At 73.3% G+C, this 57,671-nt stretch carries 40 protein-coding genes (1 of these 40 running past the window's edge); 22 read left to right on the plus strand and 18 right to left on the minus strand.

The window, feature by feature from the left end:
* Positions 1 to 56: 56 nt before the first annotated feature.
* Positions 57 to 1,166 (minus strand): hypothetical protein, encoded by a 1,110-nt coding sequence (locus tag VB059_RS02370; RefSeq protein WP_323420424.1) that lies wholly within the window; start codon positions 1,164 to 1,166, stop codon positions 57 to 59.
* A gap of 92 nt (positions 1,167 to 1,258) precedes the next feature.
* Between VB059_RS02370 and cobN the strand changes: the two genes are divergently transcribed.
* Positions 1,259 to 5,083, plus strand: a complete 3,825-nt coding sequence (gene cobN, locus VB059_RS02375) for a cobaltochelatase subunit CobN (protein WP_323420425.1) — start codon at positions 1,259 to 1,261, stop codon at positions 5,081 to 5,083.
* Between the two features lie 34 nt (positions 5,084 to 5,117).
* Here the strand turns inward: cobN and VB059_RS02380 are convergent, their stop codons facing one another.
* The 5 genes from VB059_RS02380 to hemG form a co-directional block, all read right to left on the minus strand.
* A complete protein-coding gene (locus tag VB059_RS02380) occupies positions 5,118 to 6,482 on the minus strand; it encodes a threonine/serine exporter family protein (protein WP_323420426.1) in 1,365 nt (454 codons plus the stop codon).
* A 157-nt stretch (positions 6,483 to 6,639) separates the two neighbouring features.
* A complete protein-coding gene (gene cobF / locus VB059_RS02385; RefSeq protein WP_323420427.1) occupies positions 6,640 to 7,410 on the minus strand; it encodes a precorrin-6A synthase (deacetylating) in 771 nt (256 codons plus the stop codon).
* A 52-nt stretch (positions 7,411 to 7,462) separates the two neighbouring features.
* A complete protein-coding gene (locus VB059_RS02390) occupies positions 7,463 to 8,098 on the minus strand; it encodes a serine esterase (protein ID WP_323420428.1) in 636 nt (211 codons plus the stop codon).
* A 188-nt stretch (positions 8,099 to 8,286) separates the two neighbouring features.
* Positions 8,287 to 9,822: a cobyric acid synthase gene (locus VB059_RS02395; RefSeq protein WP_323420429.1), complete on the minus strand. Its 1,536-nt coding sequence runs from the start codon at positions 9,820 to 9,822 to the stop codon at positions 8,287 to 8,289.
* The gene (gene hemG, locus VB059_RS02400; RefSeq protein WP_323420430.1) at positions 9,822 to 11,315 is read right to left on the minus strand and encodes a protoporphyrinogen oxidase; all 1,494 of its coding nucleotides are present in this window, start codon (positions 11,313 to 11,315) and stop codon (positions 9,822 to 9,824) included. Before hemG ends, VB059_RS02395 begins: the two co-directional genes overlap by 1 nt.
* Before the next feature lie 294 nt (positions 11,316 to 11,609).
* On the opposite strand from hemG, the gene VB059_RS02405 reads away from it, so the two are divergent.
* The 3 genes from VB059_RS02405 to VB059_RS02415 are packed head-to-tail and all read left to right on the plus strand — an operon-like array spanning position 11,610 to position 15,574.
* Entirely contained in the window at positions 11,610 to 12,887 is a 1,278-nt protein-coding gene (locus VB059_RS02405) for a thiamine pyrophosphate-dependent dehydrogenase E1 component subunit alpha (protein WP_323420431.1), read from the plus strand.
* On the plus strand, positions 12,884 to 13,924 hold the full coding sequence (locus VB059_RS02410) for an alpha-ketoacid dehydrogenase subunit beta (RefSeq protein ID WP_323420432.1): 1,041 nt from the start codon (positions 12,884 to 12,886) through the stop codon (positions 13,922 to 13,924). The genes VB059_RS02405 and VB059_RS02410 overlap by 4 nt, the downstream gene beginning before the upstream one ends.
* 33 nt (positions 13,925 to 13,957) lie before the next feature.
* Positions 13,958 to 15,574 (plus strand): dihydrolipoamide acetyltransferase family protein, encoded by a 1,617-nt coding sequence (locus tag VB059_RS02415; protein WP_323420433.1) that lies wholly within the window; start codon positions 13,958 to 13,960, stop codon positions 15,572 to 15,574.
* 383 nt (positions 15,575 to 15,957) lie between these two features.
* Here VB059_RS02415 and VB059_RS02420 read toward each other — a convergent pair whose 3' ends face one another.
* The 4 genes from VB059_RS02420 to VB059_RS02435 form a co-directional block, all read right to left on the minus strand.
* Positions 15,958 to 17,058, minus strand: coding sequence for a DUF4282 domain-containing protein (locus tag VB059_RS02420; protein ID WP_323420434.1), 1,101 nt, complete (start codon positions 17,056 to 17,058; stop codon positions 15,958 to 15,960).
* A gap of 389 nt (positions 17,059 to 17,447) precedes the next feature.
* Positions 17,448 to 18,491, minus strand: coding sequence for a hypothetical protein (locus VB059_RS02425; protein ID WP_323420435.1), 1,044 nt, complete (start codon positions 18,489 to 18,491; stop codon positions 17,448 to 17,450).
* A gap of 30 nt (positions 18,492 to 18,521) precedes the next feature.
* Complete coding sequence (locus VB059_RS02430; RefSeq protein ID WP_323420436.1) at positions 18,522 to 19,244, minus strand: hypothetical protein; 723 nt, start codon at positions 19,242 to 19,244, stop codon at positions 18,522 to 18,524.
* A 10-nt stretch (positions 19,245 to 19,254) separates the two neighbouring features.
* The gene (locus tag VB059_RS02435) at positions 19,255 to 20,121 is read right to left on the minus strand and encodes a glycosyltransferase family 2 protein (protein WP_323420437.1); all 867 of its coding nucleotides are present in this window, start codon (positions 20,119 to 20,121) and stop codon (positions 19,255 to 19,257) included.
* Between the two features lie 584 nt (positions 20,122 to 20,705).
* On the opposite strand from VB059_RS02435, the gene VB059_RS02440 reads away from it, so the two are divergent.
* From VB059_RS02440 to VB059_RS02450, 3 genes are all read left to right on the plus strand, one after another.
* Positions 20,706 to 22,178, plus strand: coding sequence for a hypothetical protein (locus tag VB059_RS02440; protein ID WP_323420438.1), 1,473 nt, complete (start codon positions 20,706 to 20,708; stop codon positions 22,176 to 22,178).
* Between the two features lie 330 nt (positions 22,179 to 22,508).
* Positions 22,509 to 23,510 (plus strand): glycosyltransferase family 2 protein, encoded by a 1,002-nt coding sequence (locus tag VB059_RS02445; RefSeq protein ID WP_323420439.1) that lies wholly within the window; start codon positions 22,509 to 22,511, stop codon positions 23,508 to 23,510.
* A 2-nt stretch (positions 23,511 to 23,512) separates the two neighbouring features.
* Positions 23,513 to 23,989: a GtrA family protein gene (locus tag VB059_RS02450; protein WP_323420440.1), complete on the plus strand. Its 477-nt coding sequence runs from the start codon at positions 23,513 to 23,515 to the stop codon at positions 23,987 to 23,989.
* Here the strand turns inward: VB059_RS02450 and VB059_RS02455 are convergent.
* Positions 23,928 to 26,399, minus strand: coding sequence for a YfhO family protein (locus tag VB059_RS02455; protein ID WP_323420441.1), 2,472 nt, complete (start codon positions 26,397 to 26,399; stop codon positions 23,928 to 23,930). The two genes, VB059_RS02450 and VB059_RS02455, sit on opposite strands and share 62 nt — an antisense overlap.
* Before the next feature lie 123 nt (positions 26,400 to 26,522).
* On the opposite strand from VB059_RS02455, the gene VB059_RS02460 reads away from it, so the two are divergent.
* The 6 genes from VB059_RS02460 (at position 26,523) to VB059_RS02485 (ending at position 35,271) form a co-directional block, all read left to right on the plus strand.
* On the plus strand, positions 26,523 to 27,602 hold the full coding sequence (locus tag VB059_RS02460; protein ID WP_323420442.1) for a PIG-L family deacetylase: 1,080 nt from the start codon (positions 26,523 to 26,525) through the stop codon (positions 27,600 to 27,602).
* A 241-nt stretch (positions 27,603 to 27,843) separates the two neighbouring features.
* Positions 27,844 to 29,319, plus strand: a complete 1,476-nt coding sequence (locus tag VB059_RS02465; RefSeq protein WP_323420443.1) for a hypothetical protein — start codon at positions 27,844 to 27,846, stop codon at positions 29,317 to 29,319.
* Positions 29,316 to 30,323, plus strand: coding sequence for a glycosyltransferase family 2 protein (locus tag VB059_RS02470; RefSeq protein WP_323420444.1), 1,008 nt, complete (start codon positions 29,316 to 29,318; stop codon positions 30,321 to 30,323). Before VB059_RS02465 ends, VB059_RS02470 begins: the two co-directional genes overlap by 4 nt.
* A 167-nt stretch (positions 30,324 to 30,490) precedes the next feature.
* Positions 30,491 to 31,108 (plus strand): GtrA family protein, encoded by a 618-nt coding sequence (locus VB059_RS02475; RefSeq protein WP_323420445.1) that lies wholly within the window; start codon positions 30,491 to 30,493, stop codon positions 31,106 to 31,108.
* The gene (locus tag VB059_RS02480; RefSeq protein WP_323420446.1) at positions 31,095 to 32,747 is read left to right on the plus strand and encodes a hypothetical protein; all 1,653 of its coding nucleotides are present in this window, start codon (positions 31,095 to 31,097) and stop codon (positions 32,745 to 32,747) included. The genes VB059_RS02475 and VB059_RS02480 overlap by 14 nt, the downstream gene beginning before the upstream one ends.
* A complete protein-coding gene (locus tag VB059_RS02485; RefSeq protein ID WP_323420447.1) occupies positions 32,737 to 35,271 on the plus strand; it encodes a YfhO family protein in 2,535 nt (844 codons plus the stop codon). The genes VB059_RS02480 and VB059_RS02485 overlap by 11 nt, the downstream gene beginning before the upstream one ends.
* On the opposite strand, the gene VB059_RS02490 is transcribed toward VB059_RS02485, so the two are convergent.
* From VB059_RS02490 to VB059_RS02510, 5 genes are all read right to left on the minus strand, one after another.
* Positions 35,243 to 36,001, minus strand: a complete 759-nt coding sequence (locus VB059_RS02490) for an SDR family NAD(P)-dependent oxidoreductase (RefSeq protein ID WP_323420448.1) — start codon at positions 35,999 to 36,001, stop codon at positions 35,243 to 35,245. The two genes, VB059_RS02485 and VB059_RS02490, sit on opposite strands and share 29 nt — an antisense overlap.
* Positions 35,994 to 37,385 carry an AMP-binding protein gene (locus VB059_RS02495; RefSeq protein ID WP_323420449.1) on the minus strand — a complete coding sequence of 464 codons (1,392 nt, stop codon included), beginning with the start codon at positions 37,383 to 37,385 and terminating at the stop codon, positions 35,994 to 35,996. Before VB059_RS02495 ends, VB059_RS02490 begins: the two co-directional genes overlap by 8 nt.
* Positions 37,385 to 37,636, minus strand: a complete 252-nt coding sequence (locus tag VB059_RS02500; protein WP_323420450.1) for an acyl carrier protein — start codon at positions 37,634 to 37,636, stop codon at positions 37,385 to 37,387. The genes VB059_RS02495 and VB059_RS02500 overlap by 1 nt, the downstream gene beginning before the upstream one ends.
* Positions 37,637 to 37,717: 81 nt before the next feature.
* Positions 37,718 to 39,667, minus strand: a complete 1,950-nt coding sequence (locus VB059_RS02505) for a hypothetical protein (protein ID WP_323420451.1) — start codon at positions 39,665 to 39,667, stop codon at positions 37,718 to 37,720.
* Entirely contained in the window at positions 39,646 to 40,479 is an 834-nt protein-coding gene (locus VB059_RS02510; protein WP_323420452.1) for a hypothetical protein, read from the minus strand. The genes VB059_RS02505 and VB059_RS02510 overlap by 22 nt, the downstream gene beginning before the upstream one ends.
* Before the next feature lie 220 nt (positions 40,480 to 40,699).
* Between VB059_RS02510 and VB059_RS02515 the strand changes: the two genes are divergently transcribed.
* The 4 genes from VB059_RS02515 (at position 40,700) to VB059_RS02530 (ending at position 46,398) form a co-directional block, all read left to right on the plus strand.
* Positions 40,700 to 42,625 carry a glycosyltransferase gene (locus VB059_RS02515; protein WP_323420453.1) on the plus strand — a complete coding sequence of 642 codons (1,926 nt, stop codon included), beginning with the start codon at positions 40,700 to 40,702 and terminating at the stop codon, positions 42,623 to 42,625.
* 83 nt (positions 42,626 to 42,708) lie between these two features.
* Positions 42,709 to 43,359 (plus strand): GNAT family N-acetyltransferase, encoded by a 651-nt coding sequence (locus VB059_RS02520; protein WP_323420454.1) that lies wholly within the window; start codon positions 42,709 to 42,711, stop codon positions 43,357 to 43,359.
* Positions 43,360 to 43,361: 2 nt separating this feature from the next.
* Positions 43,362 to 44,414: a pseudaminic acid synthase gene (gene pseI / locus VB059_RS02525; protein WP_323420455.1), complete on the plus strand. Its 1,053-nt coding sequence runs from the start codon at positions 43,362 to 43,364 to the stop codon at positions 44,412 to 44,414.
* A 4-nt stretch (positions 44,415 to 44,418) separates the two neighbouring features.
* Positions 44,419 to 46,398 carry a glycosyltransferase gene (locus VB059_RS02530; RefSeq protein WP_323420456.1) on the plus strand — a complete coding sequence of 660 codons (1,980 nt, stop codon included), beginning with the start codon at positions 44,419 to 44,421 and terminating at the stop codon, positions 46,396 to 46,398.
* A gap of 19 nt (positions 46,399 to 46,417) precedes the next feature.
* Here VB059_RS02530 and pseC read toward each other — a convergent pair whose 3' ends face one another.
* Together pseC and pseB are read right to left on the minus strand one after the other, a co-directional pair.
* A complete protein-coding gene (gene pseC, locus VB059_RS02535) occupies positions 46,418 to 47,545 on the minus strand; it encodes a UDP-4-amino-4,6-dideoxy-N-acetyl-beta-L-altrosamine transaminase (RefSeq protein ID WP_323420457.1) in 1,128 nt (375 codons plus the stop codon).
* Between the two features lie 3 nt (positions 47,546 to 47,548).
* The gene (gene pseB / locus VB059_RS02540) at positions 47,549 to 48,532 is read right to left on the minus strand and encodes a UDP-N-acetylglucosamine 4,6-dehydratase (inverting) (protein WP_323420458.1); all 984 of its coding nucleotides are present in this window, start codon (positions 48,530 to 48,532) and stop codon (positions 47,549 to 47,551) included.
* A 431-nt stretch (positions 48,533 to 48,963) separates the two neighbouring features.
* Between pseB and VB059_RS02545 the strand changes: the two genes are divergently transcribed.
* The 5 genes from VB059_RS02545 to VB059_RS02565 all read left to right on the plus strand — a co-directional run.
* Positions 48,964 to 50,181, plus strand: coding sequence for a hypothetical protein (locus VB059_RS02545; protein ID WP_323420459.1), 1,218 nt, complete (start codon positions 48,964 to 48,966; stop codon positions 50,179 to 50,181).
* A 76-nt stretch (positions 50,182 to 50,257) separates the two neighbouring features.
* Positions 50,258 to 51,880: an aldo/keto reductase gene (locus tag VB059_RS02550; RefSeq protein ID WP_323420460.1), complete on the plus strand. Its 1,623-nt coding sequence runs from the start codon at positions 50,258 to 50,260 to the stop codon at positions 51,878 to 51,880.
* Between the two features lie 4 nt (positions 51,881 to 51,884).
* Positions 51,885 to 53,258 (plus strand): glycoside hydrolase family 76 protein, encoded by a 1,374-nt coding sequence (locus VB059_RS02555; protein WP_323420461.1) that lies wholly within the window; start codon positions 51,885 to 51,887, stop codon positions 53,256 to 53,258.
* Between the two features lie 221 nt (positions 53,259 to 53,479).
* The gene (locus VB059_RS02560; protein WP_323420462.1) at positions 53,480 to 55,558 is read left to right on the plus strand and encodes a cytochrome c oxidase assembly protein; all 2,079 of its coding nucleotides are present in this window, start codon (positions 53,480 to 53,482) and stop codon (positions 55,556 to 55,558) included.
* 86 nt (positions 55,559 to 55,644) lie between these two features.
* Positions 55,645 to 57,671, plus strand: partial view of a heavy metal translocating P-type ATPase gene (locus VB059_RS02565; RefSeq protein ID WP_323420500.1) — the 5' portion only. The gene runs 355 nt beyond the window's last position; 2,027 of the gene's 2,382 nt are visible here — the first part of the coding sequence; the start codon lies at positions 55,645 to 55,647; its stop codon lies off the right edge, out of view.

A 57,671-nucleotide genomic window follows, 5' to 3' on the forward strand; every position in this document is an offset into this window, starting at 1 on the left:
GTCGGTGTCGTAGTCGTAGCGCCGGGGCGGGCGGGCGGGCAGGGTCATGGGCGCGCTCACGCCCGCAGCTCGGCCAGGGCGGTGGCCAGGTCGGCGGGGGCCAGCAGGTCGACGTGCTCGCCGTGCGGTTCCCCGCAGCGGCGGTCGCAGCCCGAGACGTGCACCGGCCGGCGGATGATCGACGGGTCCTGGCGGGCCGCCTCGACCAGCGCGTTCGCCATCGACACGGTGTCGATCGCGGACTTCACGCAGTTCGGCAGGCCGGTGCAGGCGCTGATCGAGGCCCACGGGTCGGCCGGGTCGACGACGTAGCCGGCGGCGGCGTACGCCTCGGCGTCCTGCGCGCCGCCGGGGATGAGCACCTGGCGCCACGGGGTGAGGGTGACGTCGGCGAGCACCGGCAGGGCGCGGATCATCTCGCCGGTGAACAGGCCGAGCGGCACGCCGGCCAGCAGGTCCTCACCGTACGTCCCGACCGGGAGCGGGCCGGTGACGCGGATCGGCCGGTCGGTCTGGTCGGGGATGTCGTCACCGAGCCGGTAGGCCAGTTCGCGGGAGTGCCAGACCGGACGCTCGGTCTCGGTCCGGGCCATCTGGACCTCCTGGGCGAGGGCCAGCATCGCCGAGGGGGCATCGGCCCGGGAGATCTCCCAGGCCCGGCCGTTGTCGAGGGCGACGATGCCGTGATCCTCGTCGAGGGCCTGGTAACAGACGTCCCACGGCTCGCCGGCGACGTCGCCGGTGCCGTTGTCGAAGGCCCACATGAAGCGGCCGGCGAGCTGCTCCAGCAGCGGGATCTCCTGCAGCTCCTCGTCGAGCTCTGCGACCATCGGCTGCAGGTCGATCGCGCCCATCGGGGAGCACAGCACGTTGCGGACCAGCTCGTGCGTCGGCGGCACCAGACCGGTCGCCCGGACCGCGTCGGCGATCTCCTCGGGGACCGACCCGTCCGCTTCGAGCGGCAGGCCGCGGACCTGCAGGTTGGTGCGGGTGGTGACCTGCACCCGGCCGTCGCCCCAGCGCTCGGCGATGCCGAGCAGGTGGCGCAGCACCGCGGTGGGGATCCGGCCACCGGGCTTGCGCACCCGTACGATCGCGCCGTCGCTGGCGCGGAACGGACGGGTGAGACCCGGGCAACGGTCGATCAGGGGGCGAGGGTCACTCATGGCACATATCCTACGTGCGCCGTAGACGGATCCGTGCCACGGGCGTTCCGCTCCGGGGACCCCACGGCGACCCGGCTGGCTAGGCTCGGCGGGTGCCGACGATCGCCCTGCTGTCCACCTCCGACACCGACCTGCTCTCCGCCCGCGCCAGCGGCGCCGACTGGGTCTGGGCCAACCCGACCCGGGTCGACGAGGACGAGGTGGCCCGACTGGTCGCCGCGGCCGACCTGGTGGTGTTCCGCTTCCTCGGCGGCCCCCAGGAACTGCCCGCCACGTACGCCACCGCCCGGGCCGCCGGCCGGCCGCTGGTCGTCCTCGGCGGCGAGCAGCGCCCCGACGCGGCACTGATGGCACTGTCCACGGTGCCGATCGGGGTGGCGGCGCAGGCCCACGTCTACCTCGCCCAAGGGGGCGCGGAGAACCTCCGGCAGGTGCACGGCTTCCTCTCCGACACCGTGCTGCTCACCGGCGAGGGGTTCGAGCCGCCCGCCGAGCAGCCGTTCTGGGGGGCGCTGCGCCAGCCGGGTGAGTCGGGCGAACCGGGGCGGTCGGGCGACGCAGCTCCGTCCGGCGTCGGCGGTGCGGGCCCTGCCAGCACCGAGCTGACCCGGCCGCGGGTCGGCATCCTCTTCTACCGGGCACAGTGGGCCGCCGGCAACGTGGCGTACGCCGAGGCGCTGGCCGACGCGGTCGACGCCGCCGGGGGCGTCGGGGTGCCGATCTTCGCCGCCTCGTTGCGGGAGGCGCCGGCCGACCTGCTCGCGCACCTGGGGTCGTACGACGCGCTGGTCACCACCGTGCTCGCCGCCGGCGGCACCCGCGCCGCCACCGCCCAGGCCGGCGGCGACGACGAGTCCTGGGATGTCGACGCGCTGGCCCGCCTCGACGTGCCGATCCTGCAGGGGCTGTGCCTGACCTGGAGCCGGGAGTCCTGGGCGGCCTCCGACGAGGGGATGACACCGCTGGACGTCGCCTCGCAGGTGGCGGTGCCGGAGTTCGACGGGCGGATCATCACCGTCGCGTTCTCGTTCAAGGAGGCCGACGCCGACGGGCTGCCGCACTACGTCCCCGACCCGGAGCGGACCCGCCGGGTCGCAGAACTCGCCGTCAACCACGCCAGGCTCCGCCACATCCCGCCGGCCCGGCGCCGGATCGCGATCGTCCTGTCGGCCTACCCGACCAAGCACGCCCGGATCGGCAACGCGGTCGGCCTGGACACGCCGGTCTCGCTGATCCGGTTGTTGCGGGCGCTGCGCGCGGCGGGCTATGACGTCGGCGCGCCCGGCGAGATCCCCGGCACCGAGGCGTACGAGGACCTGCTCGCGCGCATCGGTGAGGTGCCCGAGGGCGAGGCGGAGGACACCACCCGCGGCAATGCGCTGATCCACGCCATCATCGAGGCCGGCGGCCAGGACGAGGACTGGCTCACCGCCGAGCAGCTCTCCGGCCAGCCGATCCGCATTCCGGCCGCGCGCTACCGGGAGTGGTTCGCCGCGTTCCCCGAGGCGCTGCGCGCGGCAGTGACCGGGGCCTGGGGCGAGGCGCCCGGCGAGCTCTTCGTGGACCGCGGCCACACCGGCTCCGGCACGGGTCCGGGCTCCGGCACGGGGACCGGCGCCGAAGACCCCGGCGCGGGGTCCGGGGCCTCCGGTGACCCGGACGGGGAGATCGTCGCGGCCGCGCTGCGCGCCGGGAACGTGGTGATCATGGTGCAGCCGCCGCGCGGCTTCGGGGAGAACCCGATCGCCATCTACCACGACCCGGATCTGCCCCCGACCCACCACTATCTCGCCACCTATCGCTGGCTGGCCGAGGACTTCGGCGCCGACGCGATCGTCCACCTGGGCAAGCACGGCAACCTCGAGTGGCTGCCCGGCAAGAACCTCGCCCTCTCCCCGGCCGACGGTCCGGACGCGGCGCTCGGCGCGCTGCCGGTGGTCTACCCGTTCCTGGTCAACGACCCGGGCGAGGGCACCCAGGCCAAGCGCCGGGCGCACGCGACGATCGTCGACCACCTGATCCCGCCGATGGCCCGCGCCGAGACGTACGGCGACATCGCCCGGCTGGAGCAGCTGCTCGACGAGTACGGCAACGTCTCGGCGATGGACCCGGCCAAGGCCCCCGCACTGCAGGCCGAGATCTGGACGCTGATCCGGGCCGCCCGGATGGACGCCGAGCTCGGCCTCGACGACCGCCCGGAGGGCGACGCCTTCGACGAGTTCGTGATGCACATCGACGGCTGGCTGTGTGAGATCAAGGACGTCCAGATCCGCGACGGCCTGCACGTGCTCGGCCGCGTTCCGCAGGGGGAGGAGCTGGTCAACCTGGTGCTGGCGGTGCTGCGGGCCGGGCAGGTCTTCGGCGGCGCGGTGAACGCCGTGCCGGGGCTGCGCCGGGCGCTCGGCCTGGCCGACGACGCCCCGCTGGCCGAGGTGGACCGGGTCGAAGGCCTGGCACACGCGCTGGTCGCCGGCCTGGCCGCGCGCGACTGGGACGCCGGCGCGGTGGCGGAGGTGGTGGCAGCGGTGCTGGGTGTCGACCGGGCCGCCGGCGACCCGGGCACCGCCGAGCTGACCGCGGTCGCCGCGTCGTTGCGGTTCGCCTGCGAGGAGGTGGTGCCCCGGCTGCGCGGGACCGCGGGCGAGATCGACGCGGTGCTGCACGCCCTGGCCGGCGGCTACACCCCGGCCGGCCCGTCCGGCTCGCCGCTGCGCGGCCTGGTCAACGTGCTGCCGACCGGGCGCAACTTCTACTCCGTCGATCCCAAGGCGATCCCGTCGCGGCTGGCGTACGAGACGGGGTCGGCGATGGCCGAGTCGGTCGTCGCCCGCTACCGGGCCGAGACCGGGGCCTACCCGCAGTCGGTCGGCCTGTCGGTCTGGGGCACCTCGGCGATGCGCACCTCCGGCGACGACATCGCCGAGGTGCTCGCGCTGCTCGGTGTCGTGCCGCGCTGGGACGAGGCCTCCCGGCGGATCACCGGTCTCGACGTGGTGCCGCCGGCCGAGCTCGGCCGGCCGCGGATCGACGTGACCGTACGGATCTCCGGCTTCTTCCGGGACGCGTTCCCGCACGTCATCGCGATGCTCGACGACGCGGTGCGGCTGGTGGCCGGCCTCGACGAGGCGGACGAGGACAACTACGTGCGGGCCCACGCCCGGGCCGATCGCGCCGTGCACGGCGACGAGCGGCGCGCCACGACGCGGATCTTCGGCTCGAAGCCCGGCTCGTACGGGGCCGGCATCCTGCCGCTGATCGAGGCCGGCAACTGGCGCACCGACGCCGACCTGGCCGAGGTCTACACGACCTGGGGCGGTTACGCGTACGGCCGCGACATGGACGGGCGGCCCGCCCGCGACGACATGGAGGCCAACTACTGCCGCATCCAGGTCGCCGCGAAGAACGTCGACACCCGTGAGCACGACATCGCCGACTCCGACGACTACTTCCAGTACCACGGCGGGATGGTCGCCACCGTCCGCGCGCTGACCGGCGCCGACCCCAAGGCGTACGTCGGTGACTCGACCGTGCCGGACGCGGTCCGCACCCGGTCGCTGGCCGAGGAGACCGCCCGGGTCTTCCGGTCGCGGGTGGTCAACCCGCGCTGGATCGCCGCGATGCAGCGGCACGGCTACAAGGGGGCGTTCGAGCTGGCGGCGACCGTCGACTACCTGTTCGGCTTCGACGCGACCGCCGGGGTGGTCGACGACTGGATGTACGAGCAGCTGGCCGGGTCGTACGTGCTGGACGAGGACACCCAGGCGTTCCTGCGCCACGCCAACCCATGGGCGCTGAACGGGATCATCGAGAAGCTGCACGAGGCGGCCGACCGCGGCCTGTGGGAACAGCCCGATCCGGAGCTGCTGGCCCGGATGCAGGAGGTCTACCTCGAGGTGGAGGGCGACCTGGAGGAGTGAGTCGGCGGGGCCGGCCGGTGCTGCCGGGGCCGGGTCAGGCCCGCCGGTGGGGCCGCAGGACCCGGCCGACCATCTGCCAGGTGGTCGGCGGATCGGCCCGGGTGAACGCCCACTCCGGATCGGTCAGCATCCGCGCCCCGGACAGGCCGGCGACCATCGCGATCACCACCAGCACGGTCGACACGCCGTTCTGCATCGCCTGGACGACGTCGGCCTGGTCGAAGTAGATCAGCGTCCGCAGCGCCGCTGATCCGGGGATCGACACCAGCACCGTCGGCACGGTCATGATGATCTTCTCCATCGAGAACATCCGGGCCGCGACCGCGCACAGCAGGCCCATCAGGAAACACCCGACGAAGGTGGCCACATGCGGCTTCACGCCGTTCTCCAGCATCAGCAGCCGGGGCGTGTTGCCGATGATCGCGACCACCCCGGAGGCCAGCGCCATCCGCCACGGGGAGTTGAACATCGTCGCCCAGCCGAACACCGCGAAGAAGCTCGCCGCCAGCAGCGCCACCCGGACGACCACCGGGTGCCCGGCCAGCGGCGGCACCGCGGCGGGTGAGACACCGCTCAGGGTGGCCACGCCCCACACGCCGATCGCCATCGCGAGCAGCACCAGGGCCGCGTACATCAGCCGCGGGATGCCGGTCAGCAGGTCGATCCGGGTCAGGTCGAGCCCTGCGGTGACCAGCGGGAAGCCCGGGATCAGGAAGATCGCGGCACAGACCAGCCCGGCCGCCATCCGCGGGCTCGGGCCGCCCAGGGCGAGATCGAGCAGGTCGGTGAAGCCGACGTACAGTCCGGTCGCGGTGGCCGCCGACATCATCACCACCGCGAGGTGGTTCAGCTGCCAGCCGGTGAACGTACGGTGCAGCCGGTACGCGATCGCGGAGGCCGGCAGCACCGCGAGCACCTCCCGCCAGCTGCCGTTGCTGAGCACCGTCACCGACCCGCAGGCCAGCGCGACGAGCAGCACCAGGCCCCAGGCCGGGTAGAGCCGTGGGGTCCGTTCGATCTCGTCGAGCATCGCGTCCACCTCGGAGACGCCGGCCCGCCGCGGCAGGCCGTGGGCCAGCCGTTGCATCATCGCGATCCGGTGGGCGTTCACGCCCGGGGCGTTGATCTCGGCGACCTGGGTGCGGAAGATGGTGCGCCGCTGCACGGTGAGGACGATGTCGGTGAACGTCACCTGGGCGGTGATCCGGCCGATCCCGACCGTACGGGCCACCGCCTGCATCACCTCGCGCACCCGCAGGCCGGAGGTGCCGGCGACCAGCATCATGATGCCGGCGCGCAGCACCACGTCCGAGCGCCGGATCAGATGGGTCGGCTCCAGTGCGTCCTCGTCCTCGTGCTCGTCGAAGGTCGATTCCTGGTCGGGGTCGCAGATCTGCACGGACCCACGTTAGGGGGTGGCCCGGCCGCCGGGGGGGCGGGGGAGGGGCGTCCCGGTCGGGACTCCCGGATGCAGAGGCTCAGGGTGTCGCGGAGCTCAGGGCGCAGCAGGGTGCAGCGGGGGCCGGCGTGCAGCACGGGCCAGGGTGCAACAGGGCTCAGGGGCGCAGCAGGTAGGTGTCCATCACCCAGCCGTGCTCCTCGCGCAGCCGGGTGCGCAGCTCCGCCAGCTCGTCGATCACGTCGGCGAGGCGTCCGCGGCGCAGCACCTCGTGCGGCCCGCCGAGGTAGGCGCCCCAGTAGATGGTCAGGTCGGGGTAGCGGTCGACCAGCTCGCGGCAGGTGAGGTAGCCGTCCAGCATGACGACGACGTCGCCGAGCCGGGGATCGTACTCCTCGACCAGCCGCCGGCCGGTGGTGATGTGGATCGAGGCGCCGATCCGGTTCAGCGGGATGGCGTGGCGGGCCGCCAGCAGCTGCGGGGCGCTGATGCCGGGCACCACCCGTACCTCGAACGGGCCGCACTGCGGGCGCAGCCGGTCGACGATCCGCAGTGTGGAGTCGTAGAACGCCGGGTCACCCCAGACCAGGAAGCCGACCGTGGCGTCGGCGGGCAACCCGTCGATGATGTCGGCGTAGGCACGGACCCGGGCCCCGTGCCAGTCCCGGACGCCCGCCCCGTACGCGGTGGTGTCCCGCTCGGCGTCGGGGCCGCGCTGCGGGTCGGGCACCTCGACGAAGCGGTACGGGTGGGCGTCGCCGATGAAGTGCTCGCACAGGGCCCGCCGGGCCTCGACCAGGTCGTGCTTCACCTCGCCCTTGTCGGCGACGAGGAACACGTCGACCTCGCGGAGGGCCGCCGCCGCCTCGTACGTGACGAGGCCGGGGTCACCCGTGCCGATGCCGATCACCTGGACTGTGCTGACCATGCGGTCATCCTCCCACCCGTCCGTGCGGCCGCCGGAGCCACGTCCCCCCGCGTCAGGACTCGGCCGCGACCCCGGTCAGGAACGCCGCGATGTCGCGCCCCTCCTCGGCACTGATGCCGTGGCCCATGCCCCGGTAGGTGTGTTCCGCCAGGTCGGCACCGGACTCCTCGACCAGCCAGCGCCGGCTGCGGGCCATCAGTTCCGCGGGGATGACCGGATCGGCGGGGTCGTTGCCCCAGAAGACCGGCATGCCGGACAGCAGCCCCTCCGGCGCCTCGAGCCCGGCGTCCCAGGGGAGGGTCCCGGAGAGCAGGACGGCGCCGGCGAAGCGGTCCGCGGCGCTGAAGAGCAGGCCGCCGCTCATCGCGGCGCCCCCCGAGAAGCCGAGCAGGACGATCCGGGTGTGTTGTTCCTCGACGGTGCCGAGCCACTCCAGCAGTGCCGCCGCGGTCTCCTTGATCGAGGACTCGAGCGGGCGACCGATGCCCCGGTTCTCGAACCAGGTCCAGCCGCCGTCGACCGGGACCGGGCCCCGCGGGGCGACCAGCGTCGCGGCGTCGGGCAGCAGCGTGGCGAGGCCGAGCATCGAGCTCTCGTCGCTGCCGCGGCCGTGCAGTGCAACGACGAGGGTGGTGCCGACGCGCTCGGCTTCGGGGCGCGACCAGACGGCAGTGGTGATCCGGGACATCAGGGCTCCTCCAGGTGGGCTTCTGTTTCAGGTCCGGGTCGCGACTGATCGCTCTCCCGACCGATGACGACGATGGGTCGTCCGGGCGATCGGGGTGACGGCGATCGGGGCGGCGCAGGGCGCAGGACCGCTCGAACGGCAATCCTCCCATCGTTGTCGGCAGCGGGCGAGTGCCGCTCTGTGTGGCGTCAGCGGGTCCGGCCCAGCACCAGCTCCAGCAGCGCCGGGGCGTGTTCCTCGACCGCGTCGGCGAGGGTGTCGATCATCGTCTCGCGGCGCGCGTCGAAGCCCGGCGCCGCCGGATCCGGCCGCCAGGCAGATCCCGACACGTCAGCGATCTCGGTGAGGAAGGCGCGCCGGAACGCGTCGTCCTCCATCGTCCCGTGCCACATCGTGCCGTACACCGCCCCGGCCCGCGCCCCGTCGAGGAACCGCTCCGCGCCCGCGTCGACGGTCGCCACGCCGTGGTGGATCTCGTAGCCGGTGACCGTACGCCCGTGCCAGGACCCGGTCGGCCGACCGAGCGACTTCTCGGCATGGAACACCGTGTCGGCCGGCAGCAGCCCGAGCCCGGGAACGGTGCCGGTCGAGGCTGTCCCGGAAGTGGTGGTGCCGGTCGAGGCTGCCCGGAGGGAGCCCGTCGCCGGCGAGGGGCCCGTCGCCTCGACGCCGTCCGGGTCGGCGATCGTACGGCCCAGCGCCTGGTAGCCGCCGCAGATGCCCAGCACCGGCCGGTCGGTGGCCGCGCGGGCCGCCAGCACCGCCCCGATGCCGGTCGCCCGCAGCCAGGCCAGGTCACCGAGCGTCGAGCGACTGCCCGGCACGACCACCAGGTCGGCCGCGGCCAGCACATCAGGACGGGTGGTGACGGTCAGGTCGAGGCCCGGCTCGGCGGCCAGCGCGTCGAGGTCGGTGGCGTTGGAGACCCGCGGCAACCGGACCACCGCGACGGTCAGCCGCGGCCCGGCGTCGCGCACCGCGGACGCCGGGGAGCCGACCAGCAGGGTGTCCTCGCTGTCCAGCCAGACCCCGTCGAGCCACGGCACGACGCCGAAGCAGGGCAGCCCGGTCCGCGCGGTCAGGGTGTCCAGCCCGGGCCGCAGCACCTCGACGTCGCCGCGGAACTTGTTCACCAGGTAGCCGGCGAGCAGTGCCCGGTCGGCGTCGTCGAGCAGCCCCCAGGTGCCGTAGACCGCGGCGAGCATGCCACCCCGGTCGATGTCGCCGACCAGCGCCACCGGCAGCCCGAAGCGCCGGGCCAGGCCCATGTTGACGTAGTCGCCCTCGCGCAGGTTGATCTCCGCCGGCGACCCGGCGCCCTCGCAGATGATCAGGTCGTACGCCGCGTCGAGCGCCTCGTACGCCGCCCCGGCCGCCTCGATCAGGGCGCCCCGCCCGTGCGCGTACTCGCCCGCCTCGAGCGTGCCGTACGGCCGGCCGCGCAGCACCACGTGGGAGCGGCGGTCGGTCGAGGGCTTCAGCAGCACCGGGTTCATGTCGACCGTCGGGGTGACCCGCGCCGCGCGGGCCTGCAGCCACTGGGCCCGGCCGATCTCCCCGGCGCGCCCGTCCGGCCCGTCGACCACCATCGAGTTGTTGGACATGTTCTGCGCCTTGTACGGCGCGACCCGGACCCCGCGGCGGGCCGCGGCCCGGCACAGCCCGGTGACCAGCAGCGACTTGCCCGCGTCCGAGGACGTCCCGGCGACCAGCAGCCCGGCCATCAGGCGAGCGCCGCGGCGATCGCGGTCGCGGCGGCCTGGCCGGAGCGGACGACCGCCGACATCCCCATGCCGTCGATGCCGGCGCCGGCCAGGGCCAGCCGCGGCAGACTCGTCGACAGGGCGGTGCGCACCGCGGCCACCCGGGCCGGATGGCCCACCTCGCACTGCGGCATCGCCGGCCAGCGGACCACGGTGGAGTCCAGCACGTCGGCGCGCACCCCGGTGGTGCGGTGCAGGTCATCGAGCAGGCGGGCGGCGAGCTCGGCGTCGTCGAGCTCGTCGACGACGTGCAGGCCGACCCGGCCGGCCGAGATGCGGACCAGGAACGCGTTGTCGTCGCGGCCGTCGGCGGTGCGCCGCAGATGCGGCCACTTGGTGCCGAGGAAGGTCGCCGCCTTCATCGTCCACGGGGCGTCGGAGGGCAGCAGGATGCCGTTCGTCTCCGGTGTGGCGCGCAGCGGGAACCGGTCCCCGGCAGCGTGGTGGAAGACCTGGTCGGCCGTCAGCGCCACGATCAGGTTGACCACCGACGCCGAGCGCTGCTCCCGCAGCGGCTCCGCGGCGCGGGTGAGCGGGCCGAGCAACCCGGCCGTCACCGGGGTCGGGGTGGCGAGGACGATCGCGTCGGTCTCGTAGCCGCCCGCGGTGGTGCGGACCTGCCAGCGGCCGGCGGCACGGACGATCTGGCGCACCTCGACGCCGCGGGCGATCCGTCCGCCGTGGCCCTCGATGTCGGAGGCCAGGGCGTCGACGAAGGTCTGCAGTCCGTCGGCCCAGCTGATGAACGACGGCCCGCTGGTGGTCGGCCGCGGGGCGCTGCGGCGGATCAGCGAGGTCCGGTGCTCGGCGGCGCCCACCAGCTGCGGGGCGGTGCCGCGCAACGACAGCCGGTAGACGTCGCCGCTGTGCAGGCTGCCGAGCAGCGGGTCGACGAACCGCCGGACCACCTCGTGGCCGAACCGGCCGGCGAGGAAGTCGCCCACGCTGACGTCCCGCTCGGGCGCCAGCGGCGGCGCGAGCCGGGCCAGCACCGGCTCCATCCCGGCGCGCACCAGGCCGGGCAGCGACAGCATGCCGGACTGCAGGACCGGGCGGATCCGGCTCGGCCCGGTGGGCCCGAGGCCGGCCGGCATCGGCTGGGCGCCACGCGGATGACCCAGCAGGGTGTGGCCGTGGTGGGAGCCCAGCGGGTCGTCCCACAGACCGAGGTCACGGACCAGCGCGGACAGGTGTGGTGGTGCCACATGGATCGCCTCGGCGCCGACGTCGACACGACGATCGGCGAAGTCGACCGTCCGGACCTGGCCACCGATCCGGTCGGAGGCTTCGACGACGGTCACCCGCGCGCCCGCGCGCACCAGGTCGCGGGCGGCCACCAGGCCGGCCACCCCGCCGCCGATGACGATGACGTGCCCGGTCGGACGGTGCGTGCCGCCACGCGCGGGGCCGGCCGCGGACGGAGCGGGGGCGGTCTCGGACAGGGAGGTCTCCATGCCTGCAGGCTACCGGGGATGTGTGACGGTCGCCGGGCCGGGCGTGGCGCCCGACCGGCCCCGTACGGTCGCGTCCACCGGACGTCGCACACCATCCGGTGCCACGATGGAGGACAGGCGTGATCCGGATCACGGAACGCGGATGCCCCGGATTGTGGGGATCCGCCAATGAAGGGTCAGGGGTTTCTGTCGCACCCCCTTCCTGACGTGCAACCTACGGTCCCGTAACGTCACTCCCAGGACAGGCTACGGAAGCGTAGGTTACCGGGCCGCTGGACGTACGAAGGAGGCCTCATGGCCGTGCAGACCCCCGCCCGACAAGGGCGGACGGACCCGTCGGGGGTGTCCGGCCCGGCTCCGACGCCGGGCGGTGACATCCGGATGATCAGCCTGCTCGGCGTCGACGGCGTACGGCTGACCGATCCGGACCACGCGTTCGGCGGCACCGACGCCGACGTCGCCACCCTGCTGCGCGACATGGTGCTGACCCGCCGGCTGGACACCGAGGGCACCGCCCTGCAGCGGCAGGGCCAGCTGGGCCTGTGGCCGCCGACGTTGGGCCAGGAGGCGGTCGGCGCCGGGACGATGCGGGCGATGAAGTCGGCCGACATGTGCTTCCCGTCCTACCGCGAGCACGGTGCGGCGCTGGTCCGCGGGGTCGACCCGCTGGACCTGATGTCGCTGTGGCGCGGTGTCGACATGGGGGGCTGGGACCCGATCGCGACCCGGTTCAACCGCTACTCGATCGTCATCGGCTCCCACCCGCTGCACGCGGTCGGCTGGGCGATGGCACTGCAGGCCGAGGGCGTCACCGGCACCGGCGGCCCCGACGACGGGGCGGTGCTGGCGTTCTTCGGCGACGGGGCCAGCGCCCAGGGCGACGTGAACGAGGCGTTCGTCTGGGCGGCCAGCTACCACGCCCCGGTCGTCTTCATCGTGACCAACAACCAGTGGGCCATCTCGGTGCCCACGTCCCGCCAGGCCATCGTCCCGCTCGCCCGCCGCGGTGAGGGGTTCGGCATCCCGGGCGTACGGGTCGACGGCAACGACGCGCTGGCCGTGCAGGCGGTCACCGAGGCGGCCCTGGACCGGGCCCGGGCCGGGCAGGGGCCGCAGCTGATCGAGATGTTCACCTACCGGCTGGGCGCCCACACCACCTCGGACGATCCGACCAAGTACCGCTCCCGGGCCGAGGAGGACCGCTGGCGGGCCAAGGACCCGATCGAGCGGGTCCGGACGTACCTCACCCGCGCCGGCGCGATCGACGACGCCTGGTGGGCGCGGCTGCAGGCCGAGGCGGACGACTTCGCCGCCGACCTGCGGGCCCGCACCATCGCGCTCGCCCCGCCGGACTTCGCCGACTGGTTCGACGTCGTGTACGCCGAACAGACCCCCGAGCTCGCCGACCAGCAGCACGCCTTCCGGGCGTACGTCGCCTCGTTCGAGGACCCGGCCGTCGAGGACCGAGCTGCCAAGGACCGGGCCGTCAAGAACCACACCGCCAAGAACGCGGCGCCCGAGGACCGGGCCGCCGAGCAGCACGCCGTCCACGATCGGGAGGGCCGTCGATGACCCCGCCACCACGCAGCACCCAGGAGCGCCGGACCGCCCGCCGGGCCCCGGTGCTCACCGAGCCGACCACGCTCACCTTCGGCAAGGCACTGACCGCCGGCCTGCGGGCCGCGATGGCCGCCGACGACAAGGTGATCATCGCCGGTGAGGACGTCGGCACCCTGGGCGGGGTGTTCCGGATCACCGAGGGACTGCTCGACGAGTTCGGCGCCGGGCGGGTGCGCGACACCCCGCTGGGGGAGTCCGGCATCGTCGGCACCGCCATCGGCATGGCGATGCGCGGGTGGCGGCCGGTGCTGGAGATCCAGTTCGACGGCTTCGTCTTCCCGGCGTTCAACCAGATCACCACCCAGCTCGCCCACCTCCATTCCCGCACCGCCGGCCGGATCCCGATGCCCGTCGTCGTCCGGATCCCGTTCCAGGGCGGCATCGGCGCGATCGAGCACCACTCGGAGTCGGTCGAGAGCTACTTCGTCCACACCCCGGGCCTCAAGGTCGTCAGCCCGTCCAGCCCGCACGACGCGTACTGGATGATCCAGCAGGCGGTCGCGGCGAACGACCCGGTGATCTTCCTCGAGCCCAAGCGGCGCTACCACGTCAAGGGTGAGGTCGACCCGGCCGCCCCGCCCCGCGGGCTGTTCGAATCGGCCGTGCTGCGGCCCGGCGCCGACGTCACCGTCGTGTCGTACGGCTCGACCGTGACGACCTGTCTGGAGGCCGCCGACGCCGCGGCCCGGGAGGGCACCGACCTGGAGGTGATCGACCTGCGGTCGCTGTCGCCGCTCGACCTCGGCCCGGTGGAGGCCTCCGTGCGGAAGACCGGCCGGCTGGTCGTGGTGCACGAGGCGCCGCAGACCCTCGGCCCCGGCGCGGAGGTGGCGGCCCGGATCCAGGAGCGCTGCTTCTGGTCGCTCGAGGCGCCGGTGCTGCGGGTGACGGGCTTCGACGTGCCGTACCCGCCGAGCAAGGTGGAGCGCCACCAGCTGCCCGACCTGGACCGCATCCTCGATGCCGTCGACCGATCCCTCGACTACTGACGATCCCTCGACCACTGAGCGGAAGGACCACTCATGAAGCGTTTTCCCCTGCCCGACCCCGGTGAGGGCCTCACCGAGGCCGAGATCGTGACCTGGCTCGTCGCTGTCGGTGACGAGGTCAAGGTGAACGACCCGATCGTCGAGGTCGAGACCAGCAAGTCCCTGGTCGAGCTGCCCAGCCCGTGGGACGGCCGCGTCGTGGAGCTGCTGGTCGAGGTGGGTGAGACGGTCGACGTCGGCACCCCGATCATCGTGATCGACGACGGCGAGGCCGACGAGGAGGAGGCGGGCGCCGGTGGCCCGGGCACCGCCACCGCTGCCCAAGCCGCTCCTGCCCAGGCTGCTCCCGTACCGGCCACCCCCGCGTACGCCGCCCCGGGGCTGTCTGCCCCCGCACCGGCCGTCCCGGGGCTGTCCGCTCCCGCACCGGCCGTCCCGGGGATGTCCGCTTCCGCACCGGCCGTCCCGGGGATGTCCGCTCCCGCACCGGCCGTCCCGGGGCTGTCCGCTCCCGCACCGGCCGTCCCGGGGCTGTCCGCCGCGCCGGCCACTCCCGTGGCGCCGGTGGAGGCCGCTCCTGCGCCGCGGGCGGCCGCCGTCCCGGCTGCGTCGCCGGCGGCCGAGCCCGAGGCACCCGCTGCGGCCACTGCGAACCTGGTCGGCTACGGCCCCGAGGCCGCCGCCACCGTCCGCCGACCCCGCAAGCCCGGGGCGGCGATGGCCAAGCCGCCGGTGCGCAAGTACGCCCGCGACCGCGGCGTACGCCTCCGCGACGTTCCCGGCACCGGTCCGGGCGGCACCATCACGTACGCGGATGTGGACGCCTGGCTGGCCGCCACCAGCCGGCCCGTCGAGGCCGTCGCCCGGGTCGAGCCGCCGACCCCGTCGGTGGCCGAGGTCGCCGGCCCGGAGCACGAGTACCTGGCCGGCCCGCCGAAGCTGTCGTACGGTCGGGTGCCGATCCGGGGGGTCCGCAAGGCGACCGCCCTCGCCGTGACGAGTTCGCTGTTCACCGCCCCGCATGTCACCGAGTGGCTGACCTGCGACGTGAGCGCGACGATGGACCTGGTCGAGCGGCTCAAGAGCGCCCGCGAGTTCCGCGACGCCCGGGTGTCCCCGATGCTGATGGTGGCGAAGGCCGCCTGTCTCGCGCTGCGGACGAACCCCGAGCTGAACGCCCGCTGGGACGAGGACGCCCAGGAGATCGTCTACTACGGCGACGTCAACCTGGGCGTGGCCGCGGCGACCCCGCGCGGGCTGCTCGTGCCCAACATCAAGGGCGCCGACCAGATGGGCCTGCTCGAGCTCGCCCACCACTTCGGTGAGCTGACCCGGACCGCCCGCGAGGGGCGGACGACCCCCGCCGACCTGCGCGGCGGCACCTTCACCATCACCAACGTCGGCGTGTTCGGCGTGGACGCGGGCACGCCGATCCTCAACAACGGCGAGTCCGGGATCCTCTGCCTGGGGGCGATCTCGCGACGGCCGTGGGTGGTCGGGCACGGGTCGGAGGAGCGGATCGAACCGCGCTGGGTCACCACCCTGGCGGTCTCCTTCGACCACCGGCTAGTCGATGGCGAGGGCGGCTCGAAGTTCCTCGCCGATGTCGCGCGACTGCTGGCCGATCCGGCCCTGGCGCTGCTCTTCTGAGTCAGGGCGGCCTTCTCGCTGTCGGACGGTTCGAGCGGCTCCCGCGGTTCGGACGGGGCTCGGGTGGCCGCTGCAGTTCAGGCGGCCCCAGCAGCTTCAGGCGGCCGCTGCAGTTTCATTTCCTCGCGGCCCGCCGGCTGGCCGCGAGGAAATGAAATGACGGCGGCTGGCGAAGAACGCGGCGGTTGACGGGCCGGACCCCGCGGAAGCGGGCAACACCAGCCCTCCACCACGGATGAGGGCTGCGCCGGGCGGGCCGGGGCGGGCGGGCGAGGTCCGATCCTCGCTGTCAGACCCCGGTCCGCGCCGTCAGCCCTGACACTCAGGGGTCTCGTCGGATTCTCCGGCCCTCGCCGCCAGACCGCCCGGCCCCAAGGGTCTCGTCAGACCCCGCGGCCTTCGCTGTCAGACCGCCCGGCCTCCAGGGGACCCGTCAGGCCCCCTGGCCCGGCCGAGGGCCCCGGATCAGCCTCGGCGACGGCGGTGGTGCTGTCGTCGGGGGTGGCGTCGTCGGAGGCAGCGGCACCGAGATTCGCGCGGATCGCCCGGGTGTCCTCACCGAGCCGGATCACCGCGAGGGCGACCTCGAGGCCGACCCGGATCAGCAGGATCCAGGCGGCCAGCAGCACGGCACCGCCCACCAGGGCGGCGATGCCCGCGGCCCCGCCGACCGAGAATCCGGTGACGATCGCGTCGATCCAGTAGAGCGCACCGGCGAGGACAAGCAGCAGGTAGAGGTACTTCGTCACCTTCGGCGCGGCCGACTCGGTGAAGCTGAGGTCGCGCAGGGCGGCGAAGGGGCTCTCGGCCGGCGCATCGTGGATCGCCCCGGTCTGCGCCGTGGGTGTCTGGTCGCCGGGGAACGGGACGGGCTGCTGTGAGGCGGCGTGCGGATCGGTGCCCTGGGCAGAGGGCGGCCCCGGTGCGTACGGCTGGCCGTACGCCGCCTCGGGCTGGCCGAAGGCGGCGCTGCCATGTCCGCCGTACGAGGGCGCAGGCTGACCGTACGAGGGGCCCTGTGTGGCCTGGCCGGGGTATTCCGAGGCACCGGCGTAGGTCTGGGGCCCGGCGTAGGTCTGGGGCCCGGCAGCGGGCTGGGCGCCGGTGTACGACGGCGGCGTGGCGGAGCCTTGGGCTCCGTACTGCCAGGGTGACGGTGGGGCCGAGCTCTGGGGGTACGCCGAGGGCGGCACCGGGCCCGGGGGCTGCGCCGTGTTCCGTGTCGCCTGCGCAGGGTTCTGTGTCGGCTGTGCCGAGGCCTGGCCCGTCGGCTGTCCGGCGGCCGCGTATCCGGTGGGTCGGCTCTCGGCGTTGCGGCGGTCGTCGCGGTCGGCGTCACCGCCGAGCCCGATGCCGTCGGCCCAGATGTGGGTGGGGTCCTCGGAGCCGGGGGCCGGGTCGGCCGCGGGGGGCCGTGGCGGGCGGTAGCGCGGCTCGTGGCCCCGTGGCTCGTACGGTCCGGGCTGGTGCGGGTCCTGGGTCATCTGTCCGTCCTGATATCGGTGGTCCGCCGCCCGGGACTCCGCGGAGCGTCCGGGCCGGCGACGCGGGCGTGCTGGGTCGGGATGTCGGCCGAGACACGTCGGGTCGGGTGACAGGCCTCGTTCCGGACAGCGTCTTTCGCAGGTGTCCGGCACCCGTCGAACCGGGGTCACGGGCCGACGGGAACCGAATCTACGGGCCGACTGGAACCGACTCTACGGGCCGACCCGGCCGACAGTCGGATCGCGGACACCGGCGACCCGTCGCCAGGACCCGGCCCGATCGCGGGGTCAGTCCGGGGCGAGGTGTCCGTCGCGTCGCGATATCAGCCCGGGATCGCCGTGTCATCGCGGTGCCAGTGCCGTAGGGGAGCCAGCCGCGGCTCGCGGTGTCAGCGCAGCAGGGGCGCCAGCCCGGCGGGCTCGGCCGACGCCGGGACGAACTGGTCCAGCAGCGAGCGCTGGTCCGGCCCGAGCCCGAGGTCGAGGTGGTCGAGCCGCGGGTGCCGGACCCGGACGGCGGTGGTGCCGTAGAGGGCGGCCAGATTGAGCAGCGCGGTGCTGGTGGAGCCGAGCGCGACCCTCGCGGCGACCACGTCGGGATCCATCTCCGCCGGGCCGTGGCCCACCGCGACGGGCAGGCCCCGGTAGAGGTCGTCGGGGTCGGCGGGGTGCGGGCGGACGACGAAGTCGAGCCCGGCGGCAGCGGCGGCCGTGCCGATCTCGGCCAGGTGGGCGAGGTAGTCGTCGGCCGTCAGCAGCCCCAGCGCGACCCACGGCTGGGCCAGGTAGACCGCCCGGTCCGTACGTCGCGCGGGGGACGGCAACCGTCGGCGGAACTCGTCGGCGACCGCCGGGTTGACCCGCCACCGGGCCGGGTGGGCGGCGGCCGGACCGGCCCCGTCGGGGCGTCGTCCGGGTCGGTGATCCTCGCGGACGTACAGCGCCCAGCGTTCGTCGGTGAGCCGGGCCACCGCGGTCGAGACGGCGAGCGCGCGGACGGTCGGCCAGACCCGGCCGCCGCCCTGCCGCACCCAGGCGTCGCGGCGGGTCCGCCAGGTGCCGTACGTGCCCAGGCCCTCGTCCACCACCACGACGTGCGGTCGGTGCAGGGGCTGGTGGGCGACCATCCGGGCCCACGGCTTGATGCCGGGCGCCCCGACCGCCAGGTAGACCCACTCGACCCCATCGCCGGGCGCCAGCGCGGCGGGATCGGGGCCGGTCACCACGGTCAGTCCCGGATCGTCGGGCAGAAAGTCGACCACGTCCTCGGCCGTCACGGTCGTCCGCCCGAGGAAGCCGCCGGTGCCCAGGCTCCGGACGACGACCTCGCCGGCCCGGGTGGCGAGCAGGTGGCGGACATAGGAGGCGACGTGCACCAGGTGGGTGCGGTTGCGGACCCCCGACAGGGTCACAGCGACCGGCCGGTCCGTCATCGGTGTACCTCCTGGGGGTGGCTCACCGGCTCAGGCTACCGGTCCGGTCGGCGGGAGCGTTCCGGCGGCCTCCGCCGGGCCCGTCGTCCCGGTGGTGTCAGGGGTCGGGCCGGTCCCGGGGGTGCCCGCCGCCCCGGTGGTCCCGGTGGCGTCCGTGGTCCCGGTGCTGACCCGGATCGGCCGGCCGTTGCGCCCGGTCAGGTCGAAGGAGCACACCCGCAGGCCTGTCCCCGCGGCCGGATCGGCCGGCAGACCGTACGTGTCGATCCACAGCAGGATCGGTGTGTCAGTGAGCTTCGCGCAGACCTCCGCCCGGGTCCAGCGGGTCCAGAAATCCTCGCTGCCGAAGCGTCGCGCCAGGGTCCGCGGCACCCGCCGATCGGCATACTCGGCGTCAACGGCGTAGCGGGTCACCGTGAGCAGGTCGGGGGGCAGCCAGGACAACACAGTGCCGTCGGGCAGGTGGGTGCGGGCCGGGGCGCCATGGGCCGGCCGACGGCCACCCTGCGGGCCCCGGGGACGCGCCGGGTGCTCGGTGCTGACCAGGATCTCGGCCGGGTCCGGGCAACCGGGGTCGGAGAACGCGGTGCGTCCGGGGACCGGGGCGGGGAGCGGGGTGTGCCCGGGATCCGGGGTGTGTCCGAGATCCGGGGTGTGTCCGGCGGCAGGGACCGGGGTGTGTCCGGCGGCAGGGACCGGGGTCTGCCGGGGGATCGGATCGTGCCCGGGGGCCGCACCAGGGGTGGCCGCCATCGGTAGCCGGTCAGATGATCGGCGGCCGGCCGAGGGCCGTCATCCGGGCCACCGTGCGCCACGAGATCGGCTGTCGACGGCCCGGATCGGTGGTCCAGCCCTCCCGGAAGCCGCGGAACCAGATCGTCAGCGCCTCCCGGTCGTGCACCCGGGCCAGCGTGATCAGCAGCCAGGTCGTCACGTACGCCCAGCCGATCGGGCGGGGCAGGTTGCGGCGGGCGACCCAGACCCGGTTCCGGGCGTTCATCCGGTAGAACACCGCATGCCGGCTGGCCGGCAGCGCCGGGTGGTGCACCCGGATGCCGGGGGCGTACGTGATCCGCCAGCCGGCGTCGAGCAGCCGCATCGCCAGGTCGATGCCCTCATGGCCGTAGAAGAAATGCCCCGGCCAGCCACCGACCTGCTCGAACGCGGTCCGTCGCTCCAGGTGGACCCCCTCCCAGAAGACCACCGTGTCGCCGCCCCGGTCGGCCGTCCGGGCGTCGAGCCGGGGCACCCAGCGGCGGGGGCCCGGCCTGCCGTCCGGATCGGTCGGGCGGGGCTGGACGATCGCGATGTGCGGGTCGGACTCCATCACCGCGACCATCCGGGCCACGGTGTCCGGCGCCGGCAGCCAGGCGTCGTCGTCGTAGAACAGGATGTAGTCACCGACCGCCAGCCGGGCCCCGACATTGCGGCCCTCGGGGATGCCGAGGTTGTCCGGCTCGTGATGCGTACGCACCCGATCGGGCAGGCCCTCGGGCTGCCAGGCGTTGCCGACGACCAGGACGTCGAGATCGACCCCGGTCTGCGCCAGCAGCGTGTCCAACGCCTTGGCGAGCTCGGCGGGTCGGGTGCCCTGGGACAGCACGACGGCGGCGACGGTGGGCAGTGACATGGCAGGACCTCCGGGGACGACGGCAGCAGCCTAGCGGCCCGACCCGGCCCGCTGGTACGGAAGACTCCGGCCATGAACGACCTGACCCGACCGGCAAATCGCAGATCCGAAGGTCGCTGTCGGCGAGGTCGACATTTTCACCGATCAGGCGGCGACCGCCTGGAGGTCGCTGGCGCGTGGATCGTCGCCCGGCAGTGGCAGTTCGGGGTCCCGATCATTGCTGCAGCGGGCCGGGCCAAGTCACGACTGCCTCGTACTCGCAGCGAGCCGAGAAGGCGGCCCAACGACGATTCGCCCGTCGATGGGAGGGAGGCACCGATTCTCAGGATGACCTCCGGGGAGATATGCTGAGCCTGAGTTCATCCGGGGACGCCGGCGAACGGGCGGCACTTCAAGATCCGCTCTTTGAGCAGGACTACGCGGTAGGTCCGACCCTTGCCACGAGTGCGAATCCGGGCAACGCCTGTCGGCGATCGGCCTCGACGGCGACAGATCACGGAGAACTGGAGACCATGCACACCAGACGCGATGGAATCGCTCGCGCGACGACCTCATCGAGCGTTCGGTTCACCATCGCAACGCTCATGGCGACCTTGGTAGGTGTGTTCGTTGCAGTCCTCCACACTCATCTCGGGCTGGGTACCCTGCCCGCGGCTGCACTCGACGGCACGATCCGAGGTCTCTTCGTCGGTCTCGTGGTGGGAGTCACCGCTGACCGGGCGCTGCGTGCTCCTTGGGCTGTCCTCGCGGGGTGCATCGCCAGTTTGATCACCGGGGCCGTGAGCGCTCGTAGGGTACATCTGGACACGTCGGTGCTGTTGGCCGGGGCGTTCACGGTCGTGACGGGGATCGTGGTGGTGTGGGCGCTGACTCGCCTGTCCCGAAAGGTCAAGACGAGCACACTGGGCCTCGGGAGCCTGGGCGTTGTGCTTGTCAGCGCGATCGCCCTGGCGGGTTGGACACCCTGGCGGCCCTCGGACGAAGTCGCAGCGAAGCGGTTCGTCGACCTGGCGTCGCAACCGGTCCCTCTGCACTACGCCTTCGATGGTTGGACCTATTTGCGGGCCCGCGACCTCATGATCCAGGGCCAGCCGTTCTACTCCGCGATCACCCAAGCGCTCAGGGACGACTCGCCGGCCCACCGGACCATCGTCGAGAGCCCCTTCAACATTCGGCAGCCTCTCCTCTTCGAGCTGTGGCGGATACTGCCCGGCGAATTGCCATACCACCTGTTGGGCTGGTTCATCGCTTTCAGCCTCCTCGCGATCGCCGGTGCTTACCTCCTCGCGCGCACTTTTGTGGAACCCGGACCGGCATTGGTCGCACCGATCCTGATGACCTCGTGGCTGTATTTCTTCTGGTGGTCGTCTTCCTATGGTGAAGGGCCCTGGTTCACCATGATGGAAGTCTGGGCGGGCTTCGTGGCCATCTTCGCCCTCGCCCTCCTCCTGCGCCGCCGATGGCTGGCGAGCTTGGTCCTCCTCTGGTGCGCAGTCGCGACCCGCGAGTTCATGGTGCTGTTGATCCCCGCTTGGCTGGTGGCATGGTTTGTGGGGCAGCGGCCGGTCGGCCGCCGGCGCACCTGGTGGGTACCGGTGGGTGCAGTCGTCGTGCCCGTTCTTGTGTTGCTGCTCCACATGTGGTTGGCGTCCGGGTTCCTCGAAAGGACACCGTCCAGCACACTGGGGCTGGCACACTGGCTGCACGGTGGGCCGGCGACACTCCAGAGGGCGCTCCAGTTCGGCTGGTATCACGTCCAGTTCCGCACCTATGTGGTGCCCGCCCTCAGTGTGCTCGCGCTCGCCGGCGCGTTGACCCTGCGGCAGGCTTGGCACCGTGCGACGCTGACCGTCACGCTGGTCCTGATGTTGTTCTTCCTCTTCCGGTTCAGTCACGGCGAATGGGCCTACTACTGGGGAGGGATATTCACCCCGATCGTCGTCAGTCTGGTTCCTCTGGTCGTCAGTCGTTGGCTCCCTTCCCGGGATCGCTCAGGCTACCCCGACCCGGCCCGCCGGCCCGACCCGGACGCAGACCGTCGGTATCTGCGGGCCTAGGGTGTGTCTCCTGACGTGTTGGTGGTGGGGGGGCGGCAGGGGCGGGACTCGTGTCGCGTACTCGGGTTTCGGATGCCGCCCGGCAGGCCGGCACGTGATCCTGATGATCGTCGCGGACGACGCGGAGTCCTCCCCGGGCGAGGCGCGGACCGCCGCCGAAGCTCTGACCCGTTGAGCGGGCGCCGGTCGAACGGCGCCGGGGTCGAGCTGTGGGCATCCCGCGGGTCGGGGGCCGCCGCCGTGGCGGCCCGGTGCCGTCACGGCGGCCGCTCCGGATCCGGTGCGCCCCGGCCCGGCAGGGGCAGCCTCGCCCGGCCCTATAGTGTCCGCATGACCAACCCTCCGGCGGAGCGTGCGGAGCGGTGCGCATCCCTCAGCGTGGTCGTCCCCTGCCACAACGAGGAGGCCAACCTCGAGGAGCTGCACCGCCGGCTCGCGGCCACCCTGCCGCAGGTCGCCGAGACCTGGCAGGTCGTCCTGGTCGACGACGGCAGCACCGACGGCACCGCGCGGATCGGCCTCGAGCTGGCCGCCGCCGACCCGTCGGTGCAGTTCCTGTCGTTCTCGCGGAACTTCGGCAAGGAGGCGGCGATGCTCGCCGGCCTCGAACACGCCCGGGGCGCGGCCGTGGTGCTGATGGACGGCGACCTGCAGCACCCGGTGGAGCTGATCCCCGCGCTCGTCGCCCGTCACCTCGACGGCTTCGACCAGGTGGTCGCCCGGCGATCGCGCACCGCGGACCCCAAGGTGCGCACCGCCCTGTCCCGGGCCTTCTACCGGGTGGTCGACCCGCTGATCGACGTACCGCTCGACGACGGTGCCGGCGACTTCCGACTGCTCAGCCGCCGGGCGGTCGACGCACTGGTGGCACTGCGCGAGTCGAACCGCTTCTCCAAGGGCCTCTACAGCTGGATCGGCTTCCCGACCGCCATGATCGACTACGACAACGTGCAGCGCGACGCCGGGCGTAGCAGCTGGACGCTGCGTACGCTCCTCGACTACGCGATCGACGGCATCCTGTCCTTCAACACCAAGCCGCTGCGGGTGGTGATCTGGCTGGGCCTGTGGATGGTCGGCCTGATGCTGCTCTACGTGGTGTGGCTGGTCGTCGGGGTCGCCGCGTTCGGCGTCGAGACCCCGGGCTACGTCACCACCATCGCCGCCCTCGTCCTGCTCGCCGGCGTCCAACTGATCGTCACCGGCGTGATCGGGGAGTACGTCGGCCGGATCTACTCCGAGGTCAAGCGGCGCCCGGCCTACCTGCTGCGGGTCGACACCGCGGAGCAGCCGGCCGGCCCCGGTGGCGGCCCCGGCCCTGCCGACCGGGCCTGACCGTGCGGTTCCTGCACGCCTGGTGGCTGCGGCTGTGGCCGCTGGTGAAGTTCTGCCTCGTCGGCGTGGTGAACACCGGCGTCTACTACGGCGTCTACCTACTGCTGTTCCGGCTGATGCCCTACGTCGCCGCGCACCTGATCGGCTGGACCGTCGCGGTGGTGGTCTCCTACCTGCTCAACAGCTGGTTCACCTACCGGGTGCGGCCGACCTGGCTGAAGCTGCTGGTGTACCCGCTGTCCAGCCTGCCGAACGTGCTGTTCACCACCTTCGGGGTGGTCCTGCTGGTCGAGGTGCTCGGGGTCGGCAAGGGGATCGCTCCGCTGATCGCCGGGCTGGCCGCGGTGCCGGTCAGCTATCTGCTGGCGAAGCTGCTGCTGGTCGGCCGGGGGCGGGACGAGGCCGCGACCGACCAGGCTACGACCGATGAGCCGACCGACCGGGCCGGCGCCGATCCTGCCGGCGCCGACGGAGCCTGATCAGTTCCAGGCCGATCGTGGCGGCCAGCGCCGCGGCGCTGATGCCGAGCCCCGGCGCGAGCCCCGGTTGGCGATGGTCGCAGGTGAGCCGGGTGGTGTCGTGCACCGGGACGGTCAGCATCCCCGCCCGCGAGGTCACGGTGGCCGGGCCGGCGTCGGTCCGGCAGGACCAGCCGGGCAGCGCGGTGGTCAGCACCACCGCCTCGCCGGTCTGCGGGGTGACCCACTGGGCCGTGACGCTCGACCTGCCGAACCGTACGGTCGGCGCCTGATCCTGTGAAGCGGCGACCGTACGGTCCAGGGCCGTCGGGTCCAGGCAGCCGAGGTCACCGGGCCGGATGTCGGGGCGGTCGCTGCGGACGATGAGGTCCACCTGCCCGTCCGCCGGGACGGTCCCCAGCGACAGGACCGTCGGAACGTCCCAGTCCGCGGTCCGGCCCTGCCAGTCGACCGTGCCGCGGGAGGGCCGCTGCTCGGTCCCGGTGAGGAGCTGCAGGGTGCTGCCCGGGGCGCAGCGGGCGGTCACCTCGACCGCGGTGGGATCGGTGGCGGTGGGATCGGTGGCGCTGATCCGCAGCGGCGGGACGGTGTAGAGCCGGGTGCCGGCCAGGTCGTCGCGGACGGCCCAGACGGTCCCCTGCGCGGCCGGGTCGGAGGCGACCGGGCCGGGCGGCAGGACGGTGACCGGACGGTTCACCCGGTCCCCGGCGGTGGAGTGGATGCCGAGCAGGGCGAGCGCCGCCGGGTCGCCGGCGCTGAGCCCGATCCGGCGCCGCCAGTACGGCAGGCCGAGGCCGGACAGCGCCTCGGCGGTGGCCCGCGGCAGGGTGCTGGAGTAGTAGTCGACGCCGTTGTAGCCGAGCAGGAGGGGATCGTTGTCCGAGCTGCGCGTCACCCGGGTCCGCTCACCGGCCGGGACCACCGGCACCTCCGCCCTCCGGGCAGCCAGGGCCGCCGCGCTCAGCGTGGTCGGTGCACCGTGGTGTTTGGCCTTGTCCCGATAGGTCGCGCCGGCGGTGTAGGCGCTCTCCACCAGGACGGTGACGAGCAGGGCCAGGACGATCAGGCGTCGACGTCCCAGCGCGGCCGTGGCGGCGAGCAGGGCAAGGCTGGCGGCACTGACGGCGAGGGTGAGGGGGGACAGCCGGCCCACCACGAGGGCCCCGAGGACCGCCACCGTCGCGGCGCCGGCGAGCAGCGGGCGCCGGCCGGGCAGCCCGGTGGCCAGGGCCAGCCACGCGGTGACGACGAGGATGCCCGCGATCACGAACGCCTCGCGGTAGCCGCTGCCGTTCGGCGCGGCGAAGCTGTGCCAGGCGAGCTGGGTGGCCGGCACCTGCATGCTGACCATCGCGGCGACCGGCAGCACCACCAGGGCGATCCGGGCCCGTACGCCCAACGCGCGCCGCCAGGGCGCGGCGGCCACCAGCACCAGCGTGCCCAGCCCGGCGAAGATGCCGGCCGACCCGAGCGTCCAGTTGCCGGGGAACAGCCGGGCCACGGTGATGTCCCAGGGCATCTGGTAGAGGGCGGCGCCCGGCACCGGGGCAGCCGCTGCGACGGCGGCCAGCACCGGCAGGACCAGCCAGCCGGTCATCGCGATGCCGAGGGCGAAGCCACCGACCACCCGGGCCAGCGCCCCGAGGGCCGCCGACGGCCCCACCCCGTCGATCACCAGCAGGGCGAGGAGCACCAGACCGACCCCGAGGGTGGCCATCACCGCCGTGTAGTAGTTGGCCGTCCAGAACAGTGCGACGAGCAGCACGGGCACGACGATGCTCCGTCGGCGCACCAGTCGCAGCGCGGCCCAGAGCAGCACCGGGAAGGCGATCAGGCCGTCCAGCCACGACAGCACCACCATCGCGTCCCCGGCGACCCACCCGCAGGAGGCGTACCCGGCCCCGAGCGCCGCGGCGATGCCCCAGCTTGCGCGCCGGTGCAGTGAGAACAGCACCAGCGCCATCGCGGCCGCGGCGGTCGCGATCTGCAGTCCGGTGATCAGCTGCACCCCCACCGTCAGCCGGTCCTCGGGCACCAGGACGAGCAGCAGGTTGAACGGGCTGGCGGCGTACGTGGCGAAGTCGCCGAGGTAGGGCGTGCCGAGCGCGCTGTGCCAGTTGAGGAGCAGCGAGTCGGGGCCCTGCGGGTGCAGCAGCAGCTCCCGCAGGTAGGCCTTCTGCGGTAGCAGCTGGTTGTACGCGTCGTTCACCGCCCACGGGCGCCGGCCGAACGGGAACACGCTCGCCATCGCCATCCCCGCGAGCTGCGCGGCGACCGCCAGCACGGCGGCGACCAGCGCGGCGAGCAGCCGCGTACGCGGCGGGAGGTCGTCGTGTACGGGTGCCTCGAGGAACCGTCCGGGGGCCGTCGCGGTCCGGGAGCCGGTGGACGTGACGGCGGGGGGCTGCATGGGGAGCATGCTAGGGCACCCCGTCCCCGGCGGCGCCGTGCGGTGACCGGGGCTGCAGCCGGGTGCGGTAGTCTCCGGCCGGGCCGTCGGGTGAGCCGTGACGGCACGGCAGAAGGAGTCATCATGGTCGAGCCCCGGCAGCGGGCGGTGCGGGCAGACCGGCCGGGCGCGCGGATCCTCGGCCGGGTGGCCGCGGTGGTGGCCACCGTCCTGGTCCCGCTGCTCCTGGTCGCCTCCGGCCGCCCGGGCGTCCTCGATCCCGGCCCCCGGCCGGCCGCGTCGGCCCCGGCGCCCGGCCCTTCCCTGCCGGCGTGCACCGGCGGCGTCCTGCAGGTGGTGGCGCACCAGGACGACGACCTGTTCTTCATGAGCCCCGATCTGCTGGACGACCTGCGCCTGCGTCCGGACCGGTGCGTCCGTACGATCTACCTCACCGCGGGTGACGCCGGCAAGGGGGCGGACTACTGGCAGGCCCGGGAGGCCGGGATGCAGGCCGCGTACGCGAAGGCGGCGCAGGTCGACAACAGCTGGCAGGAGCACACGCTGGTCGTCGGTGGTCACCCGCTGCCGGTGCGCACCCTCGTCGGGCGCCCGTCGGTCTCCCTGGTCTACCTGCGGCTGCCCGACGGGTTCCCGAGTGGCGACGGCACCGACCGGTACGGTCACCAGAGCCTGATCAGGCTGTTGGCCGGGCGGATCGGGACGATCACCGCGGTCGACGGCTCGGCCACGTACACCGCGGCCGGACTGCGTGACGAGCTGGTGGCCCTGATGGACGGTGCCGGGCCGGCACTGATCCGGACGACCGACTACGTCCATCCCCTCGGCGACGGTGACCACGCCGACCACCATGCGGCGGCCTGGCTCGCCCGTGACGCCAGCCGGCTGGCGCATGTCGACCACACGATCCTCAGCTACGAGGGCTACCCGTCGCAGCAGCGGCCGCGCAACATCGCCCGGGACGACGTGCTGCTCAAGAAGGACATCTACGACACGTACCAGGCGATCGCCCTGCCGGGCGAGCCGATGTGGCGGCCGGGTTTCCTGTACCGGCAGTACGTCGTCGACCGGGCCACCCTCGAGGCGGTGCCGAACGAACCGCCGTTCCCGACCGCGTCCGCGGGGTCGGCCGTGTCCGCGCGGTCGGCGGTGACGGCCCTGGCCACCGCCCGGCCGTATCGACCCGGCCCCGGCCGGGACTGACCCCGCCGGGGGAGGTTCCTGTCAGGGACGGTTTCCGCCCGGGCGTTTTTCTGTCCGGCAGCGCTGTCCGGCCGCGCTTCTGTCCGGGCGAGGATCGGCCGTGTCACGGACCGCATCCCCGGTGGGACCGGACATGAAGCCGCGCGCCGACAATGAGAGAGTGTCACCGACTCTGTCGGGGCACGGTCGCCCGGGCGGGATCGAGGTGACGCGATCGGGTCGACGGACAGATGAGGTGGGGATGAGTGACGACGGGGCGAGCCGGCAGGTCGCGGCGAGCGGCCGAGGGACCGCGACGATCCGGCGATCGTGGGAAGCGATGGGCGCGGACGGCTGGTCACGTGCGGCGGCGGTGACGATCGCCGTCCTCATCGTCCTGCTCGCGGTGGCGCTCCGCTGGAGCCTGCGGTCCTTCGTGTCCCGGGACATGAGCAACTTCGTCGTGCCGTGGTACGACTACCTGCGCCAGCACGGGATCTCCGCGTTCGGACAGGGTTTCACCAACTACAGCTTTCCGTATCCGTTCCTGCTCTACATCGTCTCGCGCTTCCCGCTGTCGGCCGTGACGGGCATCAAGGTCATCTCCGCCGTCTTCGACCTGCTCCTGGCGGGCGTCGCGGCCCTCCTGGTGCGGCAGCTGACCGGCTCGGCCGCTCGGGGTGCGGCTGCTGGGCTGGCGATGCTGTTCCTGCCGACCGTGCTGTTGAACTCCGCCGTCTGGGGGCAGTGCGACTCCATCTACACGACCTTCGGGCTGGCAGCGGTCTACCTCGGCCTGCGCGGCCGGGGGAATGTCGCGTGGGCCCTGATGGGGGTCGCCCTGGCCTTCAAGCTGCAGGCGATCTTCTTCCTGCCCGTGCTCGTTCTGCTGTGGCTGCGCAGGAGGACCGCGTGGTACGCGCCGGCGTTCGCGGCGCTGGCCTGGCTGGTGTTGTCCGTGCCGCCGGTCTTCTTCGGCCGTTCACCCGGGGAGACACTGGGCGTCTACCTCAGCCAGGCCGACTACTACCAGTGGTTGGCGGCCGGGCTCCCGAACCTGTACGCCTGGATCCCCGGGGCCGACTTCGCGATGTTCAAGACGGCCGGGAACTTCTTCTCCCTGGCCCTCATGGGGCTCCTGCTGCTGGTGGCTCTGCTCGCACCCGGCCAGGACGCCAAGGGCGTGGTCCTCTTCGGCGCGGTCGCAGCGGCGACCGCGGTGTACACCATCCCCCAGATGCACGAGCGCTACACGTTCGTCTACGAAGTGCTGGTCCTGATCCTGGTGATGGTCGTGCCCAGGCACCTGTGGCTCCTGGGCACCTCCCAGGCCGCCGCGCTGTACGGCTACTCCGGCTTCCTGATGGACCGGGCACTCGTGCCCGAGTGGGTCGCTGCCCTCCTCCTCGGGGCCACCGTCGTCGGGCTGCTCACGATCTGGGTGCTCTCCCTCGGACACCGGTCGGTCGGCGCGGGCATCGGCCGGGGAGCGACCCGGCCGGCGGCCGACGGGCCGGCGCCGTCGCGCATCGGGTCCGCGCCGTCCCGCGAGCAGCGGTACAGGGCGGCGCGGCTTGCTGTGGACCAGTCGGGTGACGGCACTCCGGGTGACGGCGCTCGGGGTGGGGGCACTTCGGATGACGGAACTGCCGGGCGAGGGCCGGGAGATCGTCCTGTCGCGCCCGACGGGATGAGAGGATCGACTGTGGCCGGACGCGATGCCGGAGGAGTGGCATGAAACTGATCTCGTACGTCTTCCCCATCTACAACGAGGAGGGGAACATCGACCTGCTCTACACGACCATGAGCGGGTTGGTGGAGCAGCTCGACTATCGGTGTGAGTTCATCTTCGTCAACGACGGCAGCCGTGACGGGTCCCTGGCCAAGCTGACCGGCCTCGCCCAGCGGGACCCGCGGGTCCGGGTGGTCGATTTCGCCAGGAACTTCGGCCACCAGATCGCCGTCACCGCCGGGATCGACGTGGCCGTCGGGGACGCGGTCATCATCATGGACTCCGACCTGCAGGATCCGCCTGAGGTCAGTCTCGAACTGATCCGGGAGTGGGAGCAGGGCTGGGACGTGGTCTATGCCCAGCGGCGCAGCCGCCGGGACACGGTCTTCAAGCGCCTCACCGCGGCGGCGTTCTACCGCATCCTGAACTCGCTGTCCGAGATCGAGATCCCGAAGGACACCGGTGATTTCCGGCTCATCGATGCCAAGGTCGCCCACCAGCTGCGCCAGTACCGGGAGCACGATCGGTTCCTCCGCGGGATGGTCGCGGAGATCGGCTTCAAGCAGAAGCCCGTGCTCTTCGACCGGCACGAGCGCCACGCCGGCGAGACCGGCTACCCCCTGAAGAAGATGCTCCGGTTCGCCGCCGACGGGATCATGGGCTTCTCCAGCAAGCCGCTGCAGCTGATCTCGCGGGTCGGGTGGGGCATGGCGGCCCTCGCCCTCCTCGGCATCGTCTACGCCATCGTGCGCAAGCTGGTGTTCCCCGAGGAAGTGGTCTCGGGCTGGACGTTCACCATCATCGCGATCCTCTTCGTGGGTGGTGTCCAGACACTGATGATCGGCATCATCGGGTCGTACGTGGGGCGGATCTACACTCAGGTGAAGGCTCGGCCGCTGTACGGTGTCCAGGCGACGTACGGTGTCCCAGCGCGTACGGTCGCCCCGACCGGCTACGAGGACAACGCCGCCGACACGGTCCGACCCGCTGTCCCCGGGGACATCACTTGAGACAGTGGCGTCGCCCGAGGTCGCAGTCTCCCGAGGCAGTAGCGTCCGGTGAGGCGGTGGCGTCCGTTGACGTAGTGGCGTCGCCCGGGACGGTGGTGTCGCGCGAGGCAGCGGAGGTCGGGCGGAGGGTTCACCGCGGGATCCTTCCGGAAGGAGATGGCCCGAGTATGAAATCCCTGCTCGTCAGACTGTGGCCGCTGGTCAAGTTCTCCATGGTCGGCGTGGTCAACACTCTGGTGTCGTACGCCGTCTATCTGGTGCTGCGGCTGGTGATGCCGTACATGGTCGCCTTCGTCCTGGGCTGGGTCGTCGGGGTGATCGTGTCGTTCCTGCTCAACTGCCGGTTCACCTACCGGGTACGGCCGACCTGGCGAGGCTTCGTGCTGTTCCCCCTGTCCAGCGTCCCCAACATCGTGCTGTCCTCGGCCGGAGTGCTGCTGATGGTCGAGGTGTTCGGCTGGGACCAACGGATCGCTCCTCTCATCGCGACCGTTCTGGCGGTCCCGGTGAGCTACGGCATCGCCAGGACGATCCTGCTCGGCCCGGCCCGACGGGTCGAAGCGGCCGCCGAGGCCGCGATCGAGTCGGGTGAGCATCTGCCCGCGCAGCACCACTCCCAGGATCGGTCCCAGAGCACGGTTTCCCAGCGGACGGTCCCCCGGGTCCCCCGAAGCGCCCAGGGCGCGGGCCGCCGGGACCCGGTCCCGGGGGAGGGCCACGACACGCCGCGGCCGGGTCACGTCATACGGGACAGCGAAGGAGCCACGGACGATGTCGATCACTGACCCCGCCGGGGCCCGCACCGACGTCGCCGCGGCACCCACCGACCCCGCGGGGGCGCGCCGCTTCCGTCCGCTCCGCCAGATCACCGGCGCGGTCATCCTCGTCCTCGTGGTGCTCGTCGTGCTGCGCCCGCGGATGCCGGTGAACGCCTATTCCCCGCTGGCGGCCGGGCTCATCTTCGGGCTGGCGCTCCTGCTCTGGGTGCTGGTCGGGGACCGGCTGACGTCCCTGGCACGACGGTTGCTGCCCACCGACCGGATCGTCGCGGCCGTCGCGGCGGCGCTGGTGCTCCTCAACGGTCTGATCGCCGGCGGCGTCGGCTACCTCGGTGCCTACAAGGTGGGATGGGACGCGTCGGTCTTCCCGTTCGTCGCCGGGCTTCCCATTCCGGAGTGGCCCCCGTGGTACGTGGAGTACTTCTCGCGCTATCCGAACAACCACGCCATGCTCGGCCTCGCCGATGTGGCCGCCGCCTCGGCCCGCATCGGCCTGGGCTACGTGTCGTTCATGGCGCTGTACGCCGGCGTCGCCGCCGCGCTGACCGCCCTGGCGCTGTATCGCGTGGTCGTGATCGCCCGTGGTGGCCGCCCGGGGATCGCGGCGCTGGCCGTCCTGGTCATCCTGGTGTCCCTGTCGCCCTGGATGGGCGTCGCCTACACGGACATGGTCGGGGTGTGGGTGCCCATCACGGCCGTCTGGTGTCTCGTCTCCGGCCTTTCGCGTCCCCCGGTGCCCGGCCTCCTGCTGGAGCTGCTGGCCGGCGTGCTCCTCGGCATGGGCTACCTGATCAAGACCACGCCGATCGTCGGGGTCGTCGCGGGCGTCCTGACCCTCGGGCTCCTCGCCCTGGAACGCGGGAGCCGGGGCCGCCGCCGGCAGCTGCTGCTCGCCGTGGCTGCGCTGCTCGTGGGCACGGCCGTCGGCCTGGTCGGGCTGCGCGCGGTGGTCGCGCGGACCGTCCCGATGCCCGTGCTCGATCGGACCGTCCAGGCCTCGCCGTGGACCTATGTCGCGGCCGGGATCCACACGACGTACTACCCGGACGGCGAGCGGGTGTTCGCCTACGGCGGCTACAACGGTGACCTGGACCTCGAGACCTGGAACAAGCCGAAGGCGGAGCAGGACGAACTCAGCCGGATCGAGATCGGGCGCGACCTGGAGCGCCGCGGCGTCCTCGGCACGATCATGTTCGAGGTGGACAAGTTCGTCTTCAACAACGGCGACGGGATGTTCTGGGCGTACGGCGAGGGGAGTGACCTGCAGGCCCCTCGGCTGCACACCGGGCCACTGGCCGATGCACTGGCCGCGGTGAACGGCCCCGACGGGGGCCACTACCACGGGCGGGTGCTGCTGACCCAGGTGCTGTGGCTGGCGGTCCTGGCCGCTGCCGGTGCCGGGCTGGTGGGGCTGCGCCGGACCCTGTCACCGCAGACCGGTGTGGCCGTCGACCTGATGATCTGGAACATGATCGGGATCGCAGCGTTCATGCTGCTGTTCCAGGGACGGTCCCGCTACCTCTTCGGCCACGTACCGGTGATGATCGGCCTCGCGATGAGCGTGGTGCCGATCCTCCGGTGGCCGGGAGCCCGATCCCGTCCGGTCGACCGGGAGGCGAGCCGCCCGGGGCAACGTGACGAGTGAGGCGCACCGCCGCTGGACGGCGCGTGGTCATCGGTGGCGTGAGGCCCTCACCGGCACTCCCGGAGCGGCCGCGCTCGCCGCCCTGCTGTCCGTCACGGTGATGCTGGTGCAGGCGGCCGTGCGCGGTGAGTACCCCTTCGGTGACCTGCCCCGCGGGTTCGACGACTACTTCGCCCAATTCGTCCCCTTCCACGCCATGCTCCAGCACCTGCTGCACGGGGATCCGGCCATCGACGCGCAGTTCAACTGGTTCGTCGGGTTGGGCCAGCCGTTCCTGCCCGACTACGCCGTCTACCTCGGCGGACCGTGGACGCTGCTGATCGGCCTGTTCCCGGTCACCCGGGTCGAGCTCGGCCTGGTCGTCGTGACCCTGCTGCGGGTCGCGATGATCGCCGTGTCGATGGTGGTGTACCTGCGGATCGCCCACGGTGCCGGGCAGCCGGTGCTCGCCGCCGTTGTCGGGACCGCGTACGCCACCAGTGGGTTCGTCCTCGAGGAGGGCCTGTACAACCCGATGTGGCTCGAGGGGGTCGCCGCCTTCCCGCTGATCGCCCTGGTCGGGCACTGGTGCCGGACCGGCCGTCACGCGGTGCCGAGCGTGGTGCTCATCGCCGTGCTCTACTGGTCGAACTTCTACAGCGCGATGATGGCGACCGTCGGCGCCGTCTACCTGACCCTGATGATGGCCGTGGTGGACCGGGTGCCGCTGCGTCGGCTCGCCGAGCAGTTCGGACGGTTCGCGGTGCGCGGGCTGCTCGGCGTCGGCCTGACGTTGCCGGTGGTCCTGCCCGGCGTGCTGGCCGGCAGCCAGGCGCCGCCGCTCGACCTCACCTTCGGGCCGCGCGACGTGCCGCTGACCAGGTATCTCTCCCGGCTGTTCAGCCTCACCGAGCTGCTCGACTTCAGCCCCGGACTGGCGGTCGGCACCCTTCTCCTCGTCGCGGCGCTGGCCTTCTTCGCCCATCGGCGGGTGCCGCTGCGCGAGCGGCTCACCTTCGGGGCAGGCCTGGTCGTGATGCTCGCCACGATGTCCTGGGGCGCCACCCGTCCGGTCTGGTTCGGGTTCACCGAGCCGCACGGCTCGTACTTCCGCAACGCCTTCGTGGTCAGCGGGCTCCTGCTGGTGCTGGCCTGGAGGTTCCTGCTCCGACCACCTCCCGGGCTGCTCGCCACCGCGCTGGGCGGTGGCGCGGTGCTGGCCGTGCTCGGCTGGCTGACGCTCATCCATCGCCGCGGGCCCCACCACCCCTGGTCCACGCCGCTCACCGTGGCGATGGTGCTGGCCGCCATCGCCGGCGCCGCGGTGATGGCGATCCGGCCGGCCACGCGGCGGGTCGTCGGCGGGATCCTGGTGTCGCTCCTCGTCCTGGAGCTGGGACTGAACGCCGTCGTGGTCGAGCAGCTGCGGGCCTCGGTACGGGTGCCGATGGGCCGTTGGTACGCCGACGCCGACCGCGACCTGGCGCTGGTCCGGGAGCACCGGGCGACCGGCCAGGGCTGGCCGCCCTACCGGTTGGACGCCGCCGGGTACTCGTACGGCAACCAGTCGGGCCTGCTCGGCGAGCCCGGCCTGCGCTACTACTCGTCGACGTTCACCGAGCAGTCCGCCCGGGTGTTCGCCGATCTCGGGGTTCCCTCCCTCGCCAACGGGCGGTTGATGGGCAGCGTGGAGGACGCCCCGCTGTTCGCCCTGTTCTCGGTCTCGGCCCGGCTGGAGCATCCCGCGCCGGGGCGGTCGGGCCTGAGCACGTACCGCTCCTTCCCGCTGGTGCGGATCGCACCTCCGGCGCGGCCGGCGGCCGCCGAGGTGGCCCCGGTGTTCGCCCATCGCGACGGCCTGTGGGACGAGCCGGTCCACACGGCGCCGGTGTGGGCGACCCGCCCGGCCGCGGACACCTCGACGGTGCCGGCCGGGAGCTCCATCCGGCTGACCGGCAGCTGCCCGGCCGGCGGGGTGCTCCAGGCCGATCTGCGGCCCGTCGGGGGCGCGGTGACGCTCCGGCCGGCGGGGGCCACCTCCGGTGGGCGGCGTGTCGATCCGCCCGCCCCGGCCGAGCGGCCGGCGCCGGTCACCGTGCCGTTGCCGGCGAGCGGTGCCGTCGACCTCGACTACGTGGTCGATGACCGGGCGCCGCAGACGCTGGCCCTGGGGCGGTTCGCCTGCTTCGACGCCGCTCGGGCGGCCGGTCTCGTCGACCGGGCCCAGCGCGACGCTCCGGGCCTGGTGGTGCGGGGTCGCCACCTCGAGGCGACCTGGTCCCGTCCGGTGTCGGGCGACGTGATCGTGTCGACCACTGCCGTCGACGGCTGGTCCTGTGACGTCGACGGGACGCCGGCCCGGATCGTGCCCCGCGAGGGTCTGCTGAGCCTGCCGGTCCGGGGCGCCACCCGGGTCTCCTGCCGCTACTCCACCCCGATGCTCGTCCCGGCGACCGGTGCGGCGATCGTGTCCCTGGTGCTCGTCGTGGCCCTCGGTGTCGTCCGGCACCGTACGGTCAGATCGAGCTGCCGCCGTCGACGGTGATCACCTGACCGTTGAGGTTGGTGTCCTCGAAGAGCAGCATTCGGGCGATCGGCACGATGTTCTCCGGCTCGACCAGCCGACCGGACGGCGTCCGCCGGGTGATGGCGTCCAGCTGGTCGGAGCCGAGCACCGAGCTCATCTCGGAGGCGAAGAAGCCGGGGGCGATCGAGTTCACCAGCACCCGGCCGTGCATCTCCCGGGCCAGGGTGCGCATCGCCGCGTCGAGGCCGCCCTTCGTCGCCGCGTACGTGGTGAGCCCGGCGTAGCCGCGCTGGGCGCCGACCGAGGTGATCATGATGATCCGGCCCCGGCCGTTGCGTCGGATCATCGTCCGCAGGACGGCGCGGGTGAGCACCAGCGGGGCAGTCAGGTTGGTCTCGACGATCCGGGCGATGTCGGCCGGGGACGTCTGCATGTGCATCGAGTCCTGGCCGACCGCCGCGTTGTTGATCATGCCGTCGATCCGGCCGAGCTTCGCGGTCGCGTCCTTGACGAAGGCGCTCACCGCCTCGGTGTCGGTGATGTCGAGTGGGACGACATGGGTGCGGTCGGGGAACTCGTCGGCGAGGGCCTGCAGCTCCGGGGTGATCGTCCGGGCGAAGGTGGCGACCTTCGCACCGGCGTCGAGGACCATCCGGACCAGGGCCAGGCCCAGGCCGCGGGACCCGCCGGAGACCAGCACGACCTCGGCGGGCGGGACGGTGCCGGCGGCGTCGGAAGCATCAGACATCGGACTTCAGGCTCTCCTTGATCGGGATCTCGGGCAGGATCTTCAGCCGGCGCGGGACGGCGTACTCGGGCAGCCGGGCCGCGCACCAGGCGGCGAGCTCCTCGGTCGTGGTGACCGCCCCGGGGGACAGCACCACCTCGGCGGTGACCATCTGGCCGACGATCGGGGCCCGGCGGCCCCTCACCGCGGCCCAGGCGACCGCGGGGTGCTCGAGCAGGACCGTACGCACCGCGGACACCGAGGCCTTGGCGCCGCCGACGTTGATCTCGTCGGTGGCCAGCCGGCCGACGATCAGCACCCGGCCGGCACGGATCTCGACCCGGTCACCGGTGTGCAGGTCGGGGTCCATGCCCGCGGCGCGGAAGGGGGAGGCGATCACCAGTTCGTCGTCGACGACGCTCAGCGCGGGCCGGCCGTCGGTGTGGCGGTCCAGCCACTCGACCGGGAACCCGGCCCGGCCGTCGTGCACGGCGATCGAGGCGCCGGCCTCGGATGAGGCGTAGATCCAGGAGATCCGGGCGGCCGGGTAGACGGCGCGCAGCCGGTCGAGGACCGCCTGGTCGACGGGCTCACCGCCGAGGGTGATCTGCTCCAGCGCGAGCCGGGCCATCGTGTCGCCGGAGCGGACGAGCGCCCGGCGCCAGAAGGTGGGGGTGCCGGAGGCGGCGGTGACGCCGTGCGCCAGCGCGAACTGCGGCCACTCATCGAGCTGGTCCGGCTCGAGGAAGACGAGATGGGTGCCCGGATGCGCCAGGGACAGCGTCACCAGCTGCCACCAGGCGTACGCGCCGGGGGTGTAGGGGCACAGCCAGGTCCGGGCCGGCTGCTCGCCCGTGACGGTGGTGAGCGAGTCGAGGGTGTGGGCGACCCGCTTGGGCCGGCCGGTGGAACCGGAGGTGAGCAGCCAGAGTCGGCCCGGCTCGGCCGGACGACCGGGGCCCGGGTGGGGGTCAGCGCCCGAGTGGTGGTCCGCGCCTGGGATGCGGTCGGCCGCCGGGACGTGGCCGGGAGTTGGGGCGCCGGGAGCCTCGGCGGCGTCGGTGTCAGCCGTGGCGGTCTCCAGCTCGACCCGCTCCCCGGCGGTCCGGGCGATGGCCAGGCCCGAGTCCCGCAGATCGGCGAGCAGGCCCTCCTCGGCGCGGGTCACCGACGCGACGAGGGTCTCCCGCGCCGTCGTCGCATGGGTCCAGACCGTACGGGCCGCCTCGGCGTGGTCATGGACGAACACCGCGGCCGCCGGCGGCAGGTCGTACGTGCCCAGCTCGGCCCAGCTGCCGGTGAAGCCGCGGGCGACGATCCGGTTGTCCGCCCCGGCAGGGATCGTGCCGACCGGGCCGGTGGGACCCGGGTCCGTGGCGCCGGAACCGGCCGTACCGGTGGCCATCAGGCGCTCTGCAGCTGCTCGATGAAGTCCAGGACGTCGGAGACCGTGGTGATCGAGCGCAGGCCGGGGGCATCGAAGTTCAGCTCGGTGCCCAGCTCGTCCTCGACCGACAGGGCCAGTTCGGAGAAGTCCAGGGACCGGAATCCGATCGCGTCCAGGCCGGTGCTGTCGTCGGCCGGCAGCTCCTTGCTCTGGTTGGCCAGCACCTCGGCCATCATGGTGCGGATCTGATCGCGGCTGAGTCGGCTCATGCTCTCGGCTTCCTGGGGACGTACGGCTGACAGGCCCACTCTACCGAGCCCGGCGGAGCGAGGGGGCGCATCGCCCTGCGGTCACTCCGCGCTGCGGTGTCGGGTCAGGCTGCGGGCCCCCCGCGCCGCCTCCCGCCCGAGCCTGCGGACGATGCGCCCGGCGAGGTCCTCGGCGCGGTACGTCAGGTAGGCCCGCTCGTCCCAGTGGAACCGGGACCAGGCCCCCCGCAGCTGCTCGCGCTGGCGGGCGATCACCGCCCTCATCTCCTGGCCCGTCATCGGCTCCTCGCCCGCACCGGCCACCGGGCCGGGCCAGTAGCGGTCGACGTCGTCGGGAGCCGGGATCCCCGCCATGCTCGCCAACGCGCGGAACACCGTGTGGGGGTGCATCGAGCTGGGCCACGGCGTACGGATGCCGGCCCTCCGCCAGGTGGCGAGCAGGTCGGCCAGCGCCAGCCAGCGGGCCTCGGCCAGGTCGGTGCCCGCCGGCCCGGGCTCGAGCGGCACCGGGGCGGTGCTGGCCTCGCAGCCGTTGCCGAGGTCGTCGTTGTCGCGCTCGTCGGAGGCATCGGTGCCGGCCAGCAGGTTGCCGAACCGGGCGTCGGCGTACGCCGCGGGCAGTCGCCCGTCGGGGTCGGTACGGGCGTCGAGGGCGTCGCGCCAGGCGCCCAGCACCCGTCGCAGTCGTGGCGTGTCGGACGCGGTCGCCGCCTCCACCAGGTCGAGGAGCAGGGTCCGGCCGAGCGGCGGCACGACCACCGGAACAAGGGCGGGATCCACGCCGGTCGGGGCGGTGCGGTCGGGACCGTTCGGGGCGGGATCGAGCGGATCAGCGGGGCCGGGATCGAGTGGATCGACCGGGACGTCGTCGACGGGGTCGGCATCGTGCGGGACGGGACCGGCCGGGTCGGTCCGCGCGAGCGTCCGGTGCACCCGGCCGTCCGGGCCGGCGACCCAGCGGATCGTCCGGCCGTCGCCGCGTGCCTGGAGCAGCGCCGGTCCGTCCTCGACCGGGGTGGCCGGGCCCCAGAGCAGCACCCAGCCGGCACAGACCTCCGGCCAGCGGTCGGCCATCGCGACGGCGCGCCGCTGCACCAGGCCGGGCGCCGCGGGGCGGTCGCCGACCGGACGTCCGGCGAGGGCGGCCAGTAGATCGCGCAGTGGCCGATCGGCCCGGTCGAGCTGGCTGCCCGCGGTGTGCGGGGCGCGCCAGTCGGGGAACAACTGCCGGACCGTCGCCGGGCCGGTCAGGGTGGCAGCGACCGCCTCGGCGTACTCGGCCACCTGTCGCGGGGTCCGCGGACGGCTCGCGTCCCAGGTCATCAGCGGCGACCAGTTGGCGTCCAGGTCGCGTGCCTCCTCCGACCGGGCGGCCAGCAGCCGATGCAGGCCCAGGTCGTTCTCCACGCCGAGCGCCAGACTGCCCCCCTCGGCCACGCACGCCACGACCTCGTCGGCGAGCTCCCGCCAGGCCCGCGGCGCGTCCTCCAACGAGTGCACCCGGGTGACGTCGTCGAGGGCCACCACCAGGTCGTACGTGCCGGCGTGCCGGCGGGCATCGGCGAGATTGCCGCACAGCACGGTCGCCCCGGGCAGTGCGGCGCCGATCGCGGCGGCGTCCGGGATCGCCCGCACCACGACGGTGAGCTCGGCCTGCGCGGCGATCCGGGCCAGCAACCGCGGGTCGTGCGGCCCGACCACCAGCACCCGCCGCCGGTCCGTCGGCAGGCCGGCGAGCAACCGGTCGACCAGGCCGTGCAGCAGCGGGGCGGTCGCCCCCGGGCCCGGTATGTCGCCGGTGCTCGGGTCGACCCAGCGCTCCGGGTCGTCGGCCGGAAGGTCGAGGCGGGCGGTCGCAGTGCCGGGGTGATCGGGGCCGCCGGGAGCATCGGCGCCGCTCGGGGCGTTGGTACCACCGATGCCGGCTGGACCAGCAGGGCCGTCGGGCTCCGGCAGATCACGCCAGTTCTGCGTCGCGCCGGGCAGCAGGATGACGTTGCCCGGATAGGTCAGTTCGACGATGCGAGCCATGGTTCCTGCCATCCCAACACGTAGCGGAGTTCCTCCGGGGACATCACGAAGTCGGCGCCCAGCTCCGTACGGGTCCAGGCGCGAGCGAGGTCGAGGTCGATCTGCTTGCCGAACAGGGCGGGCCGGGTCGCCTCCAGCAGGCCGGTGCCGTCGAACCCGGCCCGGGCGCCGACGAACTCCATCGGGTCGCCGTACACGGCCGGTTCACAGCCGGCGGCCACCCCGTACAGCACCGCGGTGGTCAGCCGGTTCGAGGCGACCCGGCGGTGCCGGCGCAGTTCGGCCAGCTGACGGAACAGGAAGAACCGGTCGGTGCCCTGCCACATCCGGCCCCGGTGCCCGTGGCAGATCACCCGGAAGCCGGCATCCTCGTACAGCCCGCGGATCTGCGGGTCCTCGTACTCGACGAAGTACAGGCACATCGTCACCGGGCCGTCCTCGGTGTCCCGGATCTCGTCGATCAGCGCCTGATGGCTGCCCTGCACCGACTCGTAGTCCCGGGTGCCGTGGAACGGGTACCAGATCGTCCCCTCGCGCTCCTCGTGCGGATCGGCGAGGACGTCCGTCAGGTACAGGTAGGGCGCCCCGATCACCAGGTAGTTGCGCCAGCCGATCGCCTCGCCGCGGCGGCGGGAGACGTCCGACCAGGCGAACTTGGCCATGCTCCAGTCGGCACGGTGGTAGCCGAAGCCGTGGACGAAGGTCCAGCCGTGCTGGACCAGGCCGCGGATCGGTGGCGGGCTCTCGGGATCGAGACCGGCGTACTCGGCGAGGATGTGCGCGTGACCGTACCAGTGGTTGGTTTGGTCCACGCTGCTGCGACCTCCGGGTGGTGACAGACTTCCGGGGCGACTCTACCAGCGCGGTCGCGACCCCGTCGTGGCCGAGGGACGTACGCCGCCACGGACCGGAGCGACGTACGCCGTCACGGGCCAGGGGGACGTACGCCGCCACGGCCGGGGGATCGGACGACGTCACCTGGCCCGGGAACGTGCCCCGCTACGATGCAGGCATCCGCTGCGAGGAGGTCCCGTGAGCCCACTGGTGAGCGCCGTCGTGCCGTTCAACGGGGTCGAGGAGTACATCGGGCCGTGCCTGGACTCGATCCGTCGCCAGACCCTCACCGACTTCGAGGTGGTCCTGGTCGACGACGGCTCCACCGATGCCTCGGCCACGATCGCCGCCGAGGTGTGTGCCGCCGACCCGCGGTTCCGGATGGTCCGCCAGGAGCGCACCGGCCCCGGCCCGGCCCGCAACCTGGGCATCCGCGGGACGGGCGGGCGCTATCTGATGTTCGTCGACAGCGACGACCTGCTCGCCCCGCGGGCCTTCGAGCAACTCGCCACCAGCCTGGAGGAGTCCGGCTCCGACCTGGCCGGCGGCCACGTCTGGCGGCTCAGCCTGCAGCGCGGCCTGGAGACCTCCTGGGCCCACCGCGAGCCGTTCGCCGAACGCCTGGTGCGGACCGGCATCCGCGAGGTGCCGCTGCTGATGCGCGACCGGATGGTGTGGAACAAGATGTGGCGACGCAGCTTCTGGGACGACCACGGCCTGGTGTTCCCGGCGATGCTGTTCGAGGACTACCCGGTCGCGCTGCGCTCCCACCTCGAGGCCCGCGCCGTCGATCTGCTGCCGGACCCGGTCTACGTCTGGCGGGAACGCCCGTCCGGCGACTCGATCTCCCAGCAGGGCGACCGGGTGCACAACGTCCACGACCGGGTGGCCGCCGCCGTGGCGGTGCTCGATCTGGTCGACGACCACGGTGACGACGAGCTGCGCGAACTGGTCCACAGCCACTTCGTCGACGTCGACGTCCGCGAGGTGCTGACCTCATGGCAGGCCGCCGCACCCGCCGACCGACCCGCCGTCCGCACCCTCGCCGGCGAACTCGTCCACCGGATCGACCCCGGGCTGGTCGCCCTCGCCGCCCCCGACCTCCGCGGTGCGTACGAGGCCCTGCGCGCCGGTGACGACGACCGGGCGCTGGCCATCGCCCGCTATCGCAGCGGCGACCGGACCCCGGCGACGGTGGCCGCCGCGGGCCGCACCCCCCGGCCGCTGCCCGCCCGCGCGGTCCGCCGAGGCCTCACCGTCGCCCGCCGCGCCGTCCCGTCCCGGCCGCTGCCGGCCCGGCTCGCCGACCTCACCGTGCTGCCGCACGCCTTCCACTACCGGCTCACCGTGGCGCTGCCGAAGCCGGCGGCACTGGTCGCCACCGCCCGGGTGAGCATCGGCACCGTACGTCCCCACGTCCGGGTCTCGCAGCTGCCGGGCGGGGTCCAGCTCGACGTCACCGTCGACACCGCCGAGCTGGCCCGGCTCACCGACACCACGCCGCTGTGGGTCGCCGTGCAGGCCGGCCCGCTGACCTGGCAGGGCGGCGTCCCGGTCACGGCGGAGCACCTGCACGGCGTACGCCGCGCCGGCTACTGGCTGCAGGCCGTCGCCCGGGACGGGCGGCTGGCGTTCACCCGGCGGCGCCGGGTGCCGGTGATCGACCGGCTCGACCTCAGCGACGGCGTGGTCCGGGCGCACACCGACCTGGCCACCGGGACGGTCATCGTCGAACGTCCCTGGCCGACCCCGCCGCTCGAGGCCCCGATCGACGACCACGTCGCCCTGCTCCCGGTGCCGGCCGTGCTCGCCGACGACCCGGCCGACGACCCGGTCGGGCGGACCGCCACCCGGCGGGTGCTGGTCCGCCGCGAGGGGGCGGAGGCGGCCGAACCGGTGGTGCTGTCCGGCCCCGGGATCGCCACGGTGCTCGGTGACCGGCGGCTGCGGTGGCAGCGCGACGCCGACGGCCTCACCGTGCTCACCCATGGCCCGGCGCTCACCCAAGGAGCGGCCACCGACGGCGTGCCCGGTCCCGGTTCCGGTCCGCTCGGCCCCGGCCCGGCGACCGACGGTGCGCCCGGCCCTGGCTCGCTCACCCAGGGGGCGCGGTCGGCGGGCTGAGCCGCCGTCACACCCGTACGTCACACCGCCGCGCTACGGTAGGGCGGCGAGCCCGACGGGCCCGCGCACGCCAGGAGGTCAACATGCTGCGTCCCGCCACCGATGAGGACCGGGAACGTGTCCGGGTCTGGCGCAACCATCCCGACGTCCGCGCCGTCTCGCTGACCCAGCACGAGATCGGCCCCGCCGAGCACGCCGCCTGGTGGACGCGGGTGCAGGCCGACCCGACCCGCGCGGTGCTGATCTACGAGCGCGGCGGGATCCCCGCCGGGGTGGTGTCGCTGTGGGACCTCGACTGGGCCGCCGGCTCGGTCTGGTGGGGCTACTACCTCGACAACGCCGGCCTCACCGCCCGCGGCGAACTGCTGCCGGCCTGGATCCAGATCCAGCGCGACGCGGTGAAGTACATCGACGCGCTCCGCGACCAGGGGCGGGCGATCACCGTGATGGAGGCCGAGGTGCTCGACGCCAACGAGGGCGTGCGGTCGTTCAACCGACGCCAGGGCTTCCTCGACGTGGAGACGTACGAACGCGACATCGACGGCACCCCCACCCTGGTCCACCACGTCCGCCGGACCCGCCCAGTGACAACGCCGGCCCCGACCACGCCCGGACCGACGGCACCCGACCCGACCACACCCCGATCGACCGCACCCGGCCTGACCGGACAGCCGGGGCCGGGCCCTGCGCCGGCCGCCCGGACCGCACCGACAGCACCCTGCCAGGAGAAGTGACCATGCCCGACGAGATCCGCATCGGCCAGACCGCGATCGGCCCGGGCCACGAGCCGTTCATCATCGCCGAGATGTCCGGCAACCACGACGGCTCGCTGGACAAGGCGCTGGCGATCGTCGACATGGCCGCCGAGGCCGGCGCGCACGCGATCAAGCTGCAGACCTACACCGCCGACACCATCACCCTCGACGTCGACAGCCCGGACTTCCGGCTGAAGGACGACCACGAGCTGTGGGGCGGCCGGCGATTGTACGACCTGTACGAGGAGGCGCACACCCCCTGGGAGTGGCACCAGCCGATCTTCGACCGGGCCGCCGAGCGCGGTCTGCTGGCCTTCTCCAGCCCCTTCGACCCCACGGCGGTGGACTTCCTCGAGTCGCTGGACGTGCCGGCGTACAAGATCGCCTCCTCCGAGATCGTCGACCTGCCGCTGGTGCGGCGGGCGGCCGGCTGCGGCAAGCCGATCATCATCTCCACCGGGATGGCCTCCCTCGGCGAGATCAACGCCGCGGTCGAGGCGGCCCGCTCCACCGGCAACGAGCAGATCGTCGTGCTCTCCTGCACCACCTCCTACCCGGCCGACCCGCGCGACTCGAACCTGCGGGGCATCCCGGTGATGCGCGACGCGTTCGGCACGATGATCGGCCTGTCCGACCACACCCTCGGCATCGGGGCTGCGGTCGCCGCCGTCGCGCTCGGCGCGGTGCTGGTGGAGAAGCACGTCACCACCGACCGGTCCTCGGGCGGGGTCGATGCGGCGTTCTCGCTGGAGGGCCCGGAGCTGGCGGCGCTGGTCCGCGAGACCCGGACGGCCTGGCAGGCGATGGGGGAGCCGGTGATCGGCGCCCGCGACGCCGAGGCCGAGGGGCTGCGCTTCCGCCGCTCGCTCTATGTCACCCGCGACGTGACGGCCGGCGAGCCGGTCGGTCCGGACAACGTCCGCTCCGTACGCCCCGCGCTCGGCCTGGCCCCCGACCTGTACTCCGTGGTCGAGGGACGTCCGTTCCGCCGCGACGTCGCGCGGGGCACCGCGCTGTCCTGGGACCTGGTCTGAGCCGATGAGCGGGGGGCCGCTGCTCAGCGTCGTCGTGCCGTTCTACAACGTGCAGGACTACATCGGTGCCTGTCTGGAGTCGCTGCGGGTGCAGACCCTCACCGACCTCGAGGTGATCCTGGTCGACGACGGCTCCCGGGACGGCTCGCTGGCCGTGGCCGAGGCGTACGTGGCGCGCGACCCGCGCTTCCGGCTCGTCCGCCAGGACAACGCCGGTCTCGGCCCGGCCCGCAACACCGGCACCGGCTGGGCGAGCGGGCGCTACCTGACCTTCGTCGACAGCGACGACCTCGTCGCGCCGCGGGCCTACTCACGGCTGGTCGGTTCACTGGAGGCGACCGGCTCGGACTTCGCCGCGGGCAACGCCTACCGGTTCAGCACGGCCCGGGGGGCGTACCAGTCCTGGACCCACGAGATCCCGTTCGCCAGCACCCGACCTGCCACCACGATCGACGCGTTCCCGGAGCTGATCCGCGACCGGATGGTGTGGAACAAGGTCTACCGGCGCAGCTTCTGGGACGCCGCGGGGTTCACCTTCCCGACGATCCGCTACGAGGACTATCCGGTCACCCTGCCCGGCTACCTGCGGGCCCGGTCGGTGGATGTGCTCGCCGACCACGTCTACTACTGGCGCGACCGCGAGTCGGGTGACTCCATCACCCAGCAGACCTTCCGGCTCGACAACGTCCGTGACCGGGTCGCCTCGGCCCTGCTGGTACTCGACGGACTCGATGCCGCCGAGGGGCATGCCGAGGTGCGGACCCGGGTCCACGCCTACCTCATCGACGTCGACCTGGTGGCGCTCGCCGAGGCCCTGCTCGCGGCCCCCGTCGACGACCGGGCCGCCCTGACCGAGCTCGCCACCGGCCTGGCCGACCGACTCGACCCCGACGCGGACCGGCTCGCGACTCCGCTCGCGGCCCAGCTGCACCGGTCGTTGCGGGCGGGTGACCTGGCGATGGTCCGGGCCCTGGCCCACCGGCGCGGCGGCGCCGGGGCTCGTACGCTCCTCACCGACGTGGCGGCGATGCTGCCCCGCGGGCTGACCCGGCTGCCCGCCCTCGCCCGGGCCGTCGCCCCGCGCAACCGGCCGGCGCACCCGCTGCGCCGCCGACTGCGGTCCACCCTGACGGGCGCCACATGGCAGGGGGACACCCTCCACCTGACGGTCGACTCCCGGCTGCGGGGACGCTGGGCCGCCCGCGTCACCCCGCGAGCCACCCTGCGGACCGGGTCCGGCAGCCTCGATGTGCCCGCGCAGGTGAGCCGGCCCGGCGACGGACTGTGCTGGGCGATCGACGTGCCGCCCGCGGTGCTGGACCGGGTCGGGGAGACGACGGCCGGGGCGACCACCGCGGCCATCGATCCGCCCGAGAGCCGCGCGGTGCTGACGCTGCGACTGCGGGCAGGGATCGTCCGGTGGGCCGGTGACGTCCGCTTCGGGGCCGCGGCGCTACCCGCCGCGCGTCGACGCCCCGCCGGCGACCTGGTCGGGCTCGGGGGTGACGCTCCCGGCCCGGCGCCGGAGAACAGCGGCCGTGACCTGGCCGTGCTCCGCTGGCCCGGTCAGCCGGGATCCGGTGACCCGGGGTCCGGTGACCCGGGATCCGGTCACTCGGGATCCGGGTATCCGGTGGTCACGGCGGTCACCGTGCGGGGTGATGAGTTCGTGCTCCGGCTGGCCGAGGTGGCGCCGGCCGGGACCCGACTGGTCGTCGAGCGGCCCGACCCCACCCCGGACATCACCGTCCGGCCGGACGGCCGGGACGTACGTCTCAGTGCCGGTGCGCTCGTCGAGGGTGACCCGCCCGACGACCCGGTGACCGGGGTCGCCGAACGGGCGGTGGCGTTGCTCCGCCCGGATCGGCCCGCCGTCCCGGTGCTGCTCGCCGGTGACGGCGCCCGGGCCGTCGTGGCCGAGCGGTCGGTCGAGCTCGCCGTGGGCCGGACCGGACACCTCGTGGTGCGGCAGCGCCGCCGGTGACGCGGGCCGTACGCGCGGGTCAGGCCGCCAGGATCCCCCGGAGCGTCTCGATCACCCGGTCCTGTTCCGCGAACGTCAGCCGGGCGAACATCGGCAGCGAGATCTCCTCGCGGTAGAACTGCTCGGCGTTCGGGCACATGCCCTGCCGGTAGCCGAGGTCCTCGAAGACCGGGTGCCAGTAGACCGGGATGTAGTTCACCTGCACCCCGATGCCGGCCTCGCGCAGCCGGTCGAAGACCTCGCGGCGCCGCCCGCCCAGGATCCGCACCGGGTAGAGGTGCCAGGTCGGGTCGACGTCGGCGCGGACGGTCGGCAGCCGCAGTCCGTCGACGTCGGCCAGCAGCTCCTGGTAGCGGGCGAACAGTGCCGCCCGGCGGGCCTTGAAGTCGTCCAGCTTGCCCAGCTGGCTCAGCCCCAGTGCGGCATGGACATCGGAGAGCCGGTAGTTCAGGCCGATCGCCGGCACTTCGTACCACCAGGCGCCCTCGTCGGGGTGCCGGTAGGTCGAGCGGTCCCGGGAGACGCCGATCCTGTGGAACTCGTCGGCCGCCAGCGCCAACGTGTCGTCGTCGGTCAGCACCGCGCCGCCCTCGGCGGTGGTCAGGTTCTTGGTCGGGAAGAAGGAGAACGTGGTCAGATCGGCCAGCGACCCGACCGGACGGCCCCGGTAGGTCGACCCGACCGAATGCGCCCCGTCCTCGACGGTGAGCGCCCCGACCTCGTGCGCGATCGCGTTCAGCCGGTCCATGTCGGCGGGCTGTCCGGCGTAGTCGACCGCGGCGACGATCCGCGTCCGCTCCGAGACGGCCGCGGCGACCGCGACCGGGTCGAGGTTGCCGGTGTCCTCCTCGATGTCGGCGAACACCACGCTCGCCCCGCAGTGCATCGCGCCCGAGGCGGTCGCGACGTACGTCATCGGGGTGGTGATCACCTCGTCGCCCGGGCCGATCCCGGCGGCGGCGTACGCCATGTGCAGCGCGGCGGTGCCGGAGGTGGCGCTGACCGCGTGCCGGGCCCCACCGCGCTCGGCGAGGGCATGCTCGAAGTCACGCACCCAGGGGCCGGTGGTGAGCCAGTCGGAGGTGAGCACCTCGGCGACCTCGGCGATGTCGTTCTCGTCGATCCACTGCCGACCGTACGGGAGCACCGCTCAGTCCTCGGGGAGCATCGCGCGGATCTCCTCCACGCTGTACCACAGGTCGTTGGTGCCCGAGTCGAGCCGGAAGCCCTCCGGCACCGGGACGGCGCCGGACGGCGGGCGGTAGCCCCAGCTGGCGAGGTCGGGCTGCATCACGTAGCGCTCGTCGCCCAGCCGCAGCACCCGGCGGCCCTCGTCGAGCGAGATCATCTCCTCGTGCAGCTTCTCGCCCGGGCGCAGCCCGACGTGCTCGAGGGTGGCGCCCGGCACTAGGGCCTCGGCCAGGTCGGTGAGCTTCATCGAGGGGATCCGCGGCACGTAGAGCTCGCCGCCGCTCATCAGCTCGAAGCTGTTCAGCACGAAGTCGACCGCCTGCGGCAGGGTGATCCAGAACCGGGTCATCCGCTCGTCGGTGATCGGCAGCGGCTTGCCCTCGGCGCCCAGCTGGCGCCACTTCGGGATCACCGAGCCGCGGGAGGCCATCACGTTGCCGTAGCGGACCACCGCGAAACGGGTCGGGTAGGCGGCGGCGTAGTGGTTGCCGTTGATGAAGAGCTTGTCGGCGGCCAGCTTGGTGGCGCCGTACAGGTTGATCGGCGAGGAGGCCTTGTCGGTGGAGAGCGCGACGACCTTCTTCACGCCGGCGTCGATCGAGGCCTCGATGACGTTCTGCGACCCGAACACGTTGGTCTTGACGAACTCGTACGGGTTGTACTCGGCGGTGTCGACCTGCTTGTACGCGGCGGCGTGGACGACATGGTCGATGCCGTGCATCGCGCGGTTGAGCCGGGGCAGGTCGCGGATGTCGCCGAGGAACCAGCGCAGCCGACTGTCGTTGTTGAACAGCTGACGGCACTCGTACTGCTTCAGCTCGTCGCGGGAGTAGACGACGATGCGCTTCGGGTCCACGTCGTCCAGCAGTCTGGTGATGAACGCCTTGCCGAACGAGCCGGTGCCACCGGTGATCAGGATGGACGAACCCGAAAGAATGCTCACGAATGCTCCGGAGGTGGTGGAGCGCGCCGTGCGCCCCGGGCTGACCCTGCGTGCCGTACGCAGCCGCAGCGCACGCAGGTGACTGGCGTCCCTCAGGCTAACACCCGGCGCACCCGGCGGGCATGTTCGTGGCTCCGCGCGGTCACGCCGGCCGGACCCGCCGGCCGGACCCGCCGGCCGTGCTCGGTGGCCTCGCGGGTCGCGGTGTGGCAGACCGTGGTCGCGGGGCAACGAGCCGTGGTCGCGGGGCGAACAAAAAAGCCGGCCCGCACGCTTGGGGGGTGCGCACGGGCCGACTCCGATAAACTACCCTCCGCTGTGGTGTGGTGCAACAGTCCTAGTGGGCGCGTTGTTTCCCGCGGCGCAAGGTTTCTCCGGCCGCGATGTCTCCCGGTCCGGTGGGCGCCGGCCGGCTGGCTAGGGTGACCCCCATGACGTACGACGCTCCCCGGGGTGGCCAGGAAATCGTCCGCGACCCGGTGCGGGGCGCCGGCCGCGACCGGGCACCGCGGGTCGGGCTCCGCTGCGACGCCGACCCGCGGATGGGGGTCGGTCACCTGCTGCGTCAGCTGGCGCTGGCCGAGGAGTTCGTCGACCGCGGCGTCGAGGTCACCCTGCTCGGTCAGGTGACGGGATCCCCGCTCGCCGACCGGTTGCTGGCCGCCCACGGGCTGGCGATGGTGCCGGTCGACGAGGGGCCGGACGCCCTGCTCGCCGAGGTGCGCCGCCGCGGGCTGGACGTCGTGGTGCTGGACGGCTACCGGTTGCCGGCCGCGCTCGGCACCACCCTGCGGGCCGCCGGGACACCCGTCGCGACGATGGTCGACGGCACGTTCGGCCTGCACCAGGACGCCGATCTCTACGTGGACCAGAACTTCGGCGCCACCCGCCCCGCCACGGTCCCGGCGGACCGCGGCGTCCTGGCCGGCATCGAGTACGCCCTGCTGCGCGATGTGGTCCGCTCCCGGCGCCGACCGGCCGCGGACGCGGCCTCCTCGGCTGCGGTTCCCGCCGAGGCGGCCCTCTCGGGTGTGGCTCCCGCGGACCGGACGCGTGCCGAGGCGGCCCTCCCGGCTGCGGCCCGGGGAGTGGGTGACGCCGGTCGGGACGAGGGCTCGGCGCCGCGGCTGCTGTGCGTCTTCGGGGGCACCGACGCGTACGGTGCGGCACCCACGGTGGTGTCGCTGCTGCTCGGGACCGATGCACCCATGCAGGTCGTGGTGGTGGCCGGCCGGGAGCAGATCGTCGCCGAGCTCGCGGCGATCCGGCCGGGGCCGGGGCAGCGCCTCGAGGTCGTCGCACCGGTCGACGACCTGCCGGGCCTGGCGGCGGGCTGCGACGGGGTGGTCAGCGCCGCCGGGACGTCCATCTGGGAGTTCTTCTGTCTCGGCCTGCCGACCGCCCTGGTCGCCGTCACCACCAACCAGCTCGTCGGCTACGAGGCCGTCCTCGGCGCCGGGCTGGTCGCCCCCATCGGTCTGCTCGACGGTCTGCGTGATGATCCCACCGCCCGGACGGCCGCACAGGAGGTGCTCGGCCGGTTCGCGGCGGATGCCGCCTGGCGCTCGGCGCTGGGCGCGCGCGGGGCGGCCCTGGTCGACGGGGACGGCCGGGTCCGGGTCGCCGACGCCATCCTCGCGCTGCGCTGAGCGGCGCCCGGCGGGCCACCCCGCCGCTGTCGGTGGCCTGCCGTAGGGTGACGGCTGTGTCAGCCAGGAGGTCCGTGTGCGCACCCGTGTCGTGATCCAGTCCCGCCTCAACTCCTCCCGGTTGCCGGGCAAGGCGATGATGATGATCGGTGGCATGCCGCTGATCGAGCTCGTCGCCCGGCGCGCCGGGCGCGGCGGCCACGAGGTCGTCGTCGCGACCAGCCGTGAGGAGTACGACCAGCGGATCGCCGACCATCTCACCCGCCGCGGCATCCGGGTGCTGCGCGGTTCCCTCGATGACGTGCTGTCGCGGTTCGTCGCCGCGACCGAGGACCTGGCCGACACCGACCGGGTGGTCCGGCTCACCGGTGACAACCCGATCGTCGACACCGAACTGGTCGACGAACTCATCGTCGCCGTCGAGGCGTCCGGCCACTCGTACGGCCGGATCGACCTGGCCCGGGTCCCCGAGGGCCTCGGTGTCGAGGTCTTCACCGCCGCTGACCTCCGCCGGGCCGCGGCCACCGCCACCGCCCCGTACGACCATGAACACGTCACCCCGTGGATCCGCCGCACCCTCGGTGAGCTCCCGTACGCCCCCCAGGGCATCGACTTCGACATCGTCACCTACCGCTGCACCGTCGACTCGCTGGCCGACTACGTCCGGGTCTCGCAGCTGTTCGACCACTACGACGACGTGGTCGGGGTGTCCTGGCGCGAGCTGATCGCCGGGATCGCCCGCGAGGCGGACCGCAACGGCCCGGCGCTGCCCCGGACCAGCCACGACGGGCTGACGCTGTCCCGGCTGCTGCTCGGCGCCTCCCCGCTCGGCCGCGACACCGGCGCGATCACCCGGCACCGCCCGGACGCGGCCGAGGCCCGCTCGATCCTCTCCGCCGCCGTCGCCCGGGGCGTCACCCACGTCGTCACCGGCCGCGACGACGGCGACTCCGAGGCGGCGGTCCGGGTGGCGTACGACCCGGCGCTGCGTCAGCGGGTCGGGGTCATCACCACCCTGCACGCGCTCGGCGGTGTCCCCGATGATGCCCTCGGGTACGCCGTGGAGGCTTCGCTGGAGCGGTCCTTTGCCGAGCTCGGCCGGCGCCGGGCCGATGCGGTGCTCTTCGCCTCCCCGGACGACGCCCTGGCCGGTGGGGGAGCGGCCTGGGCCCGACTGCAGGCCTTCCGCGCCGAGGGGACGGTCGGCCGGGCCGGAGTGGTGCTCGCCGACCCCGCCGACCTGGACCGGGTCGCCGACCTGCCCGGCCTCGGCCACGTCGCCGTCCCGCTGTCGGTGGTCGATCGGCGGGCCACCGCGGTCGCCGCCGGCCTCGCCCGCCTGACGGCGGCGGGCGTCGTCGTCACCGTGCACGGGGTGTTCGGCCAGGGCGTCCTCACCACCGGCACCCCACTCACCGCGCCCGCCAGCATTGCGGCCGAGGCGGCGGCGGCGCGGGCCGCGGTCGCCGCCGCCGCCCCGGTGCTCGGGCGCACCGGGCCGGTCGACCTCTGCCTGGCCTATGCCGCCGCGCACCCCTGGGTGAGCGCGATCGGGGTCGGGGTCGGCACCGCCGAGCAACTCGTCGAGGTGATGGAGCAGGGCGATGCCGCTGCCCTGACCGAGGCGGAGGTGGCGCGACTGGAGCAGCTCGTCCCGGCCGCCGGTGACGATCTGTGCGACTGGCTCACCCGGGCCTGACGCGATGCCTGCCGCCCGGCCGCCGGCCGGACCACCGCTGGGCCCCGACCGGCCGGCCGGACCATCCGTCGACCCCGCCCTGGCCGCCCGGGCCGCCGCGGCGGAACGCTCCGTCACCGGCCGCCACCTGCACCGCCCCCTGCTCGCCCCCCGGGCCCGGCTGGCCTGGACGGCACACCCGCCGACTGTCGCGGCGCGGTCCTTCGTCAGCTTCCACTACTGGTGGCAGGCGCACGTCCTCGACTGTCTGCTCGACGCCCAGCGGCGCGCCCCCACTGCGGCGCGCCGCTGCCTGATCGCCCCCTGGCCGGCGGCGATGGCCCTGCGCAACGGTGTCGGCTGGCTCAACGAGTACTACGACGACAACGCCTGGCTGGGCCTCGCGCTCGACCGGATGGAACGCGAGCAGGGCATCGTCGTCCCGGCCCGAGGACGCGCCCGCGACCTGCAGGTCGTACGGAACCGGGGCGTACGGAACCGGGGCGTACGGGGCGCGCAGGGCGTGCCGGGCCGACCGGGCGCACGCGGTGGCGACCACGGGGCAGCGGGGCGCCGCGTGCTCGCGGTGGACCGGATCGTCGCCCGGCTGGAGGGCGGCTGGGATGACCGGCCGCTCGGCGGCGGCATCCCCTGGCGGGTCGGCGACGTCTTCCGCAACGTGCCTGCCAACGGGCCGATGGCGATCCTGATGGCCCGCCGCGGCCGACTCGAACGGGCCTGTCGCACGCTGACCTGGTTGCGCGAGCACTGTCTGGATGCCGCGACCGGGCTGGTGGTCGACGGCATCCGCCCCGACCCGACCGGGGCGGCACCCTGGCTGGTCGACCGCACCTTCTACACCTACAACCAGGGCGTGATGCTGGGGGCCGAGGTCGCGGTGCTCCGGGCCGCCCTCGATCGCGGGCCGGGGACGGCGGACATTCCCGGCGCCGTCGACGCTCCCGGCGCCGTCGACACTGCCGACACCACCGCTCGGGTGTTGCGGCTGGTCGAGGCGATCGATCGGGGGATGGCCGACGGCCACGTCCTGGTCGGGTACCGGGGGCGGCCCGAACAGGGTGGCGACGAGGGACTGTTCCGCGGGATCCTCGCTCGCTACCTCGCTCTGGTCGCGACCGACCTGCCCGGCGGGACCGCCGACGCCGCGTCGGCCCGTGGGCTCGCCGCCAGGTTGGTCAGGACCACCGCGGAGGCGGCCTGGCAGCATCGGGCGCGGCACGGCGAGGAGATGTGGTTCGGCCCCGACCCGCGGACCCCGGCGAGGATCCCCCGCCGGTCGGATCCGACGGACCTGCCGGAGCGGGACCTGTCGGTGCAGGTGGGGGCCTGGATGCTGCTGGAGGCCGCCGCGCGCTGCCCCGGACCGAGGTCACCGTGATGACGTCGGTCCGGACCACGTCGTGGTGACCGATGACTGCGACATCGGTCGGACCGAGTCGCCATGACCCGCCGCCGTGACGTCGGCCGCGCCGTGCCGTTGTGACGTCGGTCGCACTACGCCGCTGTGCGGCACGCCAGCCGGCCCGGGCTCCCGCGCGACAAGCTCTGTCTCAGCGGCCCGGGGTAGCCTGTTGCGGAGCTCGACCAGAAAGGGAAACCGTGTCCGATTCCCGCCTCTCTCCGCCCCCGAGCGTCCCGGACGCCCCGGCAGCCCCGACCCGTGGGGCGGCCCTCGGCGCCGGCGCCAGGGTGGCCCTCGGGATCACGGTCCTCGCCGGCGTCGTCGGGATCTGGCTGGTGATGCGCCACCTCGCGGGGCAGCCACCGCTGCCGGCCCGCCCCGAGACCGACCCGTTCACCGGCTACGTGTCCGGGCTCGGCGACCTCGCCGCCCGGCTCGCGACTCTGGCCACCCTCGGTGGCCTGATGGCCATCATCGGCTTCACCCCGGTCGCCGGCACCTACCACCTCACCCCGGTCGGCGACCGGCTGCGGCACTGGGTCGGCCGCGCCGCCCAGCTGTGGTTCTGGGCCAGTCTGGTGCAGACCGCGGCCAACGGCGCGTACGTCAACGGCGTGCCCCTGGCGTACGCACTGACGCCCGGCACCTGGTGGGACTTCATCACCAGCACCACCGCCGCGCTGGCCTGGTTCGTCTCGATGCTGGTGGCGCTCGTCATCGTCATCGTGGCCTACACCTCCCGGTCGTACGCCGCCTACCTGCTCCTCTTCCTCGCCGGCACCCTGGCGACCACCTTCGTCACCGCGACCGGCAACGTCTCGGTCGGCCAGAACCACGACTGGGCCACCGACTCCGCCATCTGGCTGTCGCTGGCCTGGGCGCCGCTCGGCGCCGCCGCGGTGGCCGTGGTGCTGCGGGCGAACGACCTCACCGCGCCCGACTCGGTGACCACCGCGGTGAACCGGCTGCGCCGCTACCAGAAGGTCGTGCCGCTGCTGCTCCTGGTGACCGTCGCCGGTCACGCCGTCGTCGCCTGGCAGCAGCTCGCCGGCCACCCGATCACCGCCAGCGCGTACGGCCTGGTGACGGTCGGCATCTTCGTCACCCTCGCCCTGCTGGCGGTCAGCTGGCTGTGGCGGTGGCTGCGCGGCGAGGCCGACCCGGCCCGGACCACCCCGGCGATCGCCGCCCGCTCGGCGCTGCGCGACGTGCTGATCGGCATCGCGTACGTCACCCTGCGGACGGCCGAGAACCACATCCCCTCACCCCGGTTCCTCATCCCGCAGTCGATCCAGGTCAACTACCTCGGCTACCAGGTCGACCTGCCGTCCACCGCGGCCCGGATCGCCGCCCTGGGCCGGCCCAACCTGCTCTGGGTGGGGCTGACCGTGCTCGCCCTCGGCGCGTACTACTGGGGCGTGCTCCGGGTCCACGCCAAGGGTGGCCACTGGCCGATCGTCCGGACGCTGTTCTGGACCCTGGGCTGGGTGCTGGTGCTGTACCTCGCCACCGCCGGGCTGTGGGAGTACTCCACCGTCCAGTACTCCTGGCACATGCTGGTCCACATGACCGTGAACATGCTGGTCCCGGTCCTCTGCCTGCTCGGTGGGCCGATCTCGCTGGTGCAGGCGGCCGGCCGGCCGCACCCGAAGGGCCAGATGCTCGGCCCTCGCGACGTCACCGTCGCCCTGCACGACTACCGCCCGCTGCGCCGGGTGCTCAACCCGCTGGTGGTCTGGGTGCTGTACGCCAGCTCGTTGTTCCTGGTCTACCTGACCCCGATCTTCCCGTGGCTGATGCGGTACCACTGGGCCCACCAGCTGATGCTGCTGTGGTTCATGCTCACCGGCTACCTGTTCTTCGACATGGTCGCCGGCGTCGACAAGTGGACCAACCTGCCGCACATGGGCCGGCTGGCCCTGGTGATCGGCGTGATGCCGTTCCACGCGCTGTTCGCGGTCTTCATCCTGCAGGCCTCCCAGCTGATCGGCGAGCCGTTCTACCGGGCGATCGACGTCCCGTGGATCCCCGATCTGCTGGCCGACCAGGTGATTGCGGGGCAGATCACCTGGATCGTCGGGGAGGTCCCGCTGCTGATCGTCATCCTGGCGCTCAGCATCCAGTGGTTCCAGGCTGATTCCCGCGAGGCCAAGCGGCTCGACCGGGCCCAGGACACCGGGCTGGACGACTCGTTCGATGCGTACAACGACATGCTCGCCGAGCTCGCACAGCGCGACCGGGAGCGCCGGATGGACGAACGGAAGCTGTCGCGGTGAGCACCGAAACCAGTGGCGTCGACCCTGTGACCCTCGACCCCGCGAGCGTCGAGCCTGCGACCCTTGATCCTGCGAGCGTCGACACCGTGCCCACGTACCGGGGCCTGGAGCAACGGTTCGAGCTCGACATCTCCGGGATGACCTGCGCGGCCTGCGCCAACCGGATCGAGCGGAAGCTCAACAAGATGGACGGTGTCCGCGCCACCGTCAACTACGCCACCGAACGGGCGGTCGTCACCGGTCTGGATCCGGCCCGGGCCGAGGAGGCGATCGCGACCGTCGAGAAGGCCGGGTACGGCGCCGCGGAGGTCCGCGAGGGCGAGGAGTCCACCGCGGCCGACGACCGGGTGCGGATGCTGCGCAACCGGCTGATCGTCGCGGCGTTCCTCACCGTGCCGCTGGGGGATGTGGCGATCGTGCTGGCCCTCACCCCGCGGATGCGGTTCCCGGGTTGGGAGTGGCTGCTGGTCGCGCTGTCGCTGCCGGTCGTCTTCTGGGCCGCGCTGCCGTTCCACAAGGCCGCCTGGCGCAATCTGCGGCACGGCTCGACCAGCATGGACACGCTGGTCTCCCTCGGTGTCCTCGCCGCGTTCAGCTGGTCGGTCATCTCGATCATCCTCGGTGCCCCGGACCAGTCCGGCTATTGGCTCGGCTACGGCATCACCCCGTCCGGCGCCGACTCGCTCTACCTCGAGGTGGCCGCCGCGGTCACCACCTTCCTGCTCGCCGGGCGCTACTTCGAGGCCCGCTCCAAACGGTCCGCCCGCAGCGTGCTCAGCGCGCTGGGCGACCTGGCCCCGACGACCGTCCGGGTGATCCGCGACGGCCGCGATGTCGTCGTCCCGCTGGGGGAGCTGCGGGTCGGGGAACGGTTCCTGGTCCGGCCGGGCGAGCGGATCGCCACCGACGGCACCGTCTGCGTGGGGCACTCGGCCGTCGACACCTCGATGATGACCGGTGAGCCGATCCCCGAGCAGGTCGCCGAGGGCGACCGGGTGCTCGGGGGCACCATCAATACCACCGGCGCATTGATCATCGAGGCCCGGCAGGTCGGTGCCCACACCCAGCTGGCCCAGATGGCGGCGACCGCCGACCAGGCGCAGGCCCGCAAGGCGCGGGTCCAGACCCTGGTCGACAAGGTGGTGGCGGTGTTCGTCCCGACCGTGATCGGCATCGCGCTGGTGACCCTGGCCGCCTGGCTGCTGTCCGGCGCAGGACCGCGCACCTCGTTCAGTGCCGCGCTGTCGGTGCTGATCATCGCCTGCCCCTGCGCCCTCGGCCTCGCCACCCCGACTGCCCTGATGGTCGGCGTCGGCCGCGGCGGCCAGCTGGGCATCCTGATCAAGGGGCCCGACGCGCTGGAGGCCAGCGGAGCCATCGACACCGTCGTGCTGGACAAGACCGGCACCCTCACCACCGGCCGGATGTCGCTGGAACGTACGGTCCTGGCCGCGGGCGGACCGCTCACCGACGAGGCGGAGCTGCTGGCCCTCGCCGCGGCCGTGGAGCGGCACTCCGAGCACCCGATCGCCCGCGCGATCGTGGAAGCGGCCGAGCCGGCCGCCGGCGCCCAGTCAGCCGTAGGTGCCCAGCCGGCCGCAGGCGCCCAGCCGGCCGCAGGCGCTGAAGCGGACGAGCCCGACCGGCCCACCGCGGGCAGTGAAGCGGACGAGCCGCCGGACCGGGTGCCCTTCGGCGAGATCGTCGAGGCCGACGCGCTGCCCGGACTGGGTGCCCATGCCCGTCTGGTGCACGGTGAGGTGACGACGGAGGTGCACATCGGCGCGCCCGCGCTGATGGCCGACCTGGCGGCCGCGCTGCCCGCTGACATCGCCGAGGCGCTCGACCGGGCCGCGGAGGACGGCCGGACCGGGGTGGTGCTCGCGCTCGACGGGCGGGTCGCCGGGGCGTTCGTCGTCAGTGACCGGATCAAGGAGTCCGCGCCCGGCGCGGTGGCCCGGCTGAAGGCGATGGGGCTGCGTACGGTCCTGCTCACCGGCGATCATGAACGGGCCGCCCGGGCGGTCGGTGACGCCGTCGGGGTGGACGAGGTGATCGCCGAGGTGCTGCCGACCGACAAGGCCGCCACCGTCGAGCGGCTGCAGGCCGACGG

Origin of the sequence: Raineyella sp. (genome assembly GCF_034933565.1) — a bacterium.
Lineage (GTDB): Bacteria > Actinomycetota > Actinomycetes > Propionibacteriales > Propionibacteriaceae > Raineyella.

Bases quoted from the DNA above. Each gene is read 5' to 3' on its own strand.
- VB059_RS02370 (WP_323420424.1), bottom strand. From the start codon at position 1,166: ATGAGTGACCCTCGCCCCCTGATCGACCGTTGCCCGGGTCTCACCCGT.
- cobF (WP_323420427.1), bottom strand. From the start codon at position 7,410: ATGGTCAGCACAGTCCAGGTGATCGGCATCGGCACGGGTGACCCCGGC.
- VB059_RS02390 (WP_323420428.1), bottom strand. From the start codon at position 8,098: ATGTCCCGGATCACCACTGCCGTCTGGTCGCGCCCCGAAGCCGAGCGC.
- VB059_RS02395 (WP_323420429.1), bottom strand. From the start codon at position 9,822: ATGGCCGGGCTGCTGGTCGCCGGGACGTCCTCGGACGCGGGCAAGTCG.
- hemG (WP_323420430.1), bottom strand. From the start codon at position 11,315: ATGGAGACCTCCCTGTCCGAGACCGCCCCCGCTCCGTCCGCGGCCGGC.
- VB059_RS02405 (WP_323420431.1), top strand. From the start codon at position 11,610: ATGGCCGTGCAGACCCCCGCCCGACAAGGGCGGACGGACCCGTCGGGG.
- VB059_RS02410 (WP_323420432.1), top strand. From the start codon at position 12,884: ATGACCCCGCCACCACGCAGCACCCAGGAGCGCCGGACCGCCCGCCGG.
- VB059_RS02415 (WP_323420433.1), top strand. From the start codon at position 13,958: ATGAAGCGTTTTCCCCTGCCCGACCCCGGTGAGGGCCTCACCGAGGCC.
- VB059_RS02420 (WP_323420434.1), bottom strand. From the start codon at position 17,058: ATGACCCAGGACCCGCACCAGCCCGGACCGTACGAGCCACGGGGCCAC.
- VB059_RS02425 (WP_323420435.1), bottom strand. From the start codon at position 18,491: ATGACGGACCGGCCGGTCGCTGTGACCCTGTCGGGGGTCCGCAACCGC.
- VB059_RS02430 (WP_323420436.1), bottom strand. From the start codon at position 19,244: ATGGCGGCCACCCCTGGTGCGGCCCCCGGGCACGATCCGATCCCCCGG.
- VB059_RS02435 (WP_323420437.1), bottom strand. From the start codon at position 20,121: ATGTCACTGCCCACCGTCGCCGCCGTCGTGCTGTCCCAGGGCACCCGA.
- VB059_RS02440 (WP_323420438.1), top strand. From the start codon at position 20,706: ATGGCGACCTTGGTAGGTGTGTTCGTTGCAGTCCTCCACACTCATCTC.
- VB059_RS02445 (WP_323420439.1), top strand. From the start codon at position 22,509: ATGACCAACCCTCCGGCGGAGCGTGCGGAGCGGTGCGCATCCCTCAGC.
- VB059_RS02455 (WP_323420441.1), bottom strand. From the start codon at position 26,399: ATGCAGCCCCCCGCCGTCACGTCCACCGGCTCCCGGACCGCGACGGCC.
- VB059_RS02460 (WP_323420442.1), top strand. From the start codon at position 26,523: ATGGTCGAGCCCCGGCAGCGGGCGGTGCGGGCAGACCGGCCGGGCGCG.
- VB059_RS02465 (WP_323420443.1), top strand. From the start codon at position 27,844: ATGAGTGACGACGGGGCGAGCCGGCAGGTCGCGGCGAGCGGCCGAGGG.
- VB059_RS02470 (WP_323420444.1), top strand. From the start codon at position 29,316: ATGAAACTGATCTCGTACGTCTTCCCCATCTACAACGAGGAGGGGAAC.
- VB059_RS02475 (WP_323420445.1), top strand. From the start codon at position 30,491: ATGAAATCCCTGCTCGTCAGACTGTGGCCGCTGGTCAAGTTCTCCATG.
- VB059_RS02480 (WP_323420446.1), top strand. From the start codon at position 31,095: ATGTCGATCACTGACCCCGCCGGGGCCCGCACCGACGTCGCCGCGGCA.
- VB059_RS02490 (WP_323420448.1), bottom strand. From the start codon at position 36,001: ATGTCTGATGCTTCCGACGCCGCCGGCACCGTCCCGCCCGCCGAGGTC.
- VB059_RS02495 (WP_323420449.1), bottom strand. From the start codon at position 37,385: ATGGCCACCGGTACGGCCGGTTCCGGCGCCACGGACCCGGGTCCCACC.
- VB059_RS02500 (WP_323420450.1), bottom strand. From the start codon at position 37,636: ATGAGCCGACTCAGCCGCGATCAGATCCGCACCATGATGGCCGAGGTG.
- VB059_RS02505 (WP_323420451.1), bottom strand. From the start codon at position 39,667: ATGGCTCGCATCGTCGAACTGACCTATCCGGGCAACGTCATCCTGCTG.
- VB059_RS02520 (WP_323420454.1), top strand. From the start codon at position 42,709: ATGCTGCGTCCCGCCACCGATGAGGACCGGGAACGTGTCCGGGTCTGG.
- pseI (WP_323420455.1), top strand. From the start codon at position 43,362: ATGCCCGACGAGATCCGCATCGGCCAGACCGCGATCGGCCCGGGCCAC.
- VB059_RS02530 (WP_323420456.1), top strand. From the start codon at position 44,419: ATGAGCGGGGGGCCGCTGCTCAGCGTCGTCGTGCCGTTCTACAACGTG.
- VB059_RS02545 (WP_323420459.1), top strand. From the start codon at position 48,964: ATGACGTACGACGCTCCCCGGGGTGGCCAGGAAATCGTCCGCGACCCG.
- VB059_RS02555 (WP_323420461.1), top strand. From the start codon at position 51,885: ATGCCTGCCGCCCGGCCGCCGGCCGGACCACCGCTGGGCCCCGACCGG.